This window comes from Phaeobacter italicus (assembly GCF_001258055.1).
Lineage (GTDB): Bacteria > Pseudomonadota > Alphaproteobacteria > Rhodobacterales > Rhodobacteraceae > Phaeobacter > Phaeobacter italicus.
This window is the reverse complement of the sequence record NZ_CVRM01000011.1, coordinates 1-55,787: the sequence shown is the minus strand read 5'-3', so window position 1 is coordinate 55,787 and position 55,787 is coordinate 1. Positions and strand designations below refer to the sequence as shown.

General features: G+C 62.6%; 53 protein-coding genes, 4 tRNA genes and 1 riboswitch (1 of these 58 running past the window's edge). Of the genes, 29 read left to right on the top strand and 28 right to left on the bottom strand.

The annotated features are described in order from the left end of the window. From NIT7645_RS03570 to ftsW, 4 genes are all read right to left on the bottom strand, one after another. A protein-coding gene (locus NIT7645_RS03570; protein ID WP_037302494.1) for a DUF2484 family protein crosses the window boundary here: on the bottom strand, positions 1–232 show its 5' portion. 23 nt of this gene lie to the left of the window's left edge; the window shows 232 of its 255 coding nt (coding positions 1–232); its start codon is at positions 230–232; its stop codon lies off the left edge, out of view. 76 nt (positions 233–308) lie between these two features. Further along, positions 309–1,706: a UDP-N-acetylmuramate--L-alanine ligase gene (gene murC / locus NIT7645_RS03565; RefSeq protein WP_008560671.1), complete on the bottom strand. Its 1,398-nt coding sequence runs from the start codon at positions 1,704–1,706 to the stop codon at positions 309–311. Further along, the gene (locus NIT7645_RS03560; RefSeq protein ID WP_037302894.1) at positions 1,703–2,800 is read right to left on the bottom strand and encodes a UDP-N-acetylglucosamine--N-acetylmuramyl-(pentapeptide) pyrophosphoryl-undecaprenol N-acetylglucosamine transferase; all 1,098 of its coding nucleotides are present in this window, start codon (positions 2,798–2,800) and stop codon (positions 1,703–1,705) included. The genes murC and NIT7645_RS03560 overlap by 4 nt, the downstream gene beginning before the upstream one ends. Before the next feature lie 129 nt (positions 2,801–2,929). Continuing rightward, positions 2,930–4,099: a putative lipid II flippase FtsW gene (gene ftsW, locus NIT7645_RS03555; RefSeq protein WP_037302495.1), complete on the bottom strand. Its 1,170-nt coding sequence runs from the start codon at positions 4,097–4,099 to the stop codon at positions 2,930–2,932. Positions 4,100–4,231: 132 nt separating this feature from the next. Between ftsW and NIT7645_RS03550 the strand changes: the two genes are divergently transcribed. After that, positions 4,232–5,413 carry a BaiN/RdsA family NAD(P)/FAD-dependent oxidoreductase gene (locus tag NIT7645_RS03550; protein WP_008562323.1) on the top strand — a complete coding sequence of 394 codons (1,182 nt, stop codon included), beginning with the start codon at positions 4,232–4,234 and terminating at the stop codon, positions 5,411–5,413. Positions 5,414–5,460: 47 nt separating this feature from the next. On the opposite strand, the gene murD is transcribed toward NIT7645_RS03550, so the two are convergent. After that, the gene (gene murD / locus NIT7645_RS03545; RefSeq protein WP_008561474.1) at positions 5,461–6,867 is read right to left on the bottom strand and encodes a UDP-N-acetylmuramoyl-L-alanine--D-glutamate ligase; all 1,407 of its coding nucleotides are present in this window, start codon (positions 6,865–6,867) and stop codon (positions 5,461–5,463) included. A 127-nt stretch (positions 6,868–6,994) separates the two neighbouring features. Here murD and NIT7645_RS03540 point away from each other — a divergent pair, with 127 nt between their 5' ends. Further along, entirely contained in the window at positions 6,995–7,909 is a 915-nt protein-coding gene (locus NIT7645_RS03540) for a glutaminase (RefSeq protein ID WP_008558900.1), read from the top strand. Between the two features lie 334 nt (positions 7,910–8,243). On the opposite strand, the gene mraY is transcribed toward NIT7645_RS03540, so the two are convergent. The 8 genes from mraY to NIT7645_RS03500 all read right to left on the bottom strand — a co-directional run bounded on the left by mraY (position 8,244) and on the right by NIT7645_RS03500 (position 17,815). Beyond that, positions 8,244–9,326, bottom strand: a complete 1,083-nt coding sequence (gene mraY / locus NIT7645_RS03535; RefSeq protein ID WP_008562883.1) for a phospho-N-acetylmuramoyl-pentapeptide-transferase — start codon at positions 9,324–9,326, stop codon at positions 8,244–8,246. A 28-nt stretch (positions 9,327–9,354) separates the two neighbouring features. Beyond that, on the bottom strand, positions 9,355–10,767 hold the full coding sequence (locus NIT7645_RS03530; protein WP_050686186.1) for a UDP-N-acetylmuramoyl-tripeptide--D-alanyl-D-alanine ligase: 1,413 nt from the start codon (positions 10,765–10,767) through the stop codon (positions 9,355–9,357). After that, positions 10,764–12,248 (bottom strand): UDP-N-acetylmuramoyl-L-alanyl-D-glutamate--2,6-diaminopimelate ligase, encoded by a 1,485-nt coding sequence (locus tag NIT7645_RS03525; RefSeq protein ID WP_008560292.1) that lies wholly within the window; start codon positions 12,246–12,248, stop codon positions 10,764–10,766. Before NIT7645_RS03525 ends, NIT7645_RS03530 begins: the two co-directional genes overlap by 4 nt. Before the next feature lie 15 nt (positions 12,249–12,263). Further along, positions 12,264–14,054, bottom strand: a complete 1,791-nt coding sequence (locus NIT7645_RS03520) for a peptidoglycan D,D-transpeptidase FtsI family protein (protein ID WP_008559778.1) — start codon at positions 14,052–14,054, stop codon at positions 12,264–12,266. Next, a complete protein-coding gene (gene ftsL, locus NIT7645_RS03515) occupies positions 14,051–14,407 on the bottom strand; it encodes a cell division protein FtsL (RefSeq protein ID WP_037302496.1) in 357 nt (118 codons plus the stop codon). The genes NIT7645_RS03520 and ftsL overlap by 4 nt, the downstream gene beginning before the upstream one ends. Further along, positions 14,404–15,396 (bottom strand): 16S rRNA (cytosine(1402)-N(4))-methyltransferase RsmH, encoded by a 993-nt coding sequence (gene rsmH, locus NIT7645_RS03510; protein ID WP_008561249.1) that lies wholly within the window; start codon positions 15,394–15,396, stop codon positions 14,404–14,406. The genes ftsL and rsmH overlap by 4 nt, the downstream gene beginning before the upstream one ends. Positions 15,397–15,399: 3 nt before the next feature. After that, positions 15,400–15,903: a division/cell wall cluster transcriptional repressor MraZ gene (gene mraZ, locus NIT7645_RS03505; protein ID WP_074964208.1), complete on the bottom strand. Its 504-nt coding sequence runs from the start codon at positions 15,901–15,903 to the stop codon at positions 15,400–15,402. An 841-nt stretch (positions 15,904–16,744) separates the two neighbouring features. After that, positions 16,745–17,815: an Mrp/NBP35 family ATP-binding protein gene (locus NIT7645_RS03500; RefSeq protein WP_037302895.1), complete on the bottom strand. Its 1,071-nt coding sequence runs from the start codon at positions 17,813–17,815 to the stop codon at positions 16,745–16,747. A 66-nt stretch (positions 17,816–17,881) separates the two neighbouring features. On the opposite strand from NIT7645_RS03500, the gene NIT7645_RS03495 reads away from it, so the two are divergent. Both NIT7645_RS03495 and NIT7645_RS03490 read left to right on the top strand, forming a co-directional pair. After that, the gene (locus tag NIT7645_RS03495; RefSeq protein WP_037302497.1) at positions 17,882–18,148 is read left to right on the top strand and encodes a hypothetical protein; all 267 of its coding nucleotides are present in this window, start codon (positions 17,882–17,884) and stop codon (positions 18,146–18,148) included. After that, positions 18,135–18,353, top strand: a complete 219-nt coding sequence (locus NIT7645_RS03490; RefSeq protein ID WP_008559016.1) for a DUF1127 domain-containing protein — start codon at positions 18,135–18,137, stop codon at positions 18,351–18,353. The genes NIT7645_RS03495 and NIT7645_RS03490 overlap by 14 nt, the downstream gene beginning before the upstream one ends. 362 nt (positions 18,354–18,715) lie before the next feature. Here the strand turns inward: NIT7645_RS03490 and NIT7645_RS03485 are convergent, their stop codons facing one another. After that, positions 18,716–21,076, bottom strand: coding sequence for an ATP-dependent helicase (locus NIT7645_RS03485; RefSeq protein ID WP_008561885.1), 2,361 nt, complete (start codon positions 21,074–21,076; stop codon positions 18,716–18,718). A 177-nt stretch (positions 21,077–21,253) separates the two neighbouring features. Here NIT7645_RS03485 and NIT7645_RS03480 point away from each other — a divergent pair, with 177 nt between their 5' ends. The 3 genes from NIT7645_RS03480 to NIT7645_RS03470 all read left to right on the top strand — a co-directional run bounded on the left by NIT7645_RS03480 (position 21,254) and on the right by NIT7645_RS03470 (position 27,924). Beyond that, complete coding sequence (locus NIT7645_RS03480) at positions 21,254–23,035, top strand: sensor domain-containing diguanylate cyclase (protein WP_008560394.1); 1,782 nt, start codon at positions 21,254–21,256, stop codon at positions 23,033–23,035. Between the two features lie 113 nt (positions 23,036–23,148). Beyond that, positions 23,149–24,354, top strand: coding sequence for an alpha-hydroxy acid oxidase (locus NIT7645_RS03475; RefSeq protein WP_008563070.1), 1,206 nt, complete (start codon positions 23,149–23,151; stop codon positions 24,352–24,354). A 126-nt stretch (positions 24,355–24,480) separates the two neighbouring features. After that, entirely contained in the window at positions 24,481–27,924 is a 3,444-nt protein-coding gene (locus NIT7645_RS03470; protein ID WP_008560780.1) for a pyruvate carboxylase, read from the top strand. Between the two features lie 113 nt (positions 27,925–28,037). Here the strand turns inward: NIT7645_RS03470 and NIT7645_RS03465 are convergent, their stop codons facing one another. Next, on the bottom strand, positions 28,038–28,256 hold the full coding sequence (locus NIT7645_RS03465; RefSeq protein WP_008558953.1) for a hypothetical protein: 219 nt from the start codon (positions 28,254–28,256) through the stop codon (positions 28,038–28,040). Positions 28,257–28,475: 219 nt separating this feature from the next. On the opposite strand from NIT7645_RS03465, the gene NIT7645_RS03460 reads away from it, so the two are divergent. The 6 genes from NIT7645_RS03460 (at position 28,476) to NIT7645_RS03435 (ending at position 32,882) form a co-directional block, all read left to right on the top strand. Next, a tRNA-Gly gene (locus tag NIT7645_RS03460) sits at positions 28,476–28,550 on the top strand. Between the two features lie 150 nt (positions 28,551–28,700). Next, the gene (locus NIT7645_RS03455; protein ID WP_008559767.1) at positions 28,701–29,675 is read left to right on the top strand and encodes a DNA cytosine methyltransferase; all 975 of its coding nucleotides are present in this window, start codon (positions 28,701–28,703) and stop codon (positions 29,673–29,675) included. 174 nt (positions 29,676–29,849) lie between these two features. Continuing rightward, positions 29,850–30,761, top strand: coding sequence for a NaeI family type II restriction endonuclease (locus NIT7645_RS03450; RefSeq protein ID WP_008561408.1), 912 nt, complete (start codon positions 29,850–29,852; stop codon positions 30,759–30,761). Positions 30,762–30,829: 68 nt separating this feature from the next. After that, positions 30,830–30,904 (top strand) — tRNA-Gly (locus NIT7645_RS03445). A 339-nt stretch (positions 30,905–31,243) separates the two neighbouring features. Further along, positions 31,244–31,318: transfer RNA gene (locus NIT7645_RS03440), tRNA-Gly, on the top strand. Between the two features lie 211 nt (positions 31,319–31,529). Next, positions 31,530–32,882, top strand: a complete 1,353-nt coding sequence (locus NIT7645_RS03435) for an aminotransferase (RefSeq protein WP_008562106.1) — start codon at positions 31,530–31,532, stop codon at positions 32,880–32,882. A gap of 426 nt (positions 32,883–33,308) precedes the next feature. Here NIT7645_RS03435 and NIT7645_RS03430 read toward each other — a convergent pair whose 3' ends face one another. Next, a complete protein-coding gene (locus NIT7645_RS03430) occupies positions 33,309–33,548 on the bottom strand; it encodes an Lrp/AsnC family transcriptional regulator (protein ID WP_008562085.1) in 240 nt (79 codons plus the stop codon). Between the two features lie 259 nt (positions 33,549–33,807). On the opposite strand from NIT7645_RS03430, the gene hisB reads away from it, so the two are divergent. Continuing rightward, positions 33,808–34,395, top strand: a complete 588-nt coding sequence (gene hisB / locus NIT7645_RS03425; RefSeq protein WP_008559657.1) for an imidazoleglycerol-phosphate dehydratase HisB — start codon at positions 33,808–33,810, stop codon at positions 34,393–34,395. Between the two features lies 1 nt (position 34,396). Next, positions 34,397–35,035, top strand: coding sequence for an imidazole glycerol phosphate synthase subunit HisH (gene hisH, locus NIT7645_RS03420; RefSeq protein WP_050686184.1), 639 nt, complete (start codon positions 34,397–34,399; stop codon positions 35,033–35,035). 97 nt (positions 35,036–35,132) lie between these two features. Here hisH and NIT7645_RS03415 read toward each other — a convergent pair whose 3' ends face one another. Next, positions 35,133–35,864 carry an AraC family transcriptional regulator gene (locus tag NIT7645_RS03415; RefSeq protein WP_008561566.1) on the bottom strand — a complete coding sequence of 244 codons (732 nt, stop codon included), beginning with the start codon at positions 35,862–35,864 and terminating at the stop codon, positions 35,133–35,135. Positions 35,865–35,966: 102 nt separating this feature from the next. Here NIT7645_RS03415 and NIT7645_RS03410 point away from each other — a divergent pair, with 102 nt between their 5' ends. Both NIT7645_RS03410 and NIT7645_RS03405 read left to right on the top strand, forming a co-directional pair. Next, positions 35,967–36,503, top strand: a complete 537-nt coding sequence (locus NIT7645_RS03410; RefSeq protein ID WP_008562371.1) for a peroxiredoxin-like family protein — start codon at positions 35,967–35,969, stop codon at positions 36,501–36,503. 223 nt (positions 36,504–36,726) lie between these two features. Then, on the top strand, positions 36,727–36,978 hold the full coding sequence (locus tag NIT7645_RS03405) for a WGR domain-containing protein (RefSeq protein WP_008559529.1): 252 nt from the start codon (positions 36,727–36,729) through the stop codon (positions 36,976–36,978). A 203-nt stretch (positions 36,979–37,181) separates the two neighbouring features. Here the strand turns inward: NIT7645_RS03405 and NIT7645_RS03400 are convergent, their stop codons facing one another. Continuing rightward, on the bottom strand, positions 37,182–37,595 hold the full coding sequence (locus tag NIT7645_RS03400; protein ID WP_008559528.1) for a DUF2147 domain-containing protein: 414 nt from the start codon (positions 37,593–37,595) through the stop codon (positions 37,182–37,184). A 133-nt stretch (positions 37,596–37,728) separates the two neighbouring features. On the opposite strand from NIT7645_RS03400, the gene hisA reads away from it, so the two are divergent. From hisA to NIT7645_RS03380, 4 genes are all read left to right on the top strand, one after another. After that, a complete protein-coding gene (hisA, locus tag NIT7645_RS03395) occupies positions 37,729–38,451 on the top strand; it encodes a 1-(5-phosphoribosyl)-5-[(5-phosphoribosylamino)methylideneamino]imidazole-4-carboxamide isomerase (protein ID WP_008559282.1) in 723 nt (240 codons plus the stop codon). A gap of 147 nt (positions 38,452–38,598) precedes the next feature. Beyond that, the gene (locus tag NIT7645_RS03390) at positions 38,599–39,096 is read left to right on the top strand and encodes a DUF2867 domain-containing protein (RefSeq protein WP_037302898.1); all 498 of its coding nucleotides are present in this window, start codon (positions 38,599–38,601) and stop codon (positions 39,094–39,096) included. A gap of 34 nt (positions 39,097–39,130) precedes the next feature. Beyond that, positions 39,131–39,892, top strand: a complete 762-nt coding sequence (hisF, locus tag NIT7645_RS03385) for an imidazole glycerol phosphate synthase subunit HisF (RefSeq protein ID WP_008559799.1) — start codon at positions 39,131–39,133, stop codon at positions 39,890–39,892. Next, complete coding sequence (locus tag NIT7645_RS03380) at positions 39,889–40,206, top strand: phosphoribosyl-ATP diphosphatase (RefSeq protein WP_008560988.1); 318 nt, start codon at positions 39,889–39,891, stop codon at positions 40,204–40,206. The genes hisF and NIT7645_RS03380 overlap by 4 nt, the downstream gene beginning before the upstream one ends. Before the next feature lie 228 nt (positions 40,207–40,434). Here NIT7645_RS03380 and NIT7645_RS03375 read toward each other — a convergent pair whose 3' ends face one another. From NIT7645_RS03375 to rlmB, 3 genes are all read right to left on the bottom strand, one after another. Continuing rightward, positions 40,435–40,905 (bottom strand): CoA-binding protein, encoded by a 471-nt coding sequence (locus NIT7645_RS03375; protein ID WP_008561552.1) that lies wholly within the window; start codon positions 40,903–40,905, stop codon positions 40,435–40,437. A gap of 341 nt (positions 40,906–41,246) precedes the next feature. Further along, the gene (locus NIT7645_RS03370) at positions 41,247–41,744 is read right to left on the bottom strand and encodes a YHS domain-containing (seleno)protein (protein ID WP_008562914.1); all 498 of its coding nucleotides are present in this window, start codon (positions 41,742–41,744) and stop codon (positions 41,247–41,249) included. Between the two features lie 113 nt (positions 41,745–41,857). Continuing rightward, positions 41,858–42,634, bottom strand: coding sequence for a 23S rRNA (guanosine(2251)-2'-O)-methyltransferase RlmB (rlmB, locus tag NIT7645_RS03365; protein WP_037302900.1), 777 nt, complete (start codon positions 42,632–42,634; stop codon positions 41,858–41,860). A gap of 120 nt (positions 42,635–42,754) precedes the next feature. Here rlmB and NIT7645_RS19470 point away from each other — a divergent pair. Next, a tRNA-Tyr gene (locus tag NIT7645_RS19470) sits at positions 42,755–42,838 on the top strand. 224 nt (positions 42,839–43,062) lie between these two features. Here the strand turns inward: NIT7645_RS19470 and NIT7645_RS03360 are convergent. The 7 genes from NIT7645_RS03360 to bioB all read right to left on the bottom strand — a co-directional run bounded on the left by NIT7645_RS03360 (position 43,063) and on the right by bioB (position 49,171). Next, positions 43,063–43,590 (bottom strand): DUF2478 domain-containing protein, encoded by a 528-nt coding sequence (locus tag NIT7645_RS03360; RefSeq protein ID WP_008562482.1) that lies wholly within the window; start codon positions 43,588–43,590, stop codon positions 43,063–43,065. Positions 43,591–43,712: 122 nt separating this feature from the next. Beyond that, a complete protein-coding gene (locus NIT7645_RS03355; protein WP_050686181.1) occupies positions 43,713–44,501 on the bottom strand; it encodes a methyltransferase in 789 nt (262 codons plus the stop codon). Beyond that, the gene (locus tag NIT7645_RS03350; RefSeq protein WP_008559792.1) at positions 44,498–45,118 is read right to left on the bottom strand and encodes a pimeloyl-ACP methyl esterase BioG family protein; all 621 of its coding nucleotides are present in this window, start codon (positions 45,116–45,118) and stop codon (positions 44,498–44,500) included. The genes NIT7645_RS03355 and NIT7645_RS03350 overlap by 4 nt, the downstream gene beginning before the upstream one ends. Before the next feature lie 3 nt (positions 45,119–45,121). Beyond that, entirely contained in the window at positions 45,122–46,420 is a 1,299-nt protein-coding gene (gene bioA, locus NIT7645_RS03345; protein WP_008560948.1) for an adenosylmethionine--8-amino-7-oxononanoate transaminase, read from the bottom strand. Further along, positions 46,417–47,058 (bottom strand): dethiobiotin synthase, encoded by a 642-nt coding sequence (bioD, locus tag NIT7645_RS03340; protein WP_008562023.1) that lies wholly within the window; start codon positions 47,056–47,058, stop codon positions 46,417–46,419. Before bioD ends, bioA begins: the two co-directional genes overlap by 4 nt. Then, positions 47,046–48,194, bottom strand: coding sequence for an 8-amino-7-oxononanoate synthase (locus NIT7645_RS03335; protein ID WP_037302901.1), 1,149 nt, complete (start codon positions 48,192–48,194; stop codon positions 47,046–47,048). The genes bioD and NIT7645_RS03335 overlap by 13 nt, the downstream gene beginning before the upstream one ends. Further along, a complete protein-coding gene (gene bioB, locus NIT7645_RS03330) occupies positions 48,194–49,171 on the bottom strand; it encodes a biotin synthase BioB (RefSeq protein WP_008562134.1) in 978 nt (325 codons plus the stop codon). The genes NIT7645_RS03335 and bioB overlap by 1 nt, the downstream gene beginning before the upstream one ends. Positions 49,172–49,385: 214 nt before the next feature. Then, positions 49,386–49,508, top strand: a riboswitch (TPP riboswitch). Positions 49,509–49,642: 134 nt separating this feature from the next. Between bioB and thiC the strand changes: the two genes are divergently transcribed. From thiC to NIT7645_RS03295, 7 genes are read left to right on the top strand one after another with little or no spacing between them, the layout of a single operon-like run. After that, positions 49,643–51,457: a phosphomethylpyrimidine synthase ThiC gene (gene thiC, locus NIT7645_RS03325; RefSeq protein ID WP_008559219.1), complete on the top strand. Its 1,815-nt coding sequence runs from the start codon at positions 49,643–49,645 to the stop codon at positions 51,455–51,457. Next, positions 51,454–52,428, top strand: a complete 975-nt coding sequence (locus tag NIT7645_RS03320) for an FAD-dependent oxidoreductase (protein ID WP_008559812.1) — start codon at positions 51,454–51,456, stop codon at positions 52,426–52,428. The genes thiC and NIT7645_RS03320 overlap by 4 nt, the downstream gene beginning before the upstream one ends. After that, on the top strand, positions 52,397–52,594 hold the full coding sequence (gene thiS, locus NIT7645_RS03315) for a sulfur carrier protein ThiS (protein WP_008561266.1): 198 nt from the start codon (positions 52,397–52,399) through the stop codon (positions 52,592–52,594). Before NIT7645_RS03320 ends, thiS begins: the two co-directional genes overlap by 32 nt. 2 nt (positions 52,595–52,596) lie before the next feature. Further along, complete coding sequence (locus NIT7645_RS03310) at positions 52,597–53,364, top strand: thiazole synthase (RefSeq protein ID WP_008562339.1); 768 nt, start codon at positions 52,597–52,599, stop codon at positions 53,362–53,364. Between the two features lie 28 nt (positions 53,365–53,392). After that, positions 53,393–53,986 (top strand): thiamine phosphate synthase, encoded by a 594-nt coding sequence (locus tag NIT7645_RS03305; protein WP_008560499.1) that lies wholly within the window; start codon positions 53,393–53,395, stop codon positions 53,984–53,986. After that, positions 53,983–54,954: a HesA/MoeB/ThiF family protein gene (locus NIT7645_RS03300; protein ID WP_008559435.1), complete on the top strand. Its 972-nt coding sequence runs from the start codon at positions 53,983–53,985 to the stop codon at positions 54,952–54,954. The genes NIT7645_RS03305 and NIT7645_RS03300 overlap by 4 nt, the downstream gene beginning before the upstream one ends. After that, complete coding sequence (locus tag NIT7645_RS03295; protein WP_050686179.1) at positions 54,951–55,685, top strand: hydroxymethylpyrimidine/phosphomethylpyrimidine kinase; 735 nt, start codon at positions 54,951–54,953, stop codon at positions 55,683–55,685. Before NIT7645_RS03300 ends, NIT7645_RS03295 begins: the two co-directional genes overlap by 4 nt. Positions 55,686–55,787 lie beyond the last annotated feature (102 nt).

The following is a 55,787-nucleotide window of genomic DNA, read 5'->3' as shown; positions in this document are numbered from 1 at the left end:
GGCGCTGGCGCAGCCGACCAAGCGCATGCAGGATCGGACGGCGGAACATCGACACCAGGGCAAAGACGCCAAACCCCGCAGCAATCGCCCCGTGGTCACGCCCCAGCAAGACAATCAGCACAGGTGCCGCAATCAGCAGCGCCAGCCCCGGCGCAATCTGCCAACGCATCGGCAACGCCGCCACACCGCAGGCCAGCAGAACCCAGATGGCCGCAGCGGTCACACTCAGCATGGGCACGCCCCCGCCTTTGGGGTCACACCCACCGCCACAAGGGGCAAGGCAGGATATGCCTGCAGCCGCGCCACCCTCAGCCCTTCAAGCGCTCTGGCAGGGCATTGGCCCAGGTGCTGATGGTGCCCGCACCAAGGCAGACAACCATGTCACCGGGACGGGCCTGTTCGCGCACCAGACGCTCCAGATCCGGCTCATCCAGCAAGGCACGGGCGTGGCGATGGCCGTGGCGGATCAGACCGGCCACCAGATCGTCGCGCCCCGCGCCCTCGATCGGGTCTTCGCCCGCGGCAAAGACCTCGGCAATCGCCACCACATCCGCCTCGTTGAAGCAGCCGCAGAAATCATCAAACAGGCTCGACAGGCGCGAATAGCGGTGCGGCTGATGCACCGCAATCACCCGCCCGTCACACGCCTGACGCGCGGCCTTCAGAACGGCGGCAATCTCGACCGGGTGGTGACCGTAGTCATCAATGATGGTGACGCCATCCACCTCGCCCACCTTGGTAAAGCGACGGTTGACCCCGCCAAAGGCCGCAAGGGCTGCGCGAATTTCAGAGCTGTTCATCCCCAGATGGCGGGCAACCGCCACCGCCGACAGCGCGTTAGAGACGTTGTGATCCCCCGGCATCGGCAGCGTGCAGCCTTCGATCACGCGATCCTCGGCCTGCAGCTGAATGTCGAAATGGGCCACGCCCGCCTTGTAGGTCAGGTTGACCGCCCGCACATCGGCCTGGGTGTTGAAACCATAGGTCACGACTCGGCGGTCGGTGATCCGGCCCACCAGTGCCTGCACTTCCGGGTGATCGGTGCAGCACACGGCAATGCCGTAGAACGGAATGTTCGAAACAAACTCGTAAAAGCCATTGCGCAACGTGTCGAAATCGCCCCAGTGCTCCATGTGCTCGGGGTCGATATTGGTGACAACCGCAATGGTCGCAGGCAGGCGGTTGAATGTGCCGTCGCTTTCGTCGGCCTCCACCACCATCCATTCCCCCTGCCCCATCCGCGCGTTGGAGCCATAGGCGTGAATGATGCCGCCATTCACGATGGTCGGATCGAAATGCCCTGCCACCATCAGCTCGGCCATCATCGTGGTGGTGGTGGTCTTGCCGTGAGTGCCTGCGATGGCAATGTTGGATTTCAGGCGCATCAGCTCGGCCAGCATCTCTGCGCGCCGCACCACCGGCAGGCCCCGGTTGCGGGCCTCATCCAGTTCGGGATTGCCCGGCTTGATCGCCGACGAGATCACGACAACCGCCGCATCCTCAAGGTTCTCTGCCCGCTGCCCCACAAAGATCTGCGCCCCCAGCTTTTCCAGCCGGCTGGTGATCTTGGAGGCCTTCAGGTCGGACCCTTGCACGACATAACCCAGATTAAGCAGCACTTCGGCAATGCCGGACATGCCGATACCACCGATGCCGACGAAATGGATCGGGCCGACGTCACCGGGGAGTTTGGTTGCAGGGGTCATGTGTTTCCTTCCTCGGACAGCTTTTCCACCATCGCCACCAAACGCTCGGTTGCGTCCGGGATACCGGTCTGCAGGGCTGCATTGGCCATCTGCGTGGCAGCGGTGGGGTTACTCAGAACTGCGCTGATTTGCTCTGACAGGGCCGAAACGTCAAGGGCGCTTTCCGGGATCAGCACCGCAGCGCCCGCATCCACCAGCCCGCGCGCGTTGGCGCTTTGGTGGTCTCCTGCCGCCGCAGCAAACGGGATCAGGATCGACGGGCGGCCGATCACGGCAATATCCGCAACCGAAGACGCCCCCGACCGCGAGATCACCAGCTGCGCCTCGGACATGCGTGCAGGCACATCGGTAAAGAACGGCTGCACGTCGGCGCTGATGCCGTGATCGGCATAGAATTGGGTGACGCGCGCGCCGTCTTCATCGCGCGCCTGATGGGAAATGCGCAGGCGGCTGCGCAGCGCCTCCGGCAGCGCCGCGATTGCGCCGGGCACCATATCCGACAGGATGCGCGCGCCCTGACTGCCGCCCATCACCAGAATGGACATCGGATAATCCCCCGGCGGGATATAGCCAGCGCCGGCACGTTCCAGCACCGCCGCGCGCACCGGATTGCCCACATGAACGCCTTGGGCCCCGTCGGGCAGGTCCGTTGGCCAGACACCACACGCAACCTGCGCCACCCGCGGCGCAAACAGCTGGTTCACCCGGCCCAGGACACCGTTTTGTTCGTGGATCATGCGTGGCAGCTTCAACAGGGTTGCCGCCCCCAGCGCCGGGATCGACGGATAGCCGCCAAAGCCCACAACGACATCGGGCCGGTCGCGCCGCATCTGCATCGCCATCCGGGTCACGCCTGCCGCAATCTTGGGGCCAACCATCGCCTTGGCCAAAAGCCCTCCGCGGGCAAATGTGGCCGAGGGCACTTCGGTGATTTCCGTGGTATGGGGGTAGCCGCCGGTGTAGCGCGCGCCACGCGCATCCGTTGACAGTTTCACCCGCCAGCCACGTCTCAGCATCGCCTCAGCAAGGGCCTGTGCAGGAAACATATGGCCACCGGTCCCCCCAGCAGCCATCAAGAGCAATTTCTGTGCCATCGTCCCGTGTTGTCTTTCTTTTACCTGCTGTTGCTGCTGTGCCCGGCTCATAACCGGTCAGCGCCTGATCTGTCCCCGCGAGAGACCGCCGCGCCCCACCGGGGGGTCAGCCGCGTCCCTGTCGCCTGTTCATCCCCGCCCACGGCCGTTCAGATAATCCGCAATCTCCCCCTGCGGGCGTGATCGGGAAAACGCCAGCAGCATGCCGACCGCGATGCCACCCGCAATCAACGAGGATCCCCCGTAGCTGACGAACGGCAGCGTCATTCCCTTGGCAGGCAAAAGCCGCACGGCAACGCCCATGTTGATCATCGCCTGAACCCCAAAGGTGCAGACCAGACCAGTGCCCGCAAGACGGATGAACGTGTCCCGTTCGCGCATCAGACGAAACAGCGAGCGCGCAACAACAGTGGCGTAGAGCAGGATCAAGATCACCACGAGCACAAGCCCGTATTCCTCGGCCGCGACCGCGATGATGAAATCGGTGTGGGCATCAGGCAGTGACCATTTCACCTGACCTTCGCCAACACCAACCCCAAACAGCCCGCCTTCGCGGATGGCGTTGGTGGCATAGCCCATCTGGGTGGTGGGATCGATTTCAGGGTTCAGGAACCCGTCGATACGGCGGGCAAAATGCTCCGAGCTGTTGTAGGCCAGAATGCCGCCCAGCACGACGACGACCGCCATCGCCACCAGCAACAGCATCGGCGCACCGGCGACGAAATACATCACCCCCCAGCCAAACAGCACCAGACAGGCCTGACCGAAATCGGGCTGCATGACCAGCATCAGCACCACGGTCATGCACAGACCAAAGGACATCAACGTGCCCGGCGGGCCGTTGATCTGCTGGCTGGCCGCAATCATCCAGGCCGCAACCACGATGAAGCCCGGCTTCAGGAACTCCGAAGGCTGCAGCGAGGCAAAGCCAAGGGAATACCAGCGCACCGCGCCCTTGCCGAAATCAGTGCCGAAAACCGGCAGCAGGGCCAGCGCCACAAAGGCGCAGATAAAGCCCACAACCGCCAGCCGCCGCACCAGCGTGGGCGACATCATCGAGGTGATGATCATCGCCGCAAGCGCCGTCAGCCCAAAGACCATCTGGCGCTGCACATAATGGAAGTTGCCGAACCCGTTGCGCTCTGCCAGCGGGACAGAGGCCGCAAGCCCCAACAAGAGCCCGATGACAAACAGCATCAGAATGCTGGACATCGTCCACTTGTCCAAAGTCCGCCACCACTTGGGTAGGATTGGCTCGCCCGATTGTACGGGGAGCGCGCCATAGACCATCTCAGTCATGGAAAAACCGCCACTATCTGCCTCGTCGCCCGTCCCGTTTTCGGGATCGTTAGGCAAACAGTAACCGGAAAGTTTTCATCAGGCCACCCTCTTCCTCTTGCCTTTGGCGGTAATCCGCGCCTATGGCCGCACATGGCTTATGAAACCCTTATTCTTGGTGCCGGCGCTGCCGGAATGATGTGTGCAACCCGCTCTGGCCCCGGCACGCTGGTGATCGACCATGCCAAGGCGCCGGGGGAAAAGATCCGCATCTCCGGCGGAGGGCGCTGCAACTTTACCAACATGTACGCGAGCCCGGAAAACTACCTGTCGCAGAATCCGCATTTCTGCAAATCCGCGATGGCGCGCTACACGCAGTGGGATTTCATCGAACTGGTGGACCGCCACGGCATCGCCTGGCACGAAAAGACGCTGGGCCAGCTGTTCTGCGATGGATCGGCCAAGCAGATCGTTGCGATGCTGGTGGAGGAGCTGAAGGCCGCAGGCGCAGATCTGTGGTTGCAGACCTCGATCCTGTCCGTTGCGCGCACCGCCGATGGCTTTCAGGTCGAGGTAGAGCGCGAGGGCAAGCGGCAGCAGTTGACGGCCCGCAATCTGGTGATTGCGACGGGCGGCAAATCCATCCCCAAGATGGGCGCAACCGGCATCGCCTATGATCTTGCGCGGCAGTTTGATCTGCCGCTGACAGATACCCGCCCCGCCCTGGTGCCCTTCACCTTCTCCGATGACCGTTTCAAGCCCCTGGCCGGTGTCGCCCTGCCTGCGCGGCTGTCGAATGCGCGCACCAGTTTTGACGAGGCGCTTTTGTTCACCCACCGCGGCCTGTCCGGCCCCTCGGTGCTGCAATTGTCGTCCTACTGGCGCGAAGGCGAGCAGATCAACGCCAACCTGATCCCGCAGACGCCCCTGTTCGACCTGCTGCGCAGCCAACGTCAGGAAGCAGGGCGCAAGGATCTGACGACCGAGCTCGCCCGCCACCTGCCCGGCCGACTGGTTGATTTCCTCGCCCCCGAACTGGGGCTCAAGGGGCGGCTGGCAGATCAGTCCGATGCAGCCCTGCGCGATCTCTGCGACCGGTTGGAAAACTGGAGCCTCACGCCGTCGGGCAGCGAGGGGTATCGCACGGCCGAGGTCACCCTTGGCGGCATTGACACCGATGCGCTGTCGTCCAAGACAATGGAGGCCAAGACGGTTCCGGGCCTTTATGCCATTGGAGAGGCGGTGGATGTGACCGGCTGGCTTGGCGGCTATAACTTTCAATGGGCCTGGGCCTCTGGCGTGGCGGCGGGCAGCGCCATCGCCGCACGCCGCTGAGGCTGCGCCAGCCTTAGCCCCAACCCCAGCCCGTCCTTAGCCCGGCCTCAGCCGTCTGCGCCCGTCAGCTTGCCAACCTCGGCGATGAAATCCTCGCCACGCTGTTCAAAGTTGTCGTATTGGTCAAAACTCGCCGCCGCCGGGGCCAGCAGCACGGTATCGCCCGGCTCTGCCTCGGCGCTCGCGCGGGCCACCGCCTGTGCCATGGTGATGCAGACCTCTGCCTCTACATCCAGCTGCATGGCAAACCCCGCCGCCTCGCGCCCGATCACATAGGCCTTGCGCACCTTGCCGGCCTGCCCGCGCAGCGCATCCAGCCCGCCCTCTTTCTCCAGCCCGCCGCAGATCCAGCGGATGTTTTCAAAAGCCCCCAGCGCCTTGGCCGCGCTGTCGAGGTTGGTGGCCTTGCTGTCATTCACATAACGCACACCGGCATGGGTCGCGATGGTCTGGCTGCGATGTGGCAGGCCCGGATAGCTCGCCAGCGCGTCTTCGATCAGACGCGGCGCCAGCCCCAGCGCGCGCGCCGCCGCATAGGCCGCACAGGCGTTCTGGTGGTTATGCGCGCCGGGCAACCCCTGCATCTGGCGCAGATCAATCGACGCCGCCTGCCGCCCCTTGCGGTATTCGCTGAGAAACCCCTTGCGCGCAAAGACCTGCCAGCCCGGCCCGGTCAGCTTCTGGCTTGCCGAGATGCGGATCACCCGGTCATCGCTGGCCGCCTCTGACAGCTGACCGGCCAGATACAGCCCCTCGTCCTCGTCGACGCCGATGATGGCGCGGTCTGGCCCGCCTTCTGCAAACAGCCGCCGCTTTGCCGCGAAATAGCCCCCCATGCCCGCGTGCCGGTCCAAATGATCAGGGCTGAGGTTGGTGAACACGGCCACATCCGGCGTCAATGCGCGCGCCAGATCGGTCTGATAGCTCGACAGCTCCAGCACCACGACCCCACCAGAGCCCGGCGGGTCGATGTCCAGAACACCACGGCCGATATTGCCCGCCAGCTGGCTTTCGCGCCCGGCCTCCTGCAGTATGTGATGCAACAGCGCAACCGTGGTGGATTTGCCGTTTGACCCGGTGACCGCCACGATGCGCGGCGCCTGATCGTATTGCTCCCATCCCCGCGTCGCAACCGAGCGGAAGAACAGGCCGATGTCATTGTCCACCGGCACACCCGCCACCAGCGCCGCCCGGATCACCGGGTTCGGCTTGGGATAGAGATGTGGAATGCCGGGCGACACGACCAATGCCGCAACATCATCAAAGGCGCCGGATTTCAGCAAATCACGGCAGGTGAACCCCTCAACCTCGGCCCGCGCCCGCGCACCCGGATTGTCGTCCCAGCAGACAGGCTCTGCACCGCCCGCCCGCAAGGCCCGCGCCGTGGTGAGCCCCGATCGCCCAAGCCCCAGCACCGCAACTGTTGCGCCTTCAAATCCGGTCACAGGGATCATCGCCCGCCCTCCACATGGTCTTTGATCAAATCGCTACCCGATCGCGGGAACCAATGCCAGTCCCGTTGCGTTTGTCATCTCACCGCCATCCCGCTAACGTCGGCCAAAAACTGGGAGGCCCGCAGACATGCCCGCGCAAATGCAGCAGATCCTCGACGCCATCAACACCGACCTTCGCGATGATCCCGACCGGGGCGAGGTTGCGAGCTACATTCCCGAATTGGGCCAGGTCGACCCGCATCAGTTCGCCATCACCGTGGCGACCGCAGATGGGCAGATCTACAGCGCCGGGGACGCGGCCACCCGGTTTTCAGCGCAAAGCATCACCAAGGTCTTTACCCTCGCCATCGCGCTTGGCCGGTCTGGCGACCAGCTGTGGCGCCGCGTCGGACGAGAGCCGTCTGGCACGGCGTTCAATTCCATCGTGCAGCTGGAACACGAACGCGGCCGCCCCCGCAATCCGTTTGTAAACGCAGGCGCAATCGTCACCACCGACGAGGTGCTGGCAGGCCGCGAGCCGCGCGAGGCGCTGGCCGAATTCCTCAGCTTTATCCGCGCCGCCGCAGAGGATGATGACATCCATATCAACGCCGATGTTGCCCGCTCGGAAACCGCCCACGGGCACCGCAATTTTGCCCATGCCCATTTCCTCGCCTCCTTTGGCAATCTGAAAAATGATCCCGACAAGGTGCTGGGCACCTATTTCCATCACTGCGCCACAGAGCTGACGACAACGCAGCTCGCCCGTGCGGGGCGTTTTCTGATTGGTGCGGATTGCCATCCACGCATGGTCTCCCTTGACCGGGTGCGCCGCCTCAATGCGCTGATGCTGACCTGCGGCCACTATGACGGCTCGGGCGAATTTGCCTACCGCGTTGGCCTGCCCGCCAAAAGCGGCGTGGGCGGTGGCATCCTGGGCGTCGTGCCGGGCAAGGCCAGCATCGCCGTCTGGTCACCGGGACTGGACCGCAACGGCAATTCCAAACTGGGGACAGAGGCAATGGAACGGCTGGCCCGAGAAATGGACTGGTCGGTGTTCTAGGGTCAGGTTGCAGGTGTTGCCATAGCTGCGAACGCATGGGCTACGATCTCTTCAGGCCGGTTTGCTACGCTGCCATTTGTTGCGACACCAAGATCAGGAGACAGTCCCTCCGCCCCGCTGCCCGAACTGGGTCGGCATAGGGCGTGGGATCCGTATAGGCCGACAGACGGAGATGACCCCTGGCAAAGGTCATCCACCCTCCGCCCCTCCGGCGGCGCCGCCTTCTTCTGCAAAGACAAACCGCCCGAAGCGGCAGCTCCGGGCGGTTCCAAAAAAGACCAGGACAATGCACCACCCCGCGGCAGACACCCTGCCCGCGGCGATCCGTGCTGGCTCAGCGCACTTTCAGCGTCGCCAGTCCGATCAGCGCAAGGATCAGCGAGATGATCCAGAAGCGGATCACGATCGTGGGCTCGGCCCACCCCTTTTTCTCATAGTGGTGATGGATCGGCGCCATCAGGAACACCCGCTTGCCGGTGCGCTTGAAGTAGAGAACCTGAATGATGACCGACAGCGCCTCTACCACAAAGAGGCCGCCAACAATCGCCAGCACCAGCTCGTGTTTGGTTGCGACCGCAATCGCCCCCAGCGCACCCCCCAGGGCCAGCGAACCGGTGTCACCCATGAACACCGCCGCAGGCGGGGCGTTGTACCACAGAAAGCCCAGACCACCGCCAAACAACGCGGCGGTAAAGATCAGGATCTCGCCGGTGCCCGGCACATAGTGCACGTCCAGATATTCCGTAAAGTCAACGCGCCCAACCGCATAGGCGATGATGCCCAGCGTTCCTGCCGCAATCATCACCGGCATGATCGCAAGACCATCCAGACCATCGGTCAGGTTCACCGCATTGGCAGCCCCCACGATCACGCAGATCGAAAACGGCACATAAAGCAGACCAAGGTTGATCAGCGTATCCTTGAACACCGGCATCGCCAGACGGTTCTGCAGCGCCTCCGGGTGATAGGCCGCCGCCCAAAGTGCTGCAATCACCGCAATCGTGATCCCCAGCGCCAGCCGCAGCTTGCCCGGAACACCCGCGGTGTTCTGCTTGGACACCTTGGCATAATCATCGGCAAAACCAATGAGGCCAAAGGACAGCGTGACAAAAAGAACAAGCCAAACAAACGGGTTATCCCAACGCGCCCACAAAAGCGTCGCGGTAACCAGCGCCCCCACGATCAGCAGCCCCCCCATGGTGGGCGTGCCCGCCTTGGCCAGATGCGCCTCAGGGCCGTCATCGCGGATCGGCTGACCTTTGCCCTGCTTGCGGCGCAGCACATTGATCAGCGGCGGACCAAAAAGAAACCCGAACAGAAGCGCCGTCAAAAAGGCCCCGCCTGCCCGGAAGGTGATGTAGCGAAAGAGATTGAAAAAATCCCCCCCATCCGACAGCGCGGTCAACCAATAGAGCATGTCAGCCGGTCCCTCAGTTCACGTGTTTTTAAGAAGTGGCCTCGCCATGGCCCAATTCGCGGATGCCGTCAACAACCTTGGCCAGCGCCATGCTGAGAGACCCTTTCGCCAGCACAACATCGCCTGCACCGATCTGACCCGGCAGATCAGCCAGCACATCGGCGCTGCTGGCATAGTGCCCGCCGCGTTTGTCCGCAGGCAGGGCAGCATGAAGCGCGCCCATCAAAGGCCCGATGCAGTGCACCGCATCCAGATCCGCCATCGCGGGCAAATCAGCGAGGGCTGCGTGCAGCGCCGCTTCCTGCGGGCCGAGCTCTTTCATGTCGCCAAGATAGGCGATGCGACGGCCCTCGCAGGGGGTTGCCGCCAGCACCGCCAGCGCGGCGGCCACGGATGTGGGGTTGGCGTTATAGCTGTCATCCAGCAGCAGGATTTCGCCCTGCCCCGCGCCCAGTGACACGGTTTCACGCGCCCCGCGACCGGTGACGGGCGACCAGAGCGACAGGCTCTGCACGGCCTTGGTCAGATCCAGATCCAAAGCCGCAAGACAGGCCAGCGCCCCAAGCGCGTTCATTGCAAAATGCGCGCCAAGCGATTGGATCTGCAAACGATGCCCCTGCCCGCCGGGCAGGGTGACTTCGGCCTCTGTCTCATCTCCGCGCAGGGTGGTTGCGACCAGCCGGTAGCTGGGCGCAATCGGCCCCTGACCGGTGCCAAACCACTGCACATCCTGCGCCGCACGCCCGGCAACTGCCTGCAGAATCGGGGCCTCGGCAATATCAGCGTTCAAAACCGCAACGCCGCCGGGCTCCAGGCCATCCATGATGGCAGCCTTCTCTGCGGCGATGCCTTCGATGCCGTCAAAGGCCTCCAGATGCACGGGGGCCACGGTTGTGACCATCGCCACATGCGGGCGAGCCTGTTTTGCAAGCGGGCTGATCTCGCCGGGGTGGTTCATGCCAATTTCAATCACCGCAAATTCGGTGTCGCGCGGCATCCGGGCCAACGTCAGCGGCACGCCCCAATGGTTGTTGTAGCTTGCGACGGCGGCATGGGTGCGACCCTGATCCGACAACATACGCGCCAGCATTTCCTTGGTCGAGGTCTTGCCGACCGATCCGGTAACCGCGATCACCCGCGCATCCGTGCGCGCACGACCCGCGCGGCCAAGGGCCTCCAGCCCGGTCTGCACATCCTCAACCAGCAACAGCGGCGCATCTTCGCTGACGCCCTCGGGTCTGCGCGACACCAGCGCAGCACCGGCGCCTTTCTCCAGCGCCTGCGCCACAAAATCATGGCCGTCACGCGCCGCCTTCAAGGCCACGAACAGATCCCCCTTGGCGATGCTGCGCGTGTCGATGGAAATCCCGTTCACATGCCAGTCGCCAATGGCAACGCCACCGGTTGCTGCGGCGGTTTCCTCAGCGGTCCAAAGCGTCATACCAGCCTCCCGTCCAGAGCGGCGACAGCCATGCTCGCCTGTTCGACATCATCAAAGGGCAGAACATCTGTGCCAACGATCTGGCCGGTCTCATGCCCCTTGCCGCAGATCAGCAGGGCATCGCCCGCCCCCAGCGCATCAACGCCGCGCAAGATCGCCTCGGCCCGGTCGCCCACTTCCAGCGCGCCCGGCGCACCGCCCTTGACAGCGGCACGGATCACCGCCGGATCCTCACTGCGGGGGTTGTCGTCGGTGACAATCACCAGATCCGCATTCTCCTGCGCGGCCTGCCCCATCAGCGGGCGTTTGGCGGCATCGCGATCACCGCCAGCGCCGACAATGGCCACCAACCGGCCCAGCACATGCGGGCGCAGCGCCTTGATCGCAGTGGCCACCGCATCGGGGGTATGGGCGTAATCCACAAACACCGTCGCGCCATTGTCGCGGGTGGCCGCCAGCTGCATCCGGCCCCGTACGGTCTGCAGATGTGGCAGCGTCTCAAACACGGCCTGCGGGTCTTCTCCGCTGGCGATCACCAGACCACAGGCCAGCAGGATGTTCTCGGCCTGGAAACCGCCGATCAGGTTCAGCCGCGCCTGATAGGGTTTGTCGTGCCAGGTAAACCGCATGTCCTGCCCAGAGGCATCAAAGCGTGCACCGATCAGGGACAGATCGCCCGCGCCGCGCCCGACAGAGATCACCTCCTGCCCGCGCGCAGCGGCGATGGCGCGCATTTCCGGGCCGCGCGGATCGTCCATATTGATGACCGCCACGCCATCTTCTGGCAGCACCCGGCGAAACAGCCCGGCCTTGGCGGCGAAATACGCCTCGAATGTTTCGTGATAGTCCAGATGGTCCTGGGTGAAATTGGTAAAGCCGGCCGCCGCCAGATGCACACCGTCCAGACGCCGCTGGTCCAGCCCGTGCGAGGAGGCCTCCATCGCGGCATGGGTGACGCCGGCTGCTGCGGCCTGCGCCAGCGCATCATGCAGCGTGACAGGTTCGGGTGTGGTATGGTTGAGCGGATGGCTCCAGGCGCCTTCGACACCGGTGGTGCCAAGGTTTACCGCCTTGTGGCCCAGCTCGATCCAGATCTGACGCACAAAGCTCGCCACCGAGGTTTTGCCATTGGTGCCAGTCACCGCCACCATGGTTTCGGGCTGCGCGCCAAACCACAGGGCCGACGCATAGGCCAGCGCCTGACGCGGGTCTTCGACCACCACCAGCGCCACGGTGGAATCGCGCAACAGCTCTGCCACGATCTGCGCCCCGGCGGCGTCGGTCAGGATTGCCGCCGCCCCATTGCCAAGCGCGGCCGGGGTGAATTTCGCCCCATGCACCTGACTGCCCGGAAGGGCCGCAAACAGCCCCCCTTCGACCACCTTGCGGCTGTCCACGGCAATGCCGCAGATCATCGGATCGACCCCGCCGCGGGCGGTTAGCCCCAGCTGGCTCAGAGGACGGTTTTGACTGGTGCTCATAGCAACCCCACCTGATCAGTTTGAGGTGAGGGTTATACCAGTGATCTGGTCGGGTTCAACTTGTGGTCTGAGGCCCAGAAGCGGCGCAATTCTGCCGATCATCTCGCCTGCGACAGGAACCGCCGTCCAACCCGCTGTGCGGCGTTCTTCGCCGTGGGCAATGACCGAGGGTTCATCAAGTGTGACGATCAGCACATACTTTGGATCATGGGCCGGGAACATGGCGGCAAAGGTCGCGATGACCTTGCTTTCATAATAGCCACCACGGGGTTTGGGTTTGTCGGCTGTGCCGGTCTTGCCACCGACCTGATAGCCCGGAACCTCTCCGAAGGAGGCGGTGCCGCTGGTCACGACCTTGCGCAGCATGGCGCGGGCCTGGGCGGCGGCATCCTCTGACATCACCCGATCCCCCAGTTGCGGTCCGGTCTGGCGCAGGATGGTCGGGCTGACGTAGCGACCGCCGTTGGCGATGGCGGCATACCCCGCCGCCAGATGCATCGGGCTGGTCGACAACCCGTGACCGTAGGAGATGGTCACAGTGCTGAGTTCGCCCCATTTCTTGGGCTTCAGCGGCTGGCCGCCGGAGGCCTCGACGATCTCGATCGGGGTTGGGTCGAACATGCCAAGCGCGCGCAGGAACTGTTGCTGACGCTCTGCCCCGATTTGCAGCGCCAGTCGACCGGTGCCGCGGTTGGAGCTGTTCACGATGATGTCTGCGACGCTCAGCTTGCCATAGTTCTTGTTGTTGAACTCGCCGATGGGAAAGCGACCGATCCGCATCGGACCAGAGGTGTCGATGATGGTCTCGGAATTCACCAGCCCAAGGTCAACCGCTTGTGCCGCCGTGAAAATCTTGAAGGTCGAGCCCAGTTCATACACCCCCTGCACCGCGCGGTTGAACAGCGGGCTGACCGAGGGGTCAAAGCCAGAGGTGGGTGGGCGCGGCCGGTCGTTGGGGTCGAAATCCGGCAGCGACACAACAGAGATCACCTCGCCGGTGTAGACATCCATCAAAACCGATGTCGCCCCCTTGGCGTTCATCAGCTTCATGCCCCCCAAAAGCACCTGTTCAGAGGCGGCCTGAACCGTCAGATCCAGCGAGAGCTGCAGCGGACGGCCCCCATTGGCCGGATCGCGGAGATAGTCGTCGAATTGCTTTTCCACGCCCGCAACGCCGATCACTTCGGCGGCGGTGACGCCTTCCTTGCCAAACCCGGCGCCGCCCATGACATGAGCCGCGAGGCTGCCATTGGGATAGAGCCGCATTTCGCGCGGACCAAACAGCAGGCCGGGATCACCGATGTCATGCACCGCCTGTTTCTGCTCGGGGCTGATTTTCTTCTTGATCCACACGAACTTGCGCTTGCCGGTGAAATCCTCAAGCAGGCGGTCACGATCCAGATCGGGAAAGATTTCGACCAGACGCTCTACCGCGCCTTCGGGATCGACCATTTGCGGCGGCTGGGCATAAAGCGAATGGGTTTCGAAATTCGTCGCAAGGATACGGCCCTTGCGGTCGACGATATCGGCACGCTGCATGGCAATGCCGCTGCCGCCTGCGGTGCTGGCGACCGGTTCAACCGCCTCTGAGGTTGCAAGCGCGCCCATGCGAACGGCAATGGCAGTAAAGGCCACCAGAAAGAAAACACCCAGAACCAGCAGGCGCCCTTCGGCGCGCTGGCGCGAGGCGGCCTGCATTTCGGCATGACGCTGACGCAGGTTTTCGCGTTCGATCACGTCCGGATTTTCGCCGTTGGCACGGGCCGTCAAAATGCGGGCCAGAGGGCGCAGCGGCGTTCGGATCATGGCTGGTCTCTCCGTGCGTTGAGCGAGGACACTTCGACCCCGTTGGAGAATTCGATCACGTCCTCGTCGCGGGGATAGGCGACCTCATCCACGCGGCCAAATTGTTCGGGACGCAGGGGCAGCAGGCTGAGACGGTCGAAGTTCAGCTCTGCCAGTTCGCGCAGGCGCTGGGGGCGGTTCAGATAGGCCCATTCTGCGCGCAACACGCTGAGCCGGGCCTGCTGGGCGCCGATCTGGCGTTGCAGGCTGCGGGTTTCCTTCAGCACCTGCTGGGTGGTGTAGTTTTCGCGGTAGGCCCAGAACGCAAGGCCCAGGACCGCGAGCGATGTCACGATGTAAAGCAGCGTTTTCATGACCGTTTGCCCTTTAGCTGAGGCATGCCAATGTCTTTGGCCGAAATCTCGACCGGGGCCGCATCGGTGCGGCGCCCCACCCGCAGGCGGGCCGAACGCGAGCGCGGGTTTTCGGCCAGCTCCTCGTCATCGGGGCCCACGGCCTTGCGGGTGACAAGGGTGAACTGGGAGGGGGTTTCTTCCTGTTCCGGCGCGTAGCGGTTGGCGCGGCCGGTCTTGCCAGCGCGGTGCTGGAAGAAGCGTTTGACCATCCGGTCTTCGATCGAGTGAAAGGTCACGACGGCCAGCAGACCACCGGGTTTCAGCGCGCGCTCTGCCGCCAGAAGGCCCTCGAACAGCTCTTCGTATTCTGCGTTCACCGCGATGCGCAGGCCCTGAAAGCTGCGCGTTGCGGGATGCGACTGGCCGGGTTTGGAGCGCGGCAGGCAGCTTTCGATGATCCCTGCGAGCTGCAGGGTGGTGGTGATCGGCGCTTCGGTGCGGGCCTTGACGATGGCGCGGGCGATGCGGCGGCTGGCGCGTTCCTCGCCAAACATAAAGAGGATATCCGCCAGCGCCGCCTCATCCAGCTCGGCCACGAGATCGGCGGCGGAAGGGCCATCCTGCGACATCCGCATATCGAGCGGCCCGTCCCGCATGAAGGAAAAACCACGTTCGGCCATGTCCAGCTGCATGGAGGACACCCCAAGGTCAAGCACAACCCCGTCGAGATCCTGCGCATATTCATCCATGCGCGAAAACACACCCTGCTGGAAGGTCAGGCGACCATCATAGTCGCCAATCCAGTCCTGAGCCATTTCAAACGCCAGCGGATCGCGGTCAACGCCGATCACGTGATCGGCTCCTGCTTCAAGCAGGCCGCGGCTGTAGCCACCGGCGCCGAACGTGCCATCCAGCCAGCGGCCGGACACAGGCGCAACCGCAGCCAGGAGGGGGCGCAAAAGGACCGGTACGTGAGGACCGGAAGACGTTTGACGGTCCGTTGTCATGGATCAAGCGCCTCCGGCGCCATCGAGGAATTCCATCGGGTCGAAGTCCTCTGGCAGATCTTCCATCCACTCTTCGGATTTCGCCAACTCTTCCTCTTCGTAGGTTTCTGGCTTCCAGATCTGGAAGGTATCGCCCGCAGCGATAAAGAAGGCCTCGCCTTCCAGTCCGATCTTGTTGCGCAGCTTCGCGGGCAGCACAAGGCGGCCGGTTTCATCAACGGTGGTCGGAAAGGACTGACCGTGGAACATGCGCTGCAGCATTTTGCGGGGCATGGAGCCGCGTGGCAAGGAGTCGATCTTTGCGTCGACCTCCTCGATGGCTTCCATGGTGTAACATTCAAGGAAATTGCGGCGATGGTCGCCGTAGACGATGACGAGTTCGGGCGCATTGCCGGACTGCCAGTTGGGATCACCCGCCTCCAGAACACGGCGAAAGGAGGCCGGAATCGACACCCGCCCCTTTGTATCCACCTTATGGTGGCTTTCACCTCTGAACCTACGGCCCAATCTATCGTCCCTTTTTCAGCGTCCCTCGTGCCGAACCAATCCCCAGAAGCAAAAGGGGCGGGCTGATCTGCTGCCACTGATCAACCCGCCACCTCGTCCCGACTTGCGGGGTGTCCGACTGCGCGCGCCACCTGGGGGGATGTCTGCTCGCCCGCGCGCCGGATCTCTATTTTCGATGAAAGCGAAGGCCTGTATGAAACCTGCTTATTTTAGTCTTTGGTTGGGGTCGTTTGGCGCCCCTGCTCTCCGTCTCATTCGATAAATTAGGGATACTATGGGAATACGTGGGCCACAACTGTTTTTTATGGACCCTCCCCTCGCATGGCGATAACGGCGCTCCGATTCTTTGGCGCAGAATCGATTCAAAACCTAGTGGTATGTTAAGCTAGCGTGAAAACGACTATATGTAGTGGTCTCAGCAGGGTCGAAAAAAGTTCCATGAATTCCCACAGAATCGCTTTCATTTTCCGAAATCAGGGTCGATCTGGAGGGGGGACGCCCCGATTCTCGCGGGGTTGGCGACCATTTCCGCCAAAAACCGCCGGATCGCCCAAGTGATTCGGGGCTGATTTGCCCAGCATCACCCCAGATGGGCCATGATTTCCCATGACGCCCATATCCTCCCACCTGATCCCAGACCAAGGCCCGCGGGGACATGGCAGGGACACGGCAGGGACATGACAGCGACGCGCCCATGACATCCCACCGCGCGATGGCACCATGCAGCATGATCTGTGCGGCATGATCTGTGTGCGCCATTGCAGGCGATGGCCGGATAGAGAAAGGGGCAGCGCCCGGATCGGCCCTGCCCCCCTGTCACTCATCCATATAATGTCGCGGGTCAGGCCATGCCGCCGCGCACCAACCCCTCGGCCATGCGGGCGTAGGCCTGCGCCATCGCGCCCTCTCCGGCGGCCACAGGCGTGCCGGCATCCCCCGCCAGACGCGTATCCAGATCAATGGGCAATGACCCCAGAAGAGGCACGCCCAGACGCTCGGCTTCGGCGGCGACACCCCCGTGACCAAAGATGTGATGCTCTCCGCCGCAATCGGGACAGGCAAAGAAGGACATGTTTTCGATCAGCCCCAGCACCGGCGTCTTGAGAGTGGCGAACATGTCGAGCGCCTTGCGCGCGTCAATCAGCGCGACGTCCTGCGGAGTGGAGACCACAATCGCGCCCGACAGCTCTGCCTTGGTGCAAAGCGTCAGCTGCACATCCCCGGTGCCGGGCGGCAGATCAACGATAAGCACATCCAAGTTCCCCCAGTTCACCTGACCAAGCATCTGCTGCAGCGCGCCCATCAGCATCGGGCCACGCCAGACCACGGCCTTGGCTTCGTCCACCATGAAGCCGATCGACATCAGCGTGACGCCATGAGCGTGCAGAGGTTCGATGATCTTGCCATCCGGGCTGGCGGGTCGGCCGCTCGCGCCCATCATGCGGGGCTGGCTGGGGCCATAGATGTCGGCATCCAGCAGGCCCACCTTGCGCCCCTGCCTGGCAAGCGCCACGGCGAGGTTTGCGCTGACCGTGGATTTACCAACGCCACCCTTGCCGGAGCCCACCGCCAGAATGCGTTTGACGCCGCTCGGCTTTAGCGGTTCGGCCTGCGGCTTGGGGTGGCCGCCGACCTTCAGGCTGGGGGCCGGTTTGGAGGGGCCATCCGCATGGGCAGTCAGGGCGACGCTCACGGCCTCTACCCCGTCGAGCGCAAGGACAGTTGCCTCTGCCGCGCGGCGCAGGGGTTCCATCTGGGTGGCGATCTGGGGGCTGGGGGCCTCGATCACGAAACTGACGCGGCTGCCGTCGATTGTCAGGGCGCGCAGCATGTCGCGCGACACCAGCGTGCCGCCGTCGGGCAATTGCAGACGTTCAAGCGCTGCGCGAATCTCATCCTTGGTGGGGGTCATGAGCATCTCCGGTTTGACAGCTGTCATATACCCCTGCCCGCGCCAAAGCCCAAGTGGGTGCACCACATGAGCAAAATTGCACGATATCTGCCAGCATCAAGCGCGCGCAATTCGCACGCTGCCGAAGAAATGAGCGCTAACAGCCCCGCTGCTGCATACCTCAGCAGCAATCTGCTGATTTACCCAGAGGCACCCATGCATTTGGTGCATATCCGGATTGCCGCTTCTGGGGATTGTGCATGTGCAGCAATTGCCTATTTTCATCCTCAAGAGACGCCGGAGACGGCAACACACGAACTGACCGCCGAGGAATATAACGATGGCCGCTGTTGACAATATCACCACCCGTAAAGGCGCTGCTGCCTTCAGCCTGCGCGCCGCATTCGACGAACTGAAAGACAAGATCGCGCGTTACCGCATGTATCGCGAGACCATCAACGAGCTGTCCTCGCTGTCTGGTCGCGAACTCGCGGATCTCGGCATGAGCCGCGCGCAGCTGCGCAGCGTCGCTTACGAAGCGGCCTACGGCACCAAGTAATAGAGACACAGGCCTCCTTCTCCTCCTCCCTAGAAGGCCTGTCATCGCGGTGACATCCTCCTCCTCCCTGATGTCACCGCACCCAATACCAGCGTCATAGCTGGACCCGAATACACCACGCCTCCTCCTCCCTTAAGCGTGGTGTTGTTAAGAACGGCGGTGCCCCTCCTCCTCCCTGGGCGCCGCCGTTTTTCTTTGCCTGATTGCTTTTGCCCCGATTGCCCGCCTGCGCAGCCCTGCTGTTGCGGGCCCCGCAATTGCGGCGGGCGACCAAACGAAAAAACGCCAGCCTGGTGGCTGGCGTTCTCGTAGCGCAGATCTCAATGCGTTTCCCATTATGACGGGCCTGACGCGATGATGGGCTAGAACGGAATGTCCTCGGCGGCGGTGACAAATTTGGCGACCACCTTTTTGCTGCCAGCCTTTTCAAATTCCACTTCCAGCTTGTCACCTTCGATGCCGACAATTGCGCCATAGCCGAATTTCTGGTGGAACACCCGCTCTCCCACCATGAAGCTGGAGGTGGCGGTGATGTCGATGATGGACGAGCGGCTTTCCTTGGGTTGCGACAGGCCGCGTTCGTTGACGCGGGTTTGCATCCGCTTCCAGCCCGGCGAGTTGTAGCCATCAACAGAGGCCATGCGCTCCTCGATGCTGGAGCGGACATTGCCGCCACCTGCCGGGGCCGCCGCACCATAGCCGCCACCATAAAGGCCGGGGGGCGTCAGGACCTCGACATGTTCCTCTGGCAGCTCGTCAATGAAGCGCGAAGGCAGCTGGGATTGCCATTGCCCAAAGACGCGGCGGTTGCCCGCAAAGGAGATCGTGCAGATCTGCTCGGCCCGCGTGATGCCCACATAGGCCAGCCGCCGCTCCTCCTCCAGGCCCTTGAGGCCGCTTTCATCCATCGAGCGCTGCGAGGGAAACAGGCCGTCCTCCCACCCCGGCAGGAATACCGCGGGGAATTCCAGACCCTTGGCTGCGTGCAGCGTCATGATAGAGACCTTCTGCGCGGCGTCCTGTTTGTCGTTGTCCATAATCAGGCTGACGTGTTCGAGAAAGCCCTGCAGGTTTTCAAACGCCTCAAGCGCCTTGACCAGTTCCTTGAGGTTTTCCAGACGGCCCGGTGCCTCGGGCGTTTTGTCGGCCTGCCACATGCCGGTGTAGCCGCTTTCGTCCAGAATGACCTCGGCCAGCTCCATGTGGGTCATATCGGCATCCCCTGCCAGACGCCCCCAGCGGATCAGCCCCTCGATCAGTTCACGCAGTGCCTTGCCCCCTTTGCCCTTGATCTGGCCGCTTTCCACCGCGAGGCGCGCGCCCTCGACCAGCGAAACGCCGTTGGCGCGCGCAATGGTCTGGATGGTTTGCTGGGCCTTGTCGCCAAGGCCACGTTTGGGGGTGTTGACGATGCGTTCAAAGGCAAGATCGTCATCGGGCGAGACCACGACGCGGAAATAGGCCATCGCATCGCGGATTTCGAGCCGCTCGTAAAAGCGCGGGCCGCCGATGACGCGATAGGGCAGACCGATGGTCAGGAACCTGTCCTCAAAGGCGCGCATCTGGTGGGAGGCCCGCACCAGGATCGCCATGTCGTTCAGGTCGACGGGGGCCATGCCGCGGGTGCCGCGCTGCATGGCCTCGATTTCCTCACCGATCCAGCGCGCCTCTTCCTCGCCATCCCAATGGCCGATCAGACGAACCTTTTCGCCATCACCGGCCTCGGTCCACAGCTCTTTGCCAAGACGGGCCGCATTGCCCCGGATCACACCGCCCGCCGCGGCAAGGATATGCCCGGTGGAGCGATAGTTCTGTTCCAACCGGACGACCATTGCGCCCGGAAAATCCTTTTCAAACCGCAGGATATTGCCCACCTCAGCGCCGCGCCAGCCATAGATCGACTGGTCGTCATCCCCCACGCAGCAGATGTTTTTATGCCCACCCGCCAGCAGACGCAGCCACATGTATTGGGCGACGTTGGTATCCTGATATTCGTCCACCATGATAAAGCGGAACCAGCGCTGATATTGGCCCAGAACATCCGGGTGGTCCTGAAAGATCGTGACCATATGCAGCAGGAGATCACCGAAATCGACGGCGTTCAGCTCTTTCAGGCGGGTCTGGTATTGGGCGTAGAAATCAACGCCACGGTGGTTGTAGGCGCTGGCGTCGGCCACCGGCACCTTTGACGGGATCAGAGCGCGGTTTTTCCAGTCATCGATGATCCCGGCCAGCATCCGCGCAGGCCAGCGCTTGTCGTCGATGCCTTCTGCCTTGATCAGCTGTTTCAGCAGGCGGATCTGGTCGTCGGTGTCCAGAATGGTGAAATTCGACTTGAGCCCGACCAGTTCGGCGTGGCGGCGCAGCAGTTTCACGCAGATGGAGTGGAACGTGCCCAGCCAGGGCACGCCCTCGATCGCCTGCCCCAGCATGGCACCAACGCGATCCTTCATCTCGCGCGCGGCCTTGTTGGTGAAGGTCACAGCAAGGATTTCATTTGGCTTGGCCGAGCCGGTCATCAGCAGATGCACGATGCGCGCGGTCAGGGCCTTGGTCTTGCCGGTGCCAGCCCCCGCCAGCATGAGAACCGGCCCCTCAAGGCATTCAACGGCCTGACGCTGCGCCGGGTTCAGCCCGTCGAGATAGGGCATGGGTCGCGCCGCCATCGCACGGGCGGACAGCGAAATCCCCTCATAGGGGTCGATATCGTCAAAACTGCTCATGGGCGCAAATTAGGACGGATCGCCCCGAAGGGGAAGGCTTTGTTCACGACATGTTCACGGGAAAATCACGATAGACCGAAAAATTTAGGTAAATCGAAAAGTTACTGCGGGGTGAAGTTAATCCATCGGAAATCTATAGGGCGGATTTTTGAGACGGAAACGGCGAAAGTGCAAACAATGTCTGAAAAATTCCGCAACACGGCGCGGCAGAACCTGAAGTGGGTCAGCGTTGCCGCCATGCTTGCAACCGTTGCGGCAGGTTCCGCCTGGGGTGTCTACAAACTGCCCGCGCCCATTGTCGACGCCATGCTGGAGGCTGACATTCGCAAGCAGGCAGAGCTGTGGCGCCGCCGGGTTGTGCTGCATCTGGAACACGCCGAAGCGACGTTCATCACCGGGTATGTGAACGATGAGGACGCGAAGTATCTGACATTGATGCCCGAAGCCTCGGATGTGTATCGGCTGAAGCTGTTTGATGAGACGGGTCATGTGTTCTGGTCGACGCGCATTGACGATGTCGGCACCCAGAATGAAAACGCCTATTTTGCCGCGCAGGTCATGCAGGGTGTAACCTATTACAAACAGGTGGAAAAACCCGCGACCGAGATTGACGGGCTGAACCTGCATTCGACCCATGTCGAACACGCGACGCCGCACAATGTAGCGGAGATTTACACGCCGATTTCGGACAATGGCCGGGTGGTTGGCGCCGTGGAATTCTACACCGACGTCACCACGCTGCGCGGCACCTTCATCACGCGGGTGCGGATGCTTCTTGGGGCGCTGAGCACATTGGGCCTGCTGGCGATGGGGCTGGTGAGCCTGGTGATCTTTCGCACCAATCAGAAACAGATGCGCGCCCTAAGCCGCAAATCCGATCACGAACGCAAGCTGATGGACGAACAGCTGCGGCTTGCGCGCGAGGTAAAGCTGCTTGGGGAGTTGAACGAATGGCTGCAATCCAGCCGGTCGCTGGATGAGCTGTTTGATATGGTGTCGAAATTCATGACCCACATCCTGCCCAACGCCGAAGGCAGCGTTTATGTCTATTCGAACTCGCGCGATGTTCTGGACGGCTGGGCCAGCTGGAATGGTGGCGATCACAAGGATCACATCCACCCCGACAGCTGCTGGGGTCTGCGCCGCGGGCGGGTTTATGAATACGGCAGCGGCGAAGTGACATTTGTTTGCGAACATGCCGAACCTCATGACGGGCGCCCTTACTTCTGTTTTCCAATCCTCGCGCATGGGGAAACCGTGGGCCTGATGCATCTGCGCGCCCATTCGGCGGATTGCGAGAATTTTGCAGCCAACAAGAAGCTGGCCCGCATGTGTGCGGAACAGATCAGCATGGCCATTTCAAACGTGCAGATGCGCGATCAGCTGCATGACCAATCCGTGCGCGACCCGCTGACCGGCCTGTTCAACCGCCGCCATATGACCGACAGCCTGCGCAAGGGCATCAGCCGCTGCCAGAGCCAGGGATCGCGGCTGAGCCTGATTGCCATCGATGTCGACCACTTCAAGAAATTCAATGACAACCACGGCCATGACGCGGGCGACATGGTGCTGCGCGCTGTGGGATCGGTGCTGGAGCAGGCCTGCGATGGCGATGAAGTGGCCTGTCGTCCGGGCGGCGAAGAATTCACGCTGATCCTGCCCGACACCACGCCCGAAGATGCGCTGACGCGCGCCGAACTGGTGCGTCAGGCCGTTGAGGAGGTCACGGTGCGCTATGGTGAAAAGGCGCTGCCGCGGGTGACGATCTCTATCGGGGTGTCGCATTACCCCTCGCACGGGACCATGCCACAGGATCTGATGCGGGCGGCGGACGAGGCGCTATATGAAGCGAAGGGGCGCGGGAGAAACCAGGTTTACGTTGCAAATCAGAATGATAGCGTGATTACCCCGGTTGAGGGCACAGCCGAAACGCCCGGCAAGAAACCAGACGCAGCATAGGGCTATCGCCCACGGGTCGCACGACACTGCGCCAGAACGGGGCGGGCACAAATAGTTACAAAATTGTTTCAATGCCCGCTTCGCACTAGACTTTTGCTGCAAGGCAGCAACAAATGCGCGCCATGGACCTGCATCAGCATTATCCGGCTCTCAGCGATCTTCGTCAGCGCGCCCGACGGCGCCTGCCTCGGTTCGTCTGGGAGTATCTGGACAGTGGCACCGGCACCGAGGCCACCAAGGCGCGCAATCGCATGGCGCTGGATCAGGTCGGTTTTCTTCCTTCCATCCTGCACGGCCCGCAAAAGCCCGATCTGAGCCGCCGGTTCTTGGGGGTTGATCGGCCCCTGCCCTTTGGCATTGCGCCTGTCGGGATGTCGGGGCTGGTCTGGCCTGACGCAGAGGGACATCTGGCACGGGCCGCAGCGGCGCATGGGTTGCCCTATTGCCTGTCGACCGTTGCCAGCCAGTCGCCAGAGGATGTGGCGCCGCATCTGGGCGCATCGCCGTGGTTTCAGCTGTATCCGCCTAAGGATCCAGGCATCCGCCGGGATATGCTGGCGCGCGCAAAGAAGGCCGGGTTCACCGGGTTGGTGCTGACGGTTGATGTGCCAGTGGCGTCGCGGCGCGAACGGCAGACCCGCTCTGGCCTGACACAGCCACCACGGCTAACACCGCGGCTGCTGGCGCAGGTCGCCATGCGGCCAGCCTGGGCGATGGGGATGGCACAGCGCGGCATGCCGCATATGCGCACGTTGGATAAATATGTGACCGGCCAGCTCGACAGCCTGTCGTCAACGGCGCATGTCGGCTATCTGCTGCGCACCTCGCCGGATTGGGATTACGTCAGATGGCTGCGCGATCATTGGCAGGGTTCCCTGATCATCAAGGGGGTCATGCGGGCCGAGGATGCCGCCCCTCTGGAGACCATCGGTGTTGATGCGCTGTGGATCTCCAATCATGCGGGGCGTCAGTTTGATGCCGCCCCTGCCGCAATAGAGGTGCTGCCGGATCTGCGCGCGGCGACCCGGCTGCCGCTGATCTTTGACAGCGGCATCGAAGGCGGGCTTGATATCCTGCGGGCGCTGGCGCTGGGGGCGGATTTCGTCATGCTGGGCCGGGCTTTTCATTTCGCGCTGGCCGCGCTTGGCCCGAAAGGCGTGGATCACCTGATCGACATTCTGCGCAAAGATATGTCAGCAAACATGGGCCAACTTGGGGCCGCGACTTTGGACGCGCTTCCGATTCCACGGTCGCTTGCGTCATTTGCCACACAAACAACGACATTTAAGTCCGATGCGGACCTAAAAGACCCTCCATAAACGTGAATTATGCCGGATTCTGGCGTCAGGTCAGCGCTATCACGCTGGTCATACCCAGAACTACGTCTATACCGGTACCTAATTTGCGCGTATGACACCGCCAATCAGCACGACTTCGAGGAAGCCATGACCGACTTCAAGAAAATCCTGATCGCCAACCGCGGCGAGATCGCCATCCGCGTCATGCGGGCAGCCAACGAGATGGGCAAGAAGACGGTCGCCGTCTATGCCGAAGAGGACAAGCTGGGGCTGCACCGTTTCAAGGCTGACGAAGCCTATCGGATCGGTGAGGGCCTGGGGCCGGTTGCGGCCTATCTGTCGATCGATGAAATCATCCGTGTCGCCAAGGAAAGCGGCGCCGATGCGATCCACCCCGGTTACGGCCTGCTGTCCGAGAACCCGGATTTCGTGGACGCCTGCGCCCGCAACGGCATCACCTTTATCGGCCCCAAGGCAGAGACCATGCGCGCGCTTGGCGACAAGGCCTCGGCCCGCAAGGTGGCGATTGCAGCCGACGTGCCGGTCATTCCGGCGACCGAGGTGCTGGGCAACGACATGGACGCGATCCGCGAGGAAGCGGCAGAGATCGGCTATCCCCTGATGCTGAAGGCGTCCTGGGGCGGCGGCGGTCGCGGCATGCGCCCGATCCACGGCCCGGACGAGCTGGAAGAAAAAGTGCTGGAAGGCCGCCGCGAAGCGGAAGCTGCCTTTGGCAATGGCGAGGGTTATCTGGAAAAGATGATCACCCGCGCCCGCCACGTCGAGGTTCAGATCCTGGGCGACAAGCACGGCGAGATCTATCACCTGTATGAACGCGACTGTTCGGTTCAGCGCCGCAACCAGAAAGTGGTTGAACGCGCCCCTGCCCCCTACCTGAGCGAAGAGCAGCGCGCCGAGCTGTGCGACCTGGGCCGCAAGATCTGTCAGCATGTGAACTATGAATGCGCAGGCACCGTCGAATTCCTGATGGATATGAACGACGGCAAGTTCTACTTCATCGAAGTGAACCCGCGGGTGCAGGTGGAACACACCGTGACCGAAGAGGTCACCGGCATCGACATCGTTCAGGCCCAGATCCTGATCGCCGAGGGCAAGACCATTGCCGAAGCCACCGGCAAGGCGTCGCAGGATGAGATCCGGCTCAATGGTCACGCATTGCAGACCCGCGTGACAACCGAGGATCCGCTGAACAACTTTATCCCGGACTACGGCCGCATCACGGCCTATCGTTCGGCAACCGGCATGGGCATCCGTCTGGATGGCGGCACCGCCTATGCGGGCGGCGTCATCACCCGCTATTATGACTCGCTCCTGACCAAGGTGACGGCCTGGGCCCAGACCCCGGAAAAGGCGATTGCCCGCATGGACCGCGCCCTGCGTGAATTCCGTGTGCGCGGTGTCAGCACCAACATCGCCTTTGTTGAAAACCTGCTGAAGCACCCGACCTTCCTGTCGAATGAATACACCACCAAATTCATCGACGAGACCCCGGACCTGTTCCAGTTTGCCAAGCGCAAGGACCGCGGCACCAAGGTGCTGACCTATATCGCGGATATCACCGTGAACGGGCACCCCGAAACCGAAGGCCGCGCCAAACCGGCGGCGGACCTGAAAGAGCCGCGCGCGCCCAAGGTCGAGCCCGGCAACATGCCCTACGGCACCCGCAACCTGCTGGAACAAAAGGGCGCACAGGCTGTTGCCGATTGGATGAAGGCACAGCGCCAGCTGCTCTTGACCGATACCACCATGCGTGACGGCCACCAGTCCCTGCTGGCGACCCGGATGCGGTCGATCGACATGATCAAGGTGGCGCCTGCCTATGCGCAGCATCTGAACCAGCTGTTCTCGGTCGAGTGCTGGGGCGGTGCGACCTTTGACGTGGCCTATCGCTTCTTGCAGGAATGCCCCTGGCAGCGTCTGCGCGACCTGCGCGAAGCAATGCCGAACCTGATGACACAGATGCTGCTGCGCGCATCAAACGGCGTGGGCTACACCAACTACCCCGACAATGTGGTGCAGGAATTTGTCCGCCAGGCGGCAGAGACCGGCGTTGACGTGTTCCGCGTGTTCGACAGCCTCAACTGGGTTGAAAACATGCGCGTCGCAATGGATGCGGTTGTTGACAGCGGCAAGATCTGTGAAGGCACAATCTGCTATACCGGCGACATTCTGGATCCGAACCGGTCCAAATACGACCTGAAGTATTATGTCGGGATGGCCAAGGAGCTGGAAGCCGCAGGCGCGCATATCCTGGGCCTGAAGGACATGGCAGGTCTGCTGAAACCGGCGGCTGCGCGCCAGCTGGTCAAGGCGCTGAAGGAAGAGGTCGGCCTGCCGGTCCATTTCCACACCCATGACACCTCTGGCGTGGCAGGTGCCACCATTCTTGCTGCCGCTGATGCGGGCGTGGATGCGGTGGATGCAGCGATGGACGCCTTTTCTGGCGGCACCTCGCAGCCCTGCCTTGGCTCTATCGTCGAAGCCCTGCGCAACACCGACCGTGACACCGGCATCGACATCTCGAAGGTGCGCGAAATCTCCGGCTATTGGGAGCAGGTGCGCGGACAGTATGTGGCCTTTGAAAGCGGGCTGCAGGCACCGGCCTCCGAGGTTTACCTGCACGAGATGCCCGGCGGCCAGTTCACCAACCTCAAGGCGCAGGCGCGTTCGCTGGGGCTGGAAGAAAAATGGGCCGACGTGGCGCAGACCTATGCTGATGTGAACCAGATGTTTGGCGACATCGTGAAGGTGACCCCCTCCTCCAAAGTGGTGGGCGACATGGCGCTGATGATGGTCAGCCAGGGCCTGAGCCGCGCCGAGGTCGAAGACCCCAAGACCGATGTGGCCTTCCCCGACTCTGTCGTGGACATGATGCGCGGCAACCTGGGTCAGCCCCCGGGTGGTTTCCCCGAAGGCATCGTCTCCAAGGTGCTGAAGGGCGATGCCCCCAACACCGCCCGCCCCGGCGCCCATCTGGAGCCCGTCGATCTGGAAGCCGTGCGCGCCGATCTCTCCAAGGAGCTTGAGGGCTTCAAGGTCGATAACGAGGATCTCAACGGCTATCTGATGTATCCCAAGGTGTTCCTGGACTACATGGGCCGCCACCGGACCTATGGCCCTGTGCGCACCCTGCCCACCCGCACCTTCTTTTACGGGATGGAGCCGGGCGAGCAGATCTCTGCCGAGATCGATCCGGGCAAGACGCTGGAAATCCGCCTGCAGGCCATCGGTGAAACCGATGACAAGGGTGAGGTCAAAGTCTTCTTTGAACTGAACGGCCAGCCCCGGGTCATCCGCGTGCCGAACCGTCTGGTCAAGGCCACGACACAGGCCAACCCGAAGGCCGAACAGGGCAACCCCAACCACGTTGGGGCACCGATGCCCGGCGTTGTTGCCTCGGTCGCGGTACAGGTGGGCCAGCAGGTGCATGAAGGCGACATGCTCTTGACCATCGAAGCGATGAAGATGGAGACCGGCATCCACGCAGAGCGCGACGCGGTGGTTAAGGCCGTGCATGTTCAGGCTGGTGGTCAGATCGACGCCAAGGACCTGCTGGTCGAGCTGGAATAACCAGCCATAGCATTGCGCCCTGCGGCCGACACAGGTTGCAGGGCTTCATACTGGTTGCAAGGCCCAGAGGGCGCCCCCAGCGGGGCGCCTTTTTCATTGGCGGTACGCGGTCCTTACAATAGCGCGGTCTTGTCCTCGCGGCAGGACCAGAACCACAGACCGCTGAGAGAGGCCTTGTCCTCTGCAGACAGCGGATCAGCCCCCACAGCCATGCCCTGACCTGCAAGCGCCAGAACAATGGCGCCCATCAGGCAGCTCATGCGCAGAAACTCCAGCCGACGATCCAGGATCCGGCCCATCCGTGCGCGTAGCGGTTCGCTCAACAACGTCATCTTGGGCTCCCTTTCATGTTTGGGTCTTTCCTGCCCGTTTTGGGACCATTGCGCGCCCTGCGCCCATCCGGCCCCGTCCCTATCATACCCGTGATACGCCGCCTGCGGGGCCTTCCGTCGCTCAAATCGCCGTGATGGCATTTTTTTGCCGCCAGCTTTGCGTTTTTCACTTGCAGCCCTCGCCCCAAGCGCCTAAACCCCGCCTCACCAAATGGCAGCGCGGGCGTAGCTCAGGGGTAGAGCATAACCTTGCCAAGGTTAGGGTCGGGCGTTCGAATCGCCTCGCCCGCTCCATTTGGATCAAAAAGCCGCTCGACGCCGCTGCGTCAGCGGCTTTTTTGTTTGTGGATAACCCCCATGCAGCCGCTTGCGCGGAATCGTTTCAGCCCCTAGAACAGAGCAGGAACGGCCAGCATGGCGCAGACAGACGGGTGACAGGGCAAAATGTTAACTTCGGTAGAACTCTGCGCGGGGGCAGGTGGTCAGGCACTGGGGCTGGAAAAAGCCGGTTTCGAACACACCGCACTGGTAGAGATCGACAAACATTGCTGCGCCACCCTGCGCCACAACCGCCCCAAGTGGAACGTGCTGGAAGAGGACGTGCGCAAGTTCAAAGACGTTGCCGACAGCTATCACGGGATTGATCTTTTGGCCGGCGGCCTGCCCTGCCCGCCCTTTTCCGTCGCAGGCAAGCAGCTTGGCGAAAAGGACGAGCGCAATCTGTTTGATGACGCCATTGAAATCGTCGCTGCCACCCGTCCGCGGGCTGTGATGATCGAAAACGTCCGCGGCTTTCTGGACGCGGTGTTTCATGACTACCGCGAAAAGCTGAAGAAACAGCTGGCCAAACTGGGTTATGAAACCGACTGGCGGTTGCTGAACGCCTCAGACTACGGTGTCCCGCAGCTGCGCCCGCGCGTGGCAATCGTGGCCCTGCGCAAAGAATTCTCCGGTCAGTTTGCCTGGCCCGACCCGCTGCCGCACAACCCGCCCACGGTTGGCGAAACGCTGCTGGATCTGATGCAGGAACGGGGCTGGCGCGGGGCAGAGGCCTGGGCGGCCAAGGCCGATGAAATCGCCCCCACCATCGTGGGTGGATCCAAGAAACATGGCGGTCCGGATCTGGGGCCAACACGGGCGCGACGCGCCTGGGCGGCACTTGGCGTCGAAGGGCGCACCATCGCGCCCGAGGCGCCCGATCCGTTTCATAACGACATGCCCCGGCTGACCGTGCGCATGGTTGCCCGCATCCAGGGGTTTCCTGACAGCTGGCATTTCACCGGCGCCAAGACCAACGCCTATCGCCAGGTCGGCAACGCCTTTCCACCCCCGGTGGCAGAGGCGGTGGCCCGCCAGATCCGACAGGCCATCGCGCGCCCCAGCCTGCAGGTGGTCTCAGCCAACGGCACCGCGGGCTGAGATGGCGGCGGCCCGGCCCTGTCTCTCCAGCGGTCCCACCCTGCCCTGCCGTTTTGCGGTTCGTGCTGTGCCCGGTCTGGCGGGTTTGAACCCGGTTGTCGGCCTTGAACGACCGCGCCCGTCATCTTTCCATAAATACTCAAATCCAAGGCTTCAGCCCGCGCAGGCCCTGCCATGAAACAAAAACTACCGGACAGCCTGGTCGATTTCGATCACCCCGATTTTGGCACGCTCTTCCAGCTGGAGTGCGAAATCACAGAGCGCGCAGGCGGGACGCTTGCGCTGGAATATGACGTGCCGCATATGCTGCGCGACTGCATTGATGATGTGATCATGACCGCAAAAACCGGGCGGCGGTCGTATGAAGAGCTGGAAAAGACCGAAAAGACCTATATCGGCACCCGGGTCGAAATCGAGCTGCGCGCGCTGCTGCGATTGCGCAAGGGGCGTTTGGACACGGTGATCCTGGGCCATGACGTCGATATCAAACACACGATGGGCAGCAACTGGATGATCCCGACCGAGGCGGTCGATCAGCCCTGCATTCTGGTTGCCGCAGATGAACCGCGCGCGCGGTGTTATCTGGGCCTGATCGTTGCGCGCCCCGACTACCTGACCCAAGGCCAGAACAAGGACGCCAAGCGTTCGATTTCGGCAGAGGGGTTTCGCCATATTCTCTGGCTTTTGAAGGATCACCCCTATCCCGCGAACTTCTGGCGCACGGCACCGGAACAGGCCGTGGCGCGGATTTTTGAAGGCGAGAGCGGCAATGCACGGATTGCCGCCCTGTTTCGCGAATTGCAGCGCCAGCCGATCCCCCGCGATGTGGTCGAAGCGGTGGCCCATCAAAAGGATTTCATGCGCCGCATCCGCTCGGACGGGGGGCATGGCACGCGCGACATTCTCGCCAAGGAGGGGCTGTTGATTCTGGAGGGGCGCAAGGACGCGCAGTTGATCCGAGCGCTGAACCTGCCCCATTGCAGCGCGTCAGAGTTCATTTCGGCCCGACCGGCCAACGCGAGCGAGGCGAAACTGGCCCAAAGTGCCGGTCATCCGCTGGATCCGACTTTTTTCAGCGAAGAGTGAAATTCCTGCGTTTTTCCTCTTGCAGGGGTCAGCGCAATTTCCTAAATACCGCCTCACCAAATGGCAGCGCGGGCGTAGCTCAGGGGTAGAGCATAACCTTGCCAAGGTTAGGGTCGGGCGTTCGAATCGCCTCGCCCGCTCCATTTGGATCGCGAAAGGGCCGCTCTTCGGAGCGGCCTTTTTCGTTTGCCCCGGCTTCACTTTCAACAGCAGATGCCCCCGCGCCTTGCCGCGCTCACACCGTGTGGGCTGGCGGCAGTCTCGTGGCCGGTGGCGTGATCTGGCCTGCCTCTGGCGCGCAATCCCTGCGACTGCAGACCCGCGACTATCGCAGGGCTGTCTCAGGGGTATTTTAGCGGGGCAGCAAGATCCGGTTTCCAGCAAGACCTTAGAACCGTTCAGAAAATTTCTTCACCAATCTGTCATTTTCCGCTTGCAGGGGTCAGCGCAATTTCCTAAATACCACCTCACCAAATGGCAGCGCGGGCGTAGCTCAGGGGTAGAGCATAACCTTGCCAAGGTTAGGGTCGGGCGTTCGAATCGCCTCGCCCGCTCCATTTGGATCGCGAAAAGGCCGCTCTTCGGAGCGGCTTTTTTCGTTTCCGGGCCATTCATGGGCCTGCGCAGAAATGGCGCGCGGATTTGATCAAATTCCTTTGACGCGACTCTCAAAACCCGCCAATGCTGTGGCCAAGGGGATGGCAGAGACAGGCTGTCCCGGCACACCCGCGCCATCCATGTGGCGCCCAGCACAGGAGGACACGCGCCATGGCACCGGTCATCTATCCCACCACCAATTTCACCGCGACCGAACAGCTTTGCCTTGAGCGGGGCGAAGGCATCTATGTGTTCGACAGTGACGGCAACAAATACATCGAAGGGCTGGCTGGCCTGTGGTGCACCTCGCTGGGCTACAGCAACACCGAGGTGATGGATGCGATCACCGAACAGCTGCACAAGCTGCCGTTTTCACACACCTTTGGCGGCAAAACCCACAAGCCGATCATGGAGCTGGCCGAGAAACTCAAGGCGATGGTGCCGGTGGAGGATGCCTATATCTTCTTTGGCAACTCCGGCTCGGACGCCAACGACACGCACTACAAGATGCTGCGCTATTACTTCAACGCCATCGGCAAGCCGGAAAAGCGCAAGATCATCACCCGCGAGCGCGGCTATCACGGGGTGACGGTTGCTGCCGGTTCGCTGACCTCGCTGCCCGCGAACCTCGCCCATTTTGATGCCCCGCTGGAGGCGCTGTCGATTCTGCGGGCGGATTCGCCCCATTATTACACCGCGCGGCAGGGCAATGAGACAGAGGCCCAGTTCGTCGAACGGATCCTGAAGAACCTTGAAGATCAGATCCTCGCCGAAGACCCCGACACGATTGCCGCGATGATCGTGGAGCCGATCACCGGTGCGTCGGGCGTGATCGTGCCGCCCGAAGGCTATTATGAAGGGCTGCAGGCGCTGTTGCGCAAATATGGCATTCTGGTCTGGGCCGATGAGGTGATCTGCGGCTTTGGGCGCACGGGGGCTGATTTCGGCTGCACCACCATGGGCATCAAGCCGGATCTGATGACCTTTGCCAAGCAGCTGTCCTCGGCCTATTTCCCGATCTCGGCTTCGGTCATTCCCGGCTGGATGTATGAGGCGATGATCAACCAGACCAATGAGGTCGGCGTGTTTGGTCACGGCTATACCTATTCGGGCCACCCAGCCGCCTGTGCCGCCGCGCTGAAGACGCTGGAAATCTATGAGCGCGACAACCTGTTTGAGCACGCAGCCGACGTCGGCGCCTATCTGCAGGCGCAGCTGCGCGAGATCTTCACCGATCACCCGCTGGTGGGCGAGGTGCGCGGCAAGGGCCTGATTGCGGCGCTGGAGCTGGTGTCGAACAAGACCACGGGCGCGAGTTTCGACAAGGGCGCTGCCGGGGCAACCGCGCAGAAGCTGTGCCAGGACAACGGCCTGATCCTGCGGGCGGTTGCGGGCAATGCCGTGGCGCTGTGCCCGCCGCTGATCATCACCAAGGCCGAAGTGGACGAAATGCTGACACGCCTCAAGACCGCAATTGATGCGAGCTATGACGCGCTGTCGGATCAGGGGTTGATCGCCAGCTGATCCCGGCCCGATGCGGTGCCCAGAGCGGCCCCCGATGCGACTATGGACAAACAGCAAAGGCGGCCCTCGCGGGCTGCCTTTTTTGTTGCGGGGAAGGCTGCGATCGGTAGCTGACTGAAATTTGAGCCGTTCACTGCCGTCTGGGCGAAAAAGAGCGCAGCGCGGTGGTTCTGTCGCTCGGAGCAGTTTTTTCCCCGTGAACGGCGCGCGACGAGGTGTCAGCGTCGGGGGGCTCTCGCAGGCATTTCAGGACCTAGCGATTTTAGTATTCCCGTAAGGGACCGGGGGCCGGGGCGGCGGCAGGCCTGTAGGCACGCCGTCGCCTTGTTGTTTGCGCGATGTTTGCAGACCGGGCGGCGGCGCAGCTGGCCTGTGATCGTAAAACCGCGCTGACCTGACGCCTGCCACACGGGCGGATCTGATCGCTCAGAACACCTTGAACGTCATGGTCGTGAGCGAGCGTTCGATCCCTTCGATGTCCAGAAGCTGATCGTTGATGTATTTGCCCACGTCCTCATTGCTGGGGATGTAGAGTTTCATCAGCAGGTCGAAATCACCGCTGGTGGAGTAAAGCTCGGAGTGGATTTCGCGCAGCGCGATTTCTTCGGCAACCTTGTAGGTGGTGCCGGGTTTGCAGCGGATCTGGATAAAGACGCAGGTGGACATGGTGCCCCTCAACTGTTTGGGAATGCGGTATTTGGGCGCCAAGCTGACACGCGCGCGCGGCAGAGGCAATCCCTGCCGGCCGTCCTGCCCTGGCCTGCCCCGGCCCATCGCACAGCCTGTCGCTGCCTGTCGCGAACCGCTGAGCTGCACCCATTGCGGGCACGGGGCGCAACAGTTTTGTGCCAATTGACGCGTCAGGCTTGAGCGTCCCCCCGCCCTGCCCCTATAAGCAGCGCAGGATATCAAGGACATGCCGACCATGCGCACCGCTCAGATCACCCGCAAGACCGCCGAAACCGAGATCACTGTCGAGGTCAACCTCGATGGCACCGGCGCCTATGACAACCAGACCGGGGTCGGCTTTTTCGACCATATGCTGGACCAGCTGTCGCGCCATTCGCTGATCGATATGACCATCCGCGCCAAGGGGGATTATCACATCGATGATCACCACACGGTCGAGGACACCGGCATCGCGCTGGGGCAGGCTTTGGTGGCAGCACTTGGCGACAAGAAGGGCATCAACCGCTATGGCGAATGCCATCTGCCGATGGATGATGCGCAGGTGCGCTGTGCGCTCGATCTGTCGGCGCGCCCGTTCCTGATCTGGAATGTCGATCTGCCGACCCAGAAAATCGGCACCTTCGACACCGAGCTGGTGCGCGAGTTCTTTCAGGCGCTGAGCACCCATGGCGGCATCACCCTGCACATCGATCAGCTGCATGGGTTCAACAGCCACCACATTGCCGAAGCGGCATTCAAGGCTGTGGCCCGCGCCCTGCGCACTGCCGTGGAGACCGATCCGCGCAAGGCGGATGCGATCCCTTCCACCAAGGGTGCGCTCTGACATGCTGACCGCGATTATTGACTACGAATCCGGCAACCTCCACTCGGCCGAAAAAGCCTTTCAGCGCATGGCGCGGGAGGTTGATGGCGGCGAGGTCGTGGTGACCTCGGATGCTGAGGTTGTGGCGCGGGCCGACCGGCTGGTGCTGCCCGGCGATGGCGCCTTTCCCGCCTGCGCAGAAGAGCTGCGCGGCCATCGCGGCATCTATGAGGCGATGGTGGAAGCGGTCGAACAGAACGGCCGGCCGTTTCTGGGGATCTGCGTTGGCATGCAGCTGATGGCCACCACCGGCCATGAATACCGCGACACAGCGGGGCTTGGCTGGGTGCAGGGCGATGTGGTCAAGATCACCCCCAGCGACAGCAGCCTGAAAGTGCCGCATATGGGATGGAACGATCTGGTGATCGACCATGACCACGCCATTTTTGACGGCATCACATCCGGCGATCACTGCTATTTCGTCCACTCCTACCATTTCCGCGTGAAAGACCCCGCCGAGCGGCTGGCGCATGTGGATTACGGTGGCGATGTTACCGGCGTGATCGGGCGAGACACGATGGTGGGCATGCAGTTCCACCCGGAAAAAAGCCAGGACATTGGCCTGCGGATGATCGGCAACTTTCTGACCTGGGCCCCGTAGGCTGAGGGGCGCGACATCACCACATGTCGAAAGCCACCTGCTGCGCAGGTGGCTTTTGTTTTGAGTATTTATGGAAAGATGACAGACGCGGTGGCGATCAGGCAGCAGCCATGCGCAGCGACAAGGGCGCCACGCCATAGGCCTTGCGGAACGCGCGGGTGAAACCTTCGGGGCTGGCATAGGCATAGCGGCGCGCCACCGCCTCGACCCGGTCGCCCCGGCTGAGGTCCTGATGAGCCAGGATCAACCGCCAGCGGCGCAGATAGCCCATCGGTGTCTCGCCAACCGCCGCGGCAAAGAGTTCGGAAAACCGCGACAGGGACAGGCCCGCGATCTCTGCCAGATCGGCATTGCTCCACAGGCGTCCGGGGTGGTCATGCATCGCCACCACCGCGCGGCTGAGCCGGGGATCGGCGAGCCCAGCAAGAAGCCCGGGCTCTGTCGCGCCACGCCGGATCTGGTTGCGCAGAAGCTGCACCATCAAGACCTCTCCCAACCGGTTGATGACCGATTGGGCGCCGCAATGCTGCCCCTCTGCCTCGTCCTTCATCAACTGAACCAGGCCGTGGGCCTCGCGATTGGTGGCGATGTCATATTCCACCACCTCCGGCAGGGCCGCCAGAAATGGATTGCTTTGCCCTGACCATTCCACACGCGCAGCCCACATGACGATTTGACCCGTCACATCGGGCATCACGTCGCGGGTGCAGTAGAGAATACGCTGAGGCGTGCCATCGGCCGTGGCCAGCGCGATCAAGTTCGCCTCTGCCATGTTGGCGGCACGCACGGCAAGCTGGAAGCGATCCATCAAAGTTGTCAGGCGGTCCATGGTTTCGGTGTTTCCGTCAGGTTTTTCGGATTTATAAGACCGTAAATTGGTCCATCCTTGTTGGCAAGACGATGTTCATTTTTTGCACAAAGGACCACACCCATGTTGTTGCCCCGCCAGAAGACCCCGAACCTGACCCTGCCGACGCTTGATCACGGGGCGTTTGATCTGTCCAAGGAAGAGGCGCAGCGCGGCACCGTGATCTGTTTCTACCGCGGCCTGCACTGCCCGATCTGCGCCAACTACCTCAAGGAGCTGGAAAAGCGAGTTGAGGATTTTGCCAGCCGTGGCGTGAACTGTATCGCTGTCAGCTCGGACGGCGAAGAGCGCACCCGCGCGATGGCCGACAAGATCGAAGCCAAGAACCTGCGGTTTGCCTATGATCTGCCGCTGTCGGTGGCGCGTGACTGGGGGCTTTATATCTCGACCTCGCGGGGCAAGACCTCGATCGGGATCGAAGAGCCTGCGCTGTTCTCTGAGCCGGGCCTGTTCATGGTGACACCGGAACAGACGCTGTATTATGGCTCGGTGCAGACCATGCCGTTTGTGCGCCCGCATTTCTCGGAGCTGCTGTCGGCGCTGGATTTCGCGATTGCCAACGACTACCCCGCGCGCGGCGAATACACCGGCGACGTCTGATCCCCACGCCCTCTCTGAACGCGAGGGGCAGTTATCCACATCGAGAGGCCCGGCTGGTTGCCGGGCCTTTTGTGTCAAATCCTGCGCAGAAATCCCCTGTATCTGTGGCCCATCGGCCACCGCTGTCGCAACGGCGCGCGCAAGAGTGATGGACAGTTCATCCACAACTGGGCATACACGGCAAACCCAGACCCGAATACAGTCACTTACAGGTCACCAACCGGTGCAGATCCGTCTCGAAAAATTCGACTATCACGAAGGCCAGCACCGCTATTGCGTGCTGAACCTGAGCCAGACCCTGTTTGGGGAATGGTGCGTCGAACAGGTGAACGGGCCACTGGGGGCAGCAGGTGGTCAGGAACGTCGGCGGTACTTCCCCACCCAGCAAAGCGCTCTGGAGGCGGCGGAACAGGACAGAGAGCGCCATATCAAGCGCGGCTTTGTGCCGATTCCCGTACAGCTCGGCCTGTTCTGAGAACCGACTTCTGATCTGCCGACCCGGAGGCGGCGGCACTGAGCGGCCGGGCGCAGGCTAGACTTGTGATCTGGGGCCACACAGGATGGGGACATGAAAGATGGGGCCATGAAAAAGGGACGCAGATCACGAGACCTGCATCCCCAACAAATACCCCGGCCCGGACAAATGGCCCAGCAGGGCGGCGCGTCACGGTCAGAGCGTTACTGCACCCGCGTCCAGGTCTGTTTTGAGCAGATCAATCCACCCGCAACACAGCCCCGCAATGCCAGAGAGCTGCCCGCCAGATCCATCTTGCCGATATAGATCTTGTCATTGGATGGTCGCCACACCTTGCCCGCGTAAGAGCCATCGCCATTGGCAACCATATCAATCACAAGCGTCTTGCCGATATTGGGGGATTTGTATTCCCCCTCGGCGTTGAAGGTGCGGCTGATCTTGCCACAGACCGCAGCGCCGCAGGGCGCCATGGTGACATGCGCATAAGAGCCATCGTCCGGCTGTGTCTTCCAGGTGCCCAGAACCGGATCGGCCGAGGCGGCAGCTGCCAGTCCCAGTGCCACCGCACCGCCAAGCACAGCGCGCATGGCGAGGTCTTTCATGGCCAGTTTTTTCATCGTCATTCCTCCCTGTTTGTCGCAGTCTGGCCGCCAAGTGGCTTTTCAGGCAAGGTTGACCTCGGGTCGCGTTGCAATCCGCTACCGGCTTGTGCAAAACACCGCCAGCTTAGTTTTATGAAGGACCGGCCGGATGATCCTCTACCCCGCTATCGATCTCAAGGATGGGCAGGCTGTGCGCCTGCTGCACGGTGACATGGACAAGACCACCGTGTTCAACGACAACCCCGCCGCACAGGCGCTGGAGTTCGTTGCGGCGGGCTGCGAATGGCTGCATCTGGTTGACCTGAACGGCGCCTTTGCCGGTGAGCCGGTCAATGCGGCCCCGGTCGAGGAAATCCTGAAACAGACCAAGGTGCCAGCGCAGCTGGGCGGCGGCATTCGCGACATGGCGACGATCGAACGCTGGATCGACAAGGGGCTTGCGCGGGTCATTCTGGGCACTGTTGCGGTGGAAAACCCCGATCTGGTGCGCGACGCCGCGCGTGAATTCCCCGGCAAGGTTGCGGTTGGCATCGATGCGCGCAACGGCAAGGTGGCCACCAAGGGCTGGGCAGAGGAGACCGATGTGATGGTCACTGATCTCGCCAAGTCGTTCGAGGACGCGGGCGTTGCGGCCATCATCTACACCGACATCATGCGCGACGGCGCCATGAAAGGCCCCAATGTCGAGGCAACCGCCGATCTGGCGCGCGCCGTGTCGATCCCGGTCATTGCTTCGGGCGGCGTGTCCTCGCTGCAGGATCTGAAGGATCTGAAGGCCTGTGGCGCGCCCTTGAATGGCGCGATTTCGGGCCGTGCGCTTTATGATGGGGCCATTGATCTGAAAGAGGCTCTGGCGGTTCTGAAGGGCTGATTGCCCCTTCTTGCCCCGTTGTCCAGCCACTAATGGCGGGCCAGTGGGGGCTGCGACATCCTGCTCATGCGGCACCGCGTCCTGTTTCAGGGCGCGGTGTTTTTTGGTCTGGTTGCGGGTGATGGCCCCATGCTGAAAGGAACGCAGATGGCTGCTTCTCGGATCGCCAAGACCCCCTTGCCCAACGATGCCTTGATCTGGGCACAGGTGGCGCCCGGCGATTTTATCGACGGCTATGCGGTCGATAGTTCGCTCAGTCCGCGCAGAGCGATGGAGATCGGGCTGACCATGCCAGGCTGGGCCGCCGGGCTTTTGCGGTTGCGAAATCGGCTTGTGGCTCCGCTTGGGCTGAAGACCGAGGTCGCTGACATGGGTAGTGGGGCGCTGTTTCCGATCACCCATGACAGCGCAGACGAGCTGATCCTCGGTACCGACGACAGTCATCTCAACTTCCGCATCACCTTCCTGCGGCGGGACGGGCGGCTGCATATGGGGACATGGGTGCATCGCAACAACTGGCTGGGGCGGGTCTATCTGGCCGTGGTGATGCCCTTTCACGTGCTGATCGTCCGCGACAGTCTGCGCCGGATTGCCCGCCATCCGCAAAATGGCAGCGCGATTGCATCCCAACCGCCCGCACAGTAAAGAAAACCCAACGCGAGCGGCCAAGGGGCACATCATGCTGAAGACCCGTATCATCCCCTGTCTGGACGTGGCTGATGGCCGCGTGGTGAAGGGTGTCAATTTTGTCGGCCTGCGCGATGCAGGCGATCCGGTGGAATCGGCCAAGGCCTATGATGCGGCCGGCGCGGATGAGATCTGTTTTCTGGACATCCACGCCACCCATGAAAACCGCGGCACCATGTTCGATGTGGTGCGCCGCACTGCTGAACAGTGTTTTGTGCCGCTGACCGTGGGTGGAGGGGTGCGCACCCGCGAAGACGTGCGGGCGCTGTTGCTGGCGGGCGCTGACAAGGTGTCTTTCAACTCTGCCGCTGTCGCAAACCCTGATGTGATTGCAGAGGCCGCCGATCAGTTCGGCAGCCAGTGCATTGTCTGCGCCATTGATGCCAAGACTGTGGCCCCCGGCAAATGGGAGATTTTCACCCACGGCGGGCGACGCGAAACCGGCATTGATGCGGTTGAATTTGCCAAGCTGGTGGTCTCCAAGGGCGCGGGAGAAATCCTGCTCACCTCGATGGACCGCGATGGCACCAAGGCGGGTTTCAACCTGCCGCTGACCCGTGCAATTTCCGATGCTGTGGATGTGCCCGTGATCGCCTCTGGCGGTGTGGGCAACCTTGATCACCTGGTGGACGGGGTCAAGGAAGGTGGCGCCAGCGCTGTTCTGGCAGCGTCGATTTTCCACTTTGGCGAATACACCATTCAGGAAGCCAAGACCCACATGGCCACTGCCGGTATTCCCATGAGGTTGACATGAGCCTGCTGCACGATCTCGAAGCCACCATCCTGTCGCGCAAGGGCGCCGATCCGGACACCAGCTGGACTGCCAAGCTCTTGGCCAAGGGGCCGGAAAAATGCGCCGAAAAATTCGGTGAGGAAGCCATTGAGGCCATCATCGAAGCGGTGAAGGACAACAAAGCCGGCCTCGCCTCTGAAGGCGCGGATGTGCTTTATCATTTTCTGGTGATGCTGGCAGCGCGCGATGTGGCGCTGGATGATGTGCTGCAGGTTCTGGCGGAGCGTCAGGGCCTGAGCGGTATCGCCGAGAAGGCCAGCCGCCCCAAGGGCTGACACCCGGGCCGGGCGGCGGGTCAAGGGAGGCGCAACCTCCGCGCGCCAGCGCGGCTTGCCCTTGACGCGCACTCTGAAACACACTCGGCAAGGCCCTTGAGGGCACGCCTGCCCCTCAAGGGCTTCTCAGCATAAAATCAGCGCCGCGCAGCGGCGCCGGGCCCAACCGTGGAGGCCGTCTGGAAGGACGGCGGGAACGGGCGGGAGCGCCCTGCCCGGCCGCAGACGTCAGAGTTTCGAGGAAATGATCCCGGTGGCAAAGCCCCCCATGCGCAACTCGCCGAACAGGCGCTGGTATTCGATCTTGGGGCAGCGGTTCTGGATCACCGAAATGCCCTGAGCTTCGGCCTTGGCGGCGGCCTCGGCGTGCTCGACCCCAATCTGCATCCAGATCGCTTTCAGCCCATCACAGACCTCCAGTGCCTCATCGACAATGGCAGGCACAGCCTCGGAGCGACGGAAGATATCGACCATATGCACTGGCTCGCGAATATCGCTGAGGCTTGCGTGGATGGTCTGACCAAACAACATCTTGCCCGCATGGCCGGGATTGATCGGCAGCACACGATAGCCCTTGAGACCGAGATAGCGGGCAACAAAATAGCTGGGGCGCACCGGATTGGTGGAGACGCCCACAACGGCGATGGTTTTCACCTCTTCCAGCACGGTTTTGAGCTGCGCATCGCTGTAGTGCGGCATGGTGGTCCTCTTGATCTGTCAGAGAGCGCGCGTGGATCCGTGGCCCTTTCGCCGCAGCCTATCGGCTGCAAGGCGCAAGGCAAGCGGCTTTTGCCACCGAACGCGGCCGCCCCCTCCCCCGATGCTGGGTGGTGTCGGGATAGCTGCCCTGCCAATAAAAAAGCGCCCAGGTGAGGCCTGGGCGCAAGGTATGGAACGAGGGACAGTGAAAAAGATCTGCGAAGGTTCCAATTCGCGATCTGTTAATAATATGGGGCTTCACATTGAATTTGAAAGGGATCCTCTCAAATTCGTGACATTTCCCGTGAGAGGCCAGGGACATAGCGCCCTGCGCTGTTTCCTCAGTCCTTCAGGATTCGGGGCCAGTGGCCCTCTGCCTTGATCAACAGCTGGTCCTGTTCGGCCTGCCAACGGGCAAGCGCGCGGGGGTTGTTCAGCAAAAACAGCCGCCCATCCGAGATCACAAAAAGCCCCGGATCGCCGCGTTTTACGATGCCCTGAGAGAGCGCGTAGGCGCAGTAGCCGCCAAATTGCGGCGCATAGGCGTGGGGGTTGGCCTCAAACAGCGCGAGGTTCTGGGCGCTGGCAAACCGCCAGATCGCCCCACGCCACATAATCGCGTGGCTTTGCACCCCCGCGACCGGCCCGTCCGAGCTGAAAAAGGTCACGACGTCCTGCCCCTCGGCGGCCAGCCCTTCGTGGCTCGACACCAGTGCGGGGCCTGCGGACGCCATCGGTGCGGCCAACAGCACGCCAAGGGCAAGCGCCGCAGCTGCCGCCTTGGTCAGCAGAGGCCTCAGCGCCCTTGGGTCCAGATGTCGAAGAAATCTTGGTGTCATGAAACTGAGTGTGCCGCGCCCGGTCCTGCCTGCATAGATCGCTGACGTATTTGTGATAGCTTTACGTAACAGGCAAGACCGGGGGCGTCCATGAAAACGGCGAAACCGTGGACTTAGCGGGCGATCGACGCATAAAGCGCGATGGCGGCGGCGTTGGAGACGTTGAGCGAGCCAAAACCACCGGCAAAATCAATCTTTACCAGATGATCGACGGTTTCCTTGGTCTTTTGCCGCAGGCCAGGCCCTTCAGCACCCAGAACCAGCGCGACAGGATCGCCCTTGCGCCCCTCAAGCACGGTTTCGATGGTCTGTTCTGCCTCGCCATCAAGACCCAGCACCAGAAAGCCCATGCGCTGCAGCTCGACGATGGTATCGGCAAGGTTGCGCATGCGCAGATAGGGCTGGCGCTCCAGCGCGCCGCTGGCGGTTTTGGCAAGCGCGCCTGTTTCCGGCGCAGAGTTGTGGCGGGTGCCAATCACGGCGCTTGCGCCCAGCACCTCTGCCGAGCGCAGGATGGCGCCAACGTTGTGCGGATCCGTCACCCGGTCCAGCAACAGCACGCGCGGGGCCTCGGCACCGATGCAGTTTTCAGCCAGCCCGCCCCAGTTCAACGGTTTGACCTCCAGCACAGCCCCCTGATGGACGGATTGTTTGTCGATCGGCGGATTGAATTTGCGCGGGTCGATGACCTCTGCCTCGATCCCAGACTGGGCGATAGCGTCCGACAGTTTGGTCTCTGCGTTTGGGGTGACCATCAGGCGAAGTTTCTCGCGATTGGGATTGAGCAGCGCATCACGCACCGCATGCAAACCAAACAGCCAGACGGTCTCCGCTGAAGCGGCCTTCTTGGCCTGTTCTTTTTCGACGACCCACTTGGGTTTCTTGGACATTTTGCTCTCCAGCAGAAAGAAATTGCAGGGCAGAAGAAAAACTTTCGATTTTCCTGTTGACGCCCCTTTGGCCTGCTTGTAATCACGCCTCCACATCAGGTGCAACACGCAACTGACAGTGGGCGACAGGCCGCAAGGTGTGGCAGGGGACTGTAACTCCCTCGCGGAGACGCACGCCTGGTTCGATTCCAGGGTCGCCCACCATCTTCTCTCTTTCAGCAGTGACAAGCAAGAAGATGGTGGCATCCGCCGCCGGATGAGAAACCGCGCACAAGCAACTGATCTTTCAGACGATTTCATTTTGCAGCTAATGCAATCTCTCGGCAGTCGGGATGAATCACGCGCGACATCCACAATTCCGCCAAACAAAAACCGATGCCGTTTCCAGCATCGGTTTTGTTTGTTTCACTTCTCGGATTGCGCGGAGCTCAGCCTGCTTCAGCGGCCTCGGCAACGGCGGAATGGACCCATTTTGCCAGCGCCTCCACGTCCGGCTCTGCCTCCTGTGCGAGCCCCTCTGAAAAGGCCTTGAACGCCTCTACATTCATGCGATTGACGCCTGAGACGACCACCAGGCCGCGCGCCAGTGCCTCGCCGATGACAGGGCGCATGCCGCGCCCGTCTGCCTCGTGTTTGCCGAACTTGTTGACCAGCAAAACCTGTGGTGCCGGATCCTCTGCGAGACCTGCGCTCACCTGTCCGACCGCACGTTCCAGCGCCTCGGGATTGAGACGACATCCGCGCGCCTCTGGACCGAGAGATTGGGAGATGCGGATGGTCTCACCAGCGGGCAGGACACGCACATCCATATCGCAGAGCTCGCTGTCGTAGCATTCGGTGTTGGTCTGGACGATGCCTGCCAATCGCAGACCGTCGGCCTCCAGCCGCTCGGCCAGCGCGCTCAGCAGCTTGTCTGTGGCACCGCGTTCCTGGGTCATGACGTAGGACAGATGCATTGTGGCCTCTTGTTCGGTAAAATTCGCCCGCAGGCTAGCGCCAAAGCCACGAAACCACCAGAGGTGCAATTGCCGCGCAGGCTGCGACTTTGGCCGCACATGCGCCCTAACAGCTGCGCCCCTCAGACCCGCCGGGCCAGCACCAACACCGGATCGTACGTCAGGCGAACACCGCCCTGATGGGGGAACTGTGCGCGATAGGCGTCTTCGAACCTGCGCAGACGGCTGCGGCTCCATCCGCCGCGGGACTGACCATTGACGCCCGTCTCCCGAAGATGGCGCAGCACGGCGCGCGGACTGTCAAAGCGCAGCGTAATGGGCGCCTGACGCAGCTCTGTCAAATGCAGGCCATCCGGCAGCACCTGCTGCCAGTCGTGGTGGTCCATGTAGTTGGGGGCCGCAGCATCCGAGCCAAGCGCCACCAACTCGTGGAAATGGGCGTGACCAAACCCGGACAGCGCCAGCCAGCCCCCCGGCTGCAGGGCCGTCGCAAACCGTTGCAGCAGGGATGGCAGGTCACAGATCCACTGCACAACCGAGGCACCAGCAATGAGGTCGAGCCCCGTGGGCAGATCGAGATCCTCGATCCGGCCAGGCAGAAAGGTTGCAGACCGCCCATGCGCCCCGAGACGCGATTGCAACCCCGCCTCGGCCTCTGCCACCAGATCATTGAGCGTCAGACGGCCCACAGACACATCCCGCAGCAGCGCGTCGGTCAGGTGACCGGTGCCTGCACCGAATTCAAACAGATGCGCCACGGGCGCGCCATCCAAATGCTTGGCCAACAGCGCAGAGAGGTCAGCTGCAATCCGGGCCTGCGCGCTTGCAGCATCATGATAGCTGCCAAGGCCGCGACGAAAGGAACGGGCCACGCGGGCGGTGTCCACGGTGGGCGGGGTCAGATCCTTCACCAGATCACCCCCTGCCAGCTGTCAAACTGGTCAAACGGGGCGTGGGCGGCTGTGGGCAGTTCGCGCAGTGTTGCTCCGTCCCAGGCCCGGTGCTGATTGACAGGCGGAAAAATGCGGTCCCGGCCAGACAGCCAGACCTGATCAAAGGTGACGGCTGGGGCCGCGCCGCGCGCAGCAACCGCATGCAGTTCGGCGCGGCGGGCCTCAACGTCGATCGACCGCGGCGGTTGCGGCGCATTGAAGGTCCGGCGCAGGAACTGGGCAAAGCTCTGCTCGCTCAACCCCTCTGCTGTTTTGGCCAGCACAGCCGGGGGGATTCCGCGTGCCTCGTCCACCGGCGCAAGCGTTCCGTTGACGGCAATCTTACGATCAAAGGGATCCGTGCGGTCTTTCTGCCAATGGGCATAGGCCGCAACGCCAAAGGACCAGGCGACAAGGGTGACGTTTTGATAGCCGGACAGATCCGGCAGTTCTGCATCCAGATTGCGATAGTCGCTCGCAAAAAGGAGATCCTGCGGGCCTGCAAGATGGTCAAACACATCCGGGCCGACGGCCCAGCCGCCAAAAACCACGATGACGTCAGCCGCCTTATTCTGTATGAGCCAGCGGATCTCCATCCCCTACAACTCCCGCGCCAAGCGCAGCATGCCTGCGGTGATTTCGCTCAACTGGTCGGGGGATGTGATGAAGGGCGGCATGGTGTAGATGTTGGTGCCAAAGGGGCGCAGGAACACACCCATCTCATGGGCCCGCGCGTGGGCCTCGTCTGCCGAGACGCGGTGCTTCATTTCGATGACACCAATGGCGCCCAGCACCCGCACGTCCGCCACATTGGGTAGGTCGCGCGCAGGGGCAAGCTCTGCCTGCATCTGTTCGCCAATTGCCGCCACCGTGCCGCGCCAGTCCTGGCCTGTCAGCAGATCAAGCGAGGCCTTGGCCGCAGCGCAGGCCAGCGGATTGGCCATATAGGTGGGGCCATGCATGAAGATGCCTGGATTGCCGCCGCCGATGCCTTCGGCAACGCGGTCGTTGGTCATCGTGCAGGCAAAGGAAATATGCCCACCGGTCAGCCCCTTGCCGAGGCAGATGATATCCGGCTCGACGGTGCAGAACCCGGTGGCAAACAGCTCCCCTGTGCGGCCAAAGCCGGTGGCGATCTCGTCAAAGATCAAGAGGATGCCCAGTTCATCGCACAAGCGCCGTGCCTGATTGAGGTATTCGGGGTGGTAGAAATACATGCCGCCGGTGCCCTGCACGACGGGTTCCAGGATGAAGGCCGCGATCTTGTCTGCATTGGCTTCCAGCACCGAACGCAGCTCGCCCAGACCGTTCTGCGCCGGGTCGTCGATCCAGTCCTCATGGATGCGGATCGGCGGGCGGGACACGAAATGCTGCACGCTCAGCGCGCCCTGAAACAGGTGATGCATGCCAGTGTCCGGATCACAGACGCTCATCGCCTTCCAGGTGTCACCATGATAGCCGGAGCGGATGGTGGCAAATTCGCTGCGCCCCGCGTGACCCATGGCGTGCTGGTACTGCACGGCCATTTTCATTGCCACTTCGACCGAGACAGAGCCGCTGTCGCAATAGAAGATGCGCGTCAGGCTGTCGGGGGTGATCTCCAACAGCTTGCGGCCCAGGTCGATGGCCGGATCATGGGTCAGCCCGCCAAACATCACATGCGGCAGGGTGTCGAGCTGATCATGGATGGCCTTGGTGATCGCCGGGTTTTTATGCCCGTGCATCATGCACCACCACGACGACATGGCGTCAATCAGCCGGGTGCCATCGTCCAGCGTGATATGCACGCCCTCGCTATCCTTCACCACAAAGGTCGGGCCGGGTTTGGCGACATTGGTGTATGGGTGCCAGAGGTGCTGCTGGTCGAATTCCAGCTGGCTGAGGTCTGCGGCGCTCATGCCATCTCTCCTTGGGCCAGCGCCTCCCGGATCAGGTCCACCCGGATGCTGGCTTGGAACGCTACGGCCAGCGCGTCAGAGGTCAGCTCGCCGAGCAGCGGCAGCCGCCCCAGATGCGCCACTTGGCCGAACTGGCAGATGGTTTCCTCCACCATCGGCTCCGCATCACCGATAAAGGCCACGCCCACCACCGGACAGCCTGCATCGCGCAGCGCCTTGAGCGACAGCAGCGTGTGGTTGATCGTGCCCAGCTGTGTCCGCGCGCAGAGGATCACAGGGGCGCCCCAGCGGGCGAAGAGGTCGAGATACAGCACCTTGCGGCTCAAGGGCACCATCAGGCCCCCTGCCCCTTCGGCCACCAGCACGCCGTCAACTTCGGGCAAGGGCAGCGCATCCGGGTCGATCTCTACCCCTTCGGCCTCAGCCGACAGATGCGGCGATGCGGGCAGTTGCAGCAGGTAGCCCTCCGGCAGCGCCGGACGGCCGGACAGGCGCGAGACGATCTGGCTGTCGGTTTCTTCCTCCAGCCCCGATTGCACCGGCTTCCAATAGGTTGCGCCAAGAGCCTGCACCAGCCCTGCGGAAAAGATGGTCTTGCCGATGCCGGTATCGGTTCCGGTGACGATCAGGCGGGACATTGAGCAGCCTCCATTTCCTGCGCGAGAGTTTCAAACATCGTTGTAATGACGGTTAGAGGGGTGTTCAGCGTGATCGACAGCCGCAGCCGCGAGGTGCCACGCGGGACTGTTGGCGGGCGGATGCCGCGGATGTCGTAGCCCTGGCCCTGCATCGCAGCGGCCAGCGCCATTGTCCGTTTATCATCGCCAATCACCACCGGCAGGATCTGGCTTTGGAACCCCTCCAGCCCGCAAAGGCGCCCGGCCTCGGCCTGGGCATGGGTGATCCCCCGCCATGCCTGATGACGGCGATCCTGGTTCTGCTGCAGCTCCTGCAAGGCCGCGCGCACCAGTGCCGCGTTCAGCGGCGACGGTGCCGTAGCAAAGATGAAGCCGCGCGCCTTGTTGATCAGCGTCTCGATCAGCACCCGCTGGCCGCAGATCAGCGCGCCAGAGGCCCCGAGCGCCTTGCCGCAGGTGTGCAGGGACAGAACGTTCGGGCGGTGGGCAATGCCATGTGCCAGCCCGCGACCCAGATCACCGAACACGCCCGTCGAATGCGCCTCATCCACCACCAGCACGGCGCCCTCTGCGTCCGCCAGTGCCATCAGCTCATCCAGCGGGGCGAGGTCACCATCCATCGAATAGACAGCCTCAACCGCAATCCAGACCTGCCCCCTGCCCCCATTCTTGCGCCAGCCCTGCAACACCTCGCGGGCATTGCTCACGTCGCTATGGGCAAAGCTGCGGGTCTCCCCCCGGCCCAGCCGCATGCCGTCATGGGTGCTGGCGTGGATCAGCGCGTCATAGAGCACCAGATCGCCCTGCTGCGGGAGGGTAGAGAAAATCGCCTGATTGGCGTTGAAGCCGCCGCCCATGAACAACGCCGCCTCGGTGCCGAAAAATGCAGCTGCCTCAGCCTCCAGCAGCTGGTGTTCCGCGTCATTGCCACGCAAGAGGCGCGAACCACCTGCCCCCACCGGCACCCCCCGCGCCAGCGCGTCTGCAGCGGCGGCGCGCAGCACATCGCTGCCCGCCAGTCCAAGATAGTCGTTGGAGGCAAAGTCATGCCCATCCCGCGGCATCAATTGCCGGTAGCGTCCGCGCGTGCGCAGCGCTTCCAGCGATGTCTCATGCCTCGGGAAGGCGCCCGCCATCAGCGGCTGCCGTCGCAACCAACCGCCATGGCAGTGATGCCAAGACGATCAAACAGTTGGCTGTCCTTGTCCTCTTCGGGGTTGTCGGCGGTCAGCAGCGTGTCACCCACGAAGATGGAGTTGGCCCCGGCAAAGAAGCACATCGCCTGCATCTCATCCGACATGTCGGTGCGGCCTGCGGACAGACGCACGTGCGACTTCGGCATCAGGATACGCGCCAGCGCAACGGTGCGCACGAATTCGATCGGGTCCAGCTTCGCCACATCGGCCAGCGGGGTGTCAGCAATCGGGATCAGCATGTTGACCGGAACGGAATCGGGGTGCTCTTCCAGTGTTGCCAGCGCCAGCAGCATGTCGATGCGGTCCATCTGCTGCTCTCCCATGCCGACGATGCCGCCCGCACAGACCTTGATCCCCGCCTCACGCACACGGTTCAGCGTCTCGATCCGATCCGCAAAGGTGCGGGTGGTGATGATCTCCGAGTAGTACCGCTCTGAGGTGTCGATGTTGTGGTTGTAGTAATCCAGACCCGCATCGCGCAGGCGGAACACCTGATCGTCTTCCAGCATGCCCAGGGTCATGCAGGTTTCCATGCCAAGTTCTTTGACGCCGTGAATCATCGCCTCAAGTGCGGCCATGTCACGATCCTTGGGCGAGCGCCAGGCGGCCCCCATGCAATAGCGTGTTGCCCCGCCCTCCTTGGCCTTGCGCGCCTCTGCAATCACGCGCTCCACTTCGATCAGCTTGGAGGCCGACAATTTGGCACCGTTGCGCGCCGACTGAGAGCAATAGGCGCAATCCTCGGCGCAGCCACCGGTCTTGATGCTCAGGAGTTTGGATTTCTGCACCTGATTGGGGTCAAAGTGCTGGCGGTGCACGGATTGGGCCTCAAACAGCAGATCCATGAAAGGCTGGTTATAGATCTTCTCCGCTTCTTCGCGGGTCCAGTCGGTCCGGATCGGTGTGGCGTCCAGCATGGTGGCTCCAATCTTAATAGATAAAAACGGCCAAGTCGGCCTGCGTTGTGCATTTTAATAGATAAAATCAATCCCGGCTGACAAGTGTTTTCGCCGCAGAGCGGCATTCTCACGCGCATTTAGCGCTAACCAACTGGAAAATATCCGTTTTGTGAGCCGCCTAGAAATAGGTAAAAATTCTGGTTGACCAAATTGCCCCCTCTCCCCTACCCCTAAAGGCACGCAGGGGAGTCCCGCCCAAGGGACTGAGAGGCTGATAGGTGGGTTCCCACCGGTGACGCGACCCTTTGAACCTGACCCAGTTGACACTGGCGTAGGAAGCTAGGGCATGGTCCCGTCACCCGGTACAGGTGGCCCCGTGTTCCGAACAGGCAGATCTGTGGCCCGGCCGTACACCGCCCGCACGCCTGCCCGTTTTCCTCCGACCCGGCGCAACTGGTGTTTTTGAACCGACGCCCGGAGGAACACCAGATGAACGTCCCCAATCCAAAAATCACCACTGGCGCATTGCCCGCGTCCCGCAAGATCTATGTCAGCGGCGAAATGCATGACGATATCCGCGTGCCGATGCGCGAGATTTCCACCCACCCCACGGCGGGCGAGGCGCCGCTGCCGGTCTATGACAGCTCCGGCCCCTACACAGATCCTGATGTGCTGACCGACATCCGTGAGGGCCTGCCCGCCCTGCGCCGTCAGTGGATCGAGGCGCGCGGAGACGTCGAAAGCTATGAGGGCCGCGACGTGAAGCCGGAGGACAACGGGTTTGTTGAGGGCGATCGTCTGACGCCGGAGTTCCCGGTGAAACCTGCGCCGTTGCGCGGCAAGGACGGCAAGGCGCCGACCCAGCTGGCCTATGCGCGTTCGGGCATCATCACCCCGGAAATGGAATACGTGGCGATCCGCGAAAACCAGCTGCGCGAGCTGTCGCCCTGCCACGCGAACCGCGACGGCAACGACTTTGGCGCCAATATCCCCGACTACGTGACGCCGGAATTCGTACGCCAGGAAATCGCCGCGGGCCGCGCCATCATCCCCGCCAACATCAACCACCCGGAAATCGAGCCGATGATCATCGGCCGCAATTTCAAGGTGAAGATCAACGCCAATATGGGCACCTCTGCCGTCACCTCCTCAATGGAGGAAGAGGTGGACAAGCTGGTCTGGGCAATCCGCTGGGGCGCCGACACGGTGATGGACCTGTCCACCGGGCGCAATATCCACAACACCCGCGAATGGATCGTTCGCAACTCCCCCGTGCCGATCGGCACCGTGCCGATCTATCAGGCGCTGGAAAAGGTGAACGGCATCGCCGAGGACCTGACGTGGGAAGTGTTCCGCGACACGTTGATCGAACAGGCGGAACAGGGCGTCGATTACTTCACCATCCACGCGGGCGTGCGGCTGCATATGGTGCCGATGACAGTGAACCGGGTGACTGGGATCGTCTCGCGCGGCGGGTCGATCATGGCGAAGTGGTGCCTGCATCACCACAAGGAGAGCTTTCTCTATGAGCATTTCGAGGAAATCTGCGACATCTGCCGCCAGTATGATGTCAGCTTCTCCTTGGGCGATGGCTTGCGCCCCGGCTCCATTGCGGACGCCAATGACGAGGCACAATTCGCCGAGCTGGAGACCCTGGGCGAGCTGACCAAGATCGCCTGGGCCAAGGACTGCCAGGTAATGATCGAAGGGCCGGGCCATGTTGCCATGCACAAGATCAAGGAGAACATGGACAAGCAGCTGGAGTGCTGCCACGAGGCGCCGTTCTATACGCTTGGGCCGCTGACCACCGACATTGCGCCGGGCTATGACCACATCACCAGCGGCATCGGGGCGGCCATGATCGGCTGGTTCGGCTGCGCGATGCTGTGTTACGTGACACCAAAGGAGCATCTGGGCCTGCCCGACCGCGACGACGTGAAAACGGGCGTGATCACCTACAAGATCGCGGCCCATGCCGCTGACCTCGCCAAGGGTCTGCCGGGGGCGCAACGCCGCGACGATGCACTGTCGCGCGCACGGTTTGAATTCCGCTGGGAAGATCAGTTCAACCTGTCACTGGACCCGGACACCGCGCGCGAGTTCCACGACCAGACCCTGCCGAAACAGGCCCACAAGGTGGCGCATTTCTGCTCCATGTGCGGGCCGAAGTTCTGTTCGATGCGGATCAGCCACGACATTCGCGCAGAGGCGCAGAAAGAGGGCATGGAGGCAATGGCCGCCAAGTTCCGCGAGGGCGGCGAGCTGTATGTGCCCGCATCCGAGGTCGCGGAACCGGCAGAATGATCACCATCGCGGGTGCAGGCCTTGCGGGCCTCGCCTGCGCCTATGAACTGGCGCAGCGCGGGGCCCCTGTCCGGGTCTATGAGCGTGCTGCTGAGATCGGCGCGGGCAGTGTGTCGCGCTATGCAGGCGGCATGCTCGCGCCCTGGTGTGAACGCGAAAGCGCCGAGGAGGAGGTCATCACCCTCGGTGGCCGCGCCATCGACTGGTGGGCCAAGATCACGCCTGTTGAACGGCGCGGCACGCTGATGGTTGCGCCAGCCCGCGACCGGGCAGAGCTGACCCGCTTTGCCCGCCGCACCAGCGGATACAGGCTGGTGGATGGGGCAGAGATCAGCGCGCTGGAACCGGCACTGGCAGGCCGGTTTGCGCAAGGCCTGTTCTTTGAACAGGAGGCGCATCTGGACCCGCGCCAGGCGATCCACGATCTGGCAGCTGCAGCCACAGCGCTGGGGGTAGAGATCTGTCTTGGCACAGAGGCCCCCGGGAACGTCGATCTGGATTGCAGGGGAATGGCCGCCGGCCCCGATCTGAAAGGCTTGCGCCCGGTGCGCGGCGAGATGGCCATCCTGCACTGCCCGGAAGTGAAGATCAGCCGCACCCTGCGTCTGCTGCACCCGCGAATGCCGCTCTATCTCGTGCCGCGGGACGGCGGGCTGTTCATGATCGGCGGGACGATGATCGAAAGCACGTCACCCCGCCAGATCACCCTGCGCTCGCTCAGTGAGCTGCTGAATGCCGCTTTCACCCTGCACCCTGCCTTTGCCGAGGCCAGCGTGGTGGAGACCGGCGCAGGCCTGCGCCCTGCCTTTTCCGACAATCTGCCCCGCCTGCATCAGGACGGCGGGACGCTTTTCCTCAATGGGCTCTACCGCCACGGATTTCTGCTGGCCCCCGCCTTGGCGCAGCAGGTGGCGGAGCGCCTGAGACCGGAGACACATGATGAACATCACCGTAAACGCCAAAGCGCATGAGGTGAGCGCCCGCACCGTCGAGGACGCGCTGCGCGAACTGGGCTTTACCAGCCCCTCTGTTGCGACCGCGCTGAATGGCAAGTTTGTCGCCCGCAATCGGCGCGGCGACACCGACCTGCGGGAGGGCGACCAGCTGGAAGTCCTGGCGCCAATGCAGGGGGGATGAAGATGAAGATCTACGGACATGAGATCACCTCGCGCCTTTTGCTGGGCACTGCACAATACCCCTCGCCTGCGGTGCTGGGCGCGGCCATCCGCGAAAGTGGTAGCGAAATCATCACCGTCTCGCTGCGCCGCGAGACCGCTGATGGGACCGGGGCCGGCTTTTGGGATCAGCTGCGCGATCTGGGCTGCCGGATCCTGCCCAACACCGCCGGCTGCCATTCGGTACAGGAGGCCGTGACCACGGCGCATATGGCGCGGGATCTGTTCGACACCCCCTGGATCAAACTGGAGGTGATCGGCCATTGCGACACGTTGCAGCCGGATGTCTTTGCCCTGGTGGAGGCCGCGCGCACCCTCGCTGACGATGGTTTTCAGGTCTTTCCCTACACCACCGACGATCTGGTGGTGGGAGAGAAGCTCTTGGAGGCAGGCTGCGAGGTGCTGATGCCTTGGGGCGCGCCGATTGGATCCGGTCAGGGCCTGCGCAACCCCGACGGCCTGCGCGCAATGCGGGCCCATTTCCCGGATGTGCCGCTAATCGTGGATGCAGGTATTGGCCGCCCGTCGGATGCGACGCAGGCGATGGAACTGGGCATGGATGCCGTGCTTTTGAACACGGCGGTCGCCAAGGCAGGCGACCCGACGGGCATGGCCAAGGCAATGGCGCTGGCAGTTGAAGCTGGCCGCGCGGGCTTTGCTGCCGACCCGATGGAGCGGCGCGACATGGCGGTGCCCTCTACCCCCGTTCTTGGCCTTGCAGCGCTGAGCTGAGCTGCCCGATCACATTCTGGAGACGACTATGGAGCGTTTTTATCTCATCGTTGGCCATGTCAGCCAATTGGAACTCTTGGTGCCGCATGGGGTGCGGCTGGTGCAGCTGCGCATCAAGGACCAACCGGAAACCGAGGTGCGCCGCCAGATTGCGCGCGCGCGGGATTTCTGCGCCGTGCATGGTGCCCAGCTGGTGGTCAACGACTACTGGCAGGCCGCACTGGACCTAAATTGCGGTTTTGTTCACCTCGGACAAGAGGACATGGACAGCGCCGATTTTGCAGCGCTGCGCCGCAAGGGCGTGCGGTTTGGCCTGTCGACCCATGACGAAACCGAACTGGAGCGCGCCCTGTCCCATGGGCCGGACTACGTCGCGCTTGGCCCTGTTTACGAAACCCTTCTGAAACAGATGAAATGGGCGCCACAGGGGCTGGATCGGGTGCGCCGCTGGAAACAGATGGTGGCAGACACACCGCTGGTCGCAATCGGGGGCCTGACCATCGATCGATTGCCCGGCGTCTTTGCGGCAGGGGCAGACAGCGCCGCTGTGGTCACCGATATCCAACAGGCCCCCGACCCCGAGGCGCAGACCCGTGCCTGGATCAAGGCCTGCGCTGCATGAGCCGTTTCGAGCGTCAGATCGCCCTGCCGGAGATTGGCCGCGACGGCCAGGACAGGCTGGCCGCTGCCCATGTGCTGGTTGTTGGCGCTGGTGGCCTTGGCTGTCCGGTCCTGCAGTATCTTGCGGGTGCTGGCATCGGTGAGATCACCGTGATGGACGGCGACAGTGTGGAGGCCACCAACCTGCCGCGCCAACCGCTTTATACGGTTGCAGATATTGGCCGCTACAAAGTTGAGGCCGCGCGCGCACGGCTGGGCGCAATGGCCCCGGAGCTGCGCCTGCACCCTCATGCCCGTGATCTGACACCGGACAACGCGCATGCTGCCATCCGCCCTGCCGATGTCGTGATTGATGCCGCCGACAGCTATGCGGTGTCCTACACGCTGTCAGACCATTGCCTGCAGACCGGCACCCCGTTCATCAGCGCGTCGGCACTGGCCCAAGGGGGATACGTCGGCGGTTTTTGCGGTGGCGCTCCATCGCTGCGGGCGGTCTTTCCTGACCCTCCCGACAGTGCGGCCACCTGCGCCAGCTCTGGCATCATGGGGCCTGTGGTGGGCATGATCGGTGCGTTACAGGCCCAATTGGCCCTGAAGGTGATCCTGAACCACAGCCCCAGCCCCTTGGGTCGGTTGTTCAGCGTCGATCTGGCCGACCTGCAGATGGGTGGTTTTGACTTTTCCGGTGCTGCAGAGCCCGAACAAATCGTGCCATTCATCGGTGCCGCGGCGCTGCGGGATGGCGATCTTGTGATCGACTTGCGGTCCACAGCGGAGGCACCGCGCCCTGCAACACCCAATGCCCTGCGCATTGCTCCCCAGAACCTGCAGCGCGACCTGCTGCCACCGGGGTCCGGACGGGTGGTTTTGGCCTGTCGCACGGGGCTGCGCGCATGGCGCGCTGCGGCGGCGCTGGGGGATGATCTTGCCCCACGGCTCGCCCTGCTTGCGTTGGGGGATCCGCGATGACCCGCGTTCTGATTATCGCGGGCACCGACAGCAGCGGCGGCGCGGGATTGACCCGCGACACGGCGACGGCGACCACCCTTGGCTGCACCGTTGCGCCGGTTGTGACCGCAGTCACCGTCCAGACGCATAAGCAGCTGCACGACATCACGCCAATCCCTCCAGAAGTGATCTCAGCCCAGATCAGAGCCGCTGCGGAAAGTGATCGCATCTCTGCCGTGAAGCTTGGGATGATCGGATCTGCACAGGCCGCGCAGGAGATTGCTGATGCGTTGGGTCGTTTCTGTCCCGATACGCCGGTGGTGTTTGATCCCGTCCTGCGCAGCTCGTCTGGCGGGGTTCTGATGAAAGACGAGGCGCTGATGCCGCTGTTGGAAAGAACGACCCTGCTCACACCCAATCTGGAAGAGGCCGCCCACCTCAGCGGTCGCGCCGAATCCTCCCGACCGGTGGATCTGGCGCGGCAGGGCGAACGGTTGCAGCGTCTGGGGGCGCAAGCGGTGCTGATCAAGGGGGGGCATGGCAGCGGTGGCACCTCGGTCGATCACCTGTTTGCGGACGGGCATATGACACGGTTCGAGCGCCCGCGCCTGCCGCAGGGGCGCCGGGGCACCGGGTGCACACTGGCAACCGCCCTAGCCTGTGCGCTTGGCGCCGGTGCCTCGCTGGCAGAGGCCTGCCAGCAAGCGGGCGATCACGTTCACAAGTGGATCAAATCCGCAGTCGCGGCATAAAAAGACCCCGGCGAAATCTCCGCCGGGGTCCATTTGTTGTGGTCAACGCGCGAGGCTGGATCAGAAATCCTGCCAGATGTCTTTTGCTGCGTTGCCGTCAAA

Bases quoted from the DNA above. Each gene is read 5' to 3' on its own strand.
- NIT7645_RS03475 (WP_008563070.1), top strand. From the start codon at position 23,149: ATGCGCGCCATGGACCTGCATCAGCATTATCCGGCTCTCAGCGATCTT.
- murD (WP_008561474.1), bottom strand. From the start codon at position 6,867: ATGATCCCTGTGACCGGATTTGAAGGCGCAACAGTTGCGGTGCTGGGG.
- NIT7645_RS03485 (WP_008561885.1), bottom strand. From the start codon at position 21,076: ATGAGCAGTTTTGACGATATCGACCCCTATGAGGGGATTTCGCTGTCC.
- NIT7645_RS03400 (WP_008559528.1), bottom strand. From the start codon at position 37,595: ATGAAAAAACTGGCCATGAAAGACCTCGCCATGCGCGCTGTGCTTGGC.
- NIT7645_RS03455 (WP_008559767.1), top strand. From the start codon at position 28,701: ATGTTAACTTCGGTAGAACTCTGCGCGGGGGCAGGTGGTCAGGCACTG.
- NIT7645_RS03350 (WP_008559792.1), bottom strand. From the start codon at position 45,118: ATGGAGATCCGCTGGCTCATACAGAATAAGGCGGCTGACGTCATCGTG.
- NIT7645_RS03470 (WP_008560780.1), top strand. From the start codon at position 24,481: ATGACCGACTTCAAGAAAATCCTGATCGCCAACCGCGGCGAGATCGCC.
- NIT7645_RS03300 (WP_008559435.1), top strand. From the start codon at position 53,983: ATGAGCCGTTTCGAGCGTCAGATCGCCCTGCCGGAGATTGGCCGCGAC.
- NIT7645_RS03305 (WP_008560499.1), top strand. From the start codon at position 53,393: ATGGAGCGTTTTTATCTCATCGTTGGCCATGTCAGCCAATTGGAACTC.
- bioA (WP_008560948.1), bottom strand. From the start codon at position 46,420: ATGAGCGCCGCAGACCTCAGCCAGCTGGAATTCGACCAGCAGCACCTC.
- murC (WP_008560671.1), bottom strand. From the start codon at position 1,706: ATGACCCCTGCAACCAAACTCCCCGGTGACGTCGGCCCGATCCATTTC.
- NIT7645_RS03530 (WP_050686186.1), bottom strand. From the start codon at position 10,767: ATGACGCTTTGGACCGCTGAGGAAACCGCCGCAGCAACCGGTGGCGTT.
- NIT7645_RS03495 (WP_037302497.1), top strand. From the start codon at position 17,882: ATGAGCAAAATTGCACGATATCTGCCAGCATCAAGCGCGCGCAATTCG.
- NIT7645_RS03390 (WP_037302898.1), top strand. From the start codon at position 38,599: ATGGCTGCTTCTCGGATCGCCAAGACCCCCTTGCCCAACGATGCCTTG.
- thiC (WP_008559219.1), top strand. From the start codon at position 49,643: ATGAACGTCCCCAATCCAAAAATCACCACTGGCGCATTGCCCGCGTCC.
- NIT7645_RS03520 (WP_008559778.1), bottom strand. From the start codon at position 14,054: ATGATCCGAACGCCGCTGCGCCCTCTGGCCCGCATTTTGACGGCCCGT.
- ftsW (WP_037302495.1), bottom strand. From the start codon at position 4,099: ATGACTGAGATGGTCTATGGCGCGCTCCCCGTACAATCGGGCGAGCCA.
- NIT7645_RS03380 (WP_008560988.1), top strand. From the start codon at position 39,889: ATGAGCCTGCTGCACGATCTCGAAGCCACCATCCTGTCGCGCAAGGGC.
- NIT7645_RS03490 (WP_008559016.1), top strand. From the start codon at position 18,135: ATGGCCGCTGTTGACAATATCACCACCCGTAAAGGCGCTGCTGCCTTC.
- NIT7645_RS03560 (WP_037302894.1), bottom strand. From the start codon at position 2,800: ATGGCACAGAAATTGCTCTTGATGGCTGCTGGGGGGACCGGTGGCCAT.
- NIT7645_RS03450 (WP_008561408.1), top strand. From the start codon at position 29,850: ATGAAACAAAAACTACCGGACAGCCTGGTCGATTTCGATCACCCCGAT.
- NIT7645_RS03540 (WP_008558900.1), top strand. From the start codon at position 6,995: ATGCCCGCGCAAATGCAGCAGATCCTCGACGCCATCAACACCGACCTT.
- ftsL (WP_037302496.1), bottom strand. From the start codon at position 14,407: ATGAAAACGCTGCTTTACATCGTGACATCGCTCGCGGTCCTGGGCCTT.
- NIT7645_RS03410 (WP_008562371.1), top strand. From the start codon at position 35,967: ATGTTGTTGCCCCGCCAGAAGACCCCGAACCTGACCCTGCCGACGCTT.
- NIT7645_RS03415 (WP_008561566.1), bottom strand. From the start codon at position 35,864: ATGGACCGCCTGACAACTTTGATGGATCGCTTCCAGCTTGCCGTGCGT.
- hisH (WP_050686184.1), top strand. From the start codon at position 34,397: ATGCTGACCGCGATTATTGACTACGAATCCGGCAACCTCCACTCGGCC.
- hisB (WP_008559657.1), top strand. From the start codon at position 33,808: ATGCGCACCGCTCAGATCACCCGCAAGACCGCCGAAACCGAGATCACT.
- NIT7645_RS03480 (WP_008560394.1), top strand. From the start codon at position 21,254: ATGTCTGAAAAATTCCGCAACACGGCGCGGCAGAACCTGAAGTGGGTC.
- NIT7645_RS03360 (WP_008562482.1), bottom strand. From the start codon at position 43,590: ATGCATCTGTCCTACGTCATGACCCAGGAACGCGGTGCCACAGACAAG.
- thiS (WP_008561266.1), top strand. From the start codon at position 52,397: ATGAACATCACCGTAAACGCCAAAGCGCATGAGGTGAGCGCCCGCACC.
- NIT7645_RS03375 (WP_008561552.1), bottom strand. From the start codon at position 40,905: ATGCCGCACTACAGCGATGCGCAGCTCAAAACCGTGCTGGAAGAGGTG.
- rsmH (WP_008561249.1), bottom strand. From the start codon at position 15,396: ATGACAACGGACCGTCAAACGTCTTCCGGTCCTCACGTACCGGTCCTT.
- mraY (WP_008562883.1), bottom strand. From the start codon at position 9,326: ATGCTCTATTGGTTGACCGCGCTGTCGGATGGGGGGGATTTTTTCAAT.
- NIT7645_RS03465 (WP_008558953.1), bottom strand. From the start codon at position 28,256: ATGACGTTGTTGAGCGAACCGCTACGCGCACGGATGGGCCGGATCCTG.
- NIT7645_RS03335 (WP_037302901.1), bottom strand. From the start codon at position 48,194: ATGGCGGGCGCCTTCCCGAGGCATGAGACATCGCTGGAAGCGCTGCGC.
- NIT7645_RS03435 (WP_008562106.1), top strand. From the start codon at position 31,530: ATGGCACCGGTCATCTATCCCACCACCAATTTCACCGCGACCGAACAG.
- bioD (WP_008562023.1), bottom strand. From the start codon at position 47,058: ATGTCCCGCCTGATCGTCACCGGAACCGATACCGGCATCGGCAAGACC.
- NIT7645_RS03320 (WP_008559812.1), top strand. From the start codon at position 51,454: ATGATCACCATCGCGGGTGCAGGCCTTGCGGGCCTCGCCTGCGCCTAT.
- NIT7645_RS03500 (WP_037302895.1), bottom strand. From the start codon at position 17,815: ATGACCCCCACCAAGGATGAGATTCGCGCAGCGCTTGAACGTCTGCAA.
- NIT7645_RS03430 (WP_008562085.1), bottom strand. From the start codon at position 33,548: ATGTCCACCTGCGTCTTTATCCAGATCCGCTGCAAACCCGGCACCACC.
- bioB (WP_008562134.1), bottom strand. From the start codon at position 49,171: ATGCTGGACGCCACACCGATCCGGACCGACTGGACCCGCGAAGAAGCG.
- NIT7645_RS03370 (WP_008562914.1), bottom strand. From the start codon at position 41,744: ATGACACCAAGATTTCTTCGACATCTGGACCCAAGGGCGCTGAGGCCT.
- hisF (WP_008559799.1), top strand. From the start codon at position 39,131: ATGCTGAAGACCCGTATCATCCCCTGTCTGGACGTGGCTGATGGCCGC.
- NIT7645_RS03310 (WP_008562339.1), top strand. From the start codon at position 52,597: ATGAAGATCTACGGACATGAGATCACCTCGCGCCTTTTGCTGGGCACT.
- rlmB (WP_037302900.1), bottom strand. From the start codon at position 42,634: ATGTCCAAGAAACCCAAGTGGGTCGTCGAAAAAGAACAGGCCAAGAAG.
- NIT7645_RS03525 (WP_008560292.1), bottom strand. From the start codon at position 12,248: ATGAGCACCAGTCAAAACCGTCCTCTGAGCCAGCTGGGGCTAACCGCC.
- NIT7645_RS03550 (WP_008562323.1), top strand. From the start codon at position 4,232: ATGGCTTATGAAACCCTTATTCTTGGTGCCGGCGCTGCCGGAATGATG.
- NIT7645_RS03295 (WP_050686179.1), top strand. From the start codon at position 54,951: ATGACCCGCGTTCTGATTATCGCGGGCACCGACAGCAGCGGCGGCGCG.
- hisA (WP_008559282.1), top strand. From the start codon at position 37,729: ATGATCCTCTACCCCGCTATCGATCTCAAGGATGGGCAGGCTGTGCGC.